Source organism: Streptomyces flaveolus (assembly GCF_014648815.1).
In the GTDB taxonomy this organism is placed as follows: Bacteria; Actinomycetota; Actinomycetes; order Streptomycetales; family Streptomycetaceae; genus Streptomyces; species Streptomyces flaveolus.
Window position 1 is genome coordinate 1 of the sequence record NZ_BMRV01000023.1, and the last position, 57,671, is coordinate 57,671.

48 protein-coding genes (1 of these 48 running past the window's edge) are annotated in these 57,671 nt (G+C 73.7%); 34 read left to right on the plus strand and 14 right to left on the minus strand.

Annotated features, from left to right (window positions below):
• The 4 genes from IEZ05_RS33940 to IEZ05_RS33955 form a co-directional block, all read left to right on the plus strand.
• On the plus strand, nucleotides 1-943 hold a 943-nt coding region (locus IEZ05_RS33940; RefSeq protein ID WP_308426983.1), incomplete at its 5' end, for an acyl-CoA carboxylase subunit beta.
• Nucleotides 944-1,229: 286 nt separating this feature from the next.
• Nucleotides 1,230-2,096 carry an AfsR/SARP family transcriptional regulator gene (locus tag IEZ05_RS33945; RefSeq protein ID WP_189234162.1) on the plus strand — a complete coding sequence of 289 codons (867 nt, stop codon included), beginning with the start codon at nucleotides 1,230-1,232 and terminating at the stop codon, nucleotides 2,094-2,096.
• 404 nt (nucleotides 2,097-2,500) lie between these two features.
• Nucleotides 2,501-3,322: an AfsR/SARP family transcriptional regulator gene (locus IEZ05_RS33950; protein WP_189234163.1), complete on the plus strand. Its 822-nt coding sequence runs from the start codon at nucleotides 2,501-2,503 to the stop codon at nucleotides 3,320-3,322.
• A gap of 101 nt (nucleotides 3,323-3,423) precedes the next feature.
• Nucleotides 3,424-4,140 (plus strand): response regulator transcription factor, encoded by a 717-nt coding sequence (locus IEZ05_RS33955; protein ID WP_189234164.1) that lies wholly within the window; start codon nucleotides 3,424-3,426, stop codon nucleotides 4,138-4,140.
• 25 nt (nucleotides 4,141-4,165) lie between these two features.
• On the opposite strand, the gene IEZ05_RS33960 is transcribed toward IEZ05_RS33955, so the two are convergent.
• Complete coding sequence (locus IEZ05_RS33960) at nucleotides 4,166-5,122, minus strand: LLM class flavin-dependent oxidoreductase (protein WP_189234165.1); 957 nt, start codon at nucleotides 5,120-5,122, stop codon at nucleotides 4,166-4,168.
• Between the two features lie 86 nt (nucleotides 5,123-5,208).
• Here IEZ05_RS33960 and IEZ05_RS33965 point away from each other — a divergent pair, with 86 nt between their 5' ends.
• The gene (locus tag IEZ05_RS33965; protein WP_189234166.1) at nucleotides 5,209-5,988 is read left to right on the plus strand and encodes a helix-turn-helix domain-containing protein; all 780 of its coding nucleotides are present in this window, start codon (nucleotides 5,209-5,211) and stop codon (nucleotides 5,986-5,988) included.
• Here IEZ05_RS33965 and IEZ05_RS33970 read toward each other — a convergent pair.
• The gene (locus tag IEZ05_RS33970; RefSeq protein WP_189234167.1) at nucleotides 5,967-6,389 is read right to left on the minus strand and encodes a PDDEXK family nuclease; all 423 of its coding nucleotides are present in this window, start codon (nucleotides 6,387-6,389) and stop codon (nucleotides 5,967-5,969) included. The genes IEZ05_RS33965 and IEZ05_RS33970 overlap by 22 nt on opposite strands.
• 728 nt (nucleotides 6,390-7,117) lie before the next feature.
• Between IEZ05_RS33970 and IEZ05_RS33975 the strand changes: the two genes are divergently transcribed.
• Nucleotides 7,118-8,416, plus strand: coding sequence for a helix-turn-helix domain-containing protein (locus IEZ05_RS33975; RefSeq protein ID WP_189234168.1), 1,299 nt, complete (start codon nucleotides 7,118-7,120; stop codon nucleotides 8,414-8,416).
• Nucleotides 8,417-8,466: 50 nt separating this feature from the next.
• Here the strand turns inward: IEZ05_RS33975 and IEZ05_RS33980 are convergent, their stop codons facing one another.
• Entirely contained in the window at nucleotides 8,467-12,846 is a 4,380-nt protein-coding gene (locus IEZ05_RS33980; protein WP_189234169.1) for a non-ribosomal peptide synthetase, read from the minus strand.
• Between the two features lie 335 nt (nucleotides 12,847-13,181).
• Between IEZ05_RS33980 and IEZ05_RS33985 the strand changes: the two genes are divergently transcribed.
• From IEZ05_RS33985 to IEZ05_RS34005, 5 genes are all read left to right on the plus strand, one after another.
• On the plus strand, nucleotides 13,182-14,432 hold the full coding sequence (locus IEZ05_RS33985; RefSeq protein WP_189234170.1) for an aminotransferase class V-fold PLP-dependent enzyme: 1,251 nt from the start codon (nucleotides 13,182-13,184) through the stop codon (nucleotides 14,430-14,432).
• A 451-nt stretch (nucleotides 14,433-14,883) separates the two neighbouring features.
• Nucleotides 14,884-15,594 (plus strand): phosphopantetheine-binding protein, encoded by a 711-nt coding sequence (locus IEZ05_RS33990; RefSeq protein ID WP_189234171.1) that lies wholly within the window; start codon nucleotides 14,884-14,886, stop codon nucleotides 15,592-15,594.
• Nucleotides 15,595-15,612: 18 nt separating this feature from the next.
• The gene (locus IEZ05_RS33995; protein ID WP_189234172.1) at nucleotides 15,613-17,319 is read left to right on the plus strand and encodes a beta-ketoacyl synthase N-terminal-like domain-containing protein; all 1,707 of its coding nucleotides are present in this window, start codon (nucleotides 15,613-15,615) and stop codon (nucleotides 17,317-17,319) included.
• A gap of 56 nt (nucleotides 17,320-17,375) precedes the next feature.
• Nucleotides 17,376-18,221, plus strand: a complete 846-nt coding sequence (locus IEZ05_RS34000; RefSeq protein WP_189234173.1) for a 4'-phosphopantetheinyl transferase family protein — start codon at nucleotides 17,376-17,378, stop codon at nucleotides 18,219-18,221.
• A gap of 84 nt (nucleotides 18,222-18,305) precedes the next feature.
• Nucleotides 18,306-19,904 (plus strand): class I adenylate-forming enzyme family protein, encoded by a 1,599-nt coding sequence (locus IEZ05_RS34005; protein ID WP_189234174.1) that lies wholly within the window; start codon nucleotides 18,306-18,308, stop codon nucleotides 19,902-19,904.
• Nucleotides 19,905-20,539: 635 nt separating this feature from the next.
• Here the strand turns inward: IEZ05_RS34005 and IEZ05_RS34010 are convergent.
• Entirely contained in the window at nucleotides 20,540-21,013 is a 474-nt protein-coding gene (locus IEZ05_RS34010; RefSeq protein ID WP_189234175.1) for a DUF1772 domain-containing protein, read from the minus strand.
• Between the two features lie 208 nt (nucleotides 21,014-21,221).
• Here IEZ05_RS34010 and IEZ05_RS34015 point away from each other — a divergent pair, with 208 nt between their 5' ends.
• From IEZ05_RS34015 to IEZ05_RS34115, 21 genes are all read left to right on the plus strand, one after another.
• The gene (locus IEZ05_RS34015) at nucleotides 21,222-22,418 is read left to right on the plus strand and encodes an FAD-dependent monooxygenase (protein WP_189234176.1); all 1,197 of its coding nucleotides are present in this window, start codon (nucleotides 21,222-21,224) and stop codon (nucleotides 22,416-22,418) included.
• 166 nt (nucleotides 22,419-22,584) lie between these two features.
• Nucleotides 22,585-23,556 carry an ACP S-malonyltransferase gene (gene fabD, locus IEZ05_RS34020; RefSeq protein ID WP_189234177.1) on the plus strand — a complete coding sequence of 324 codons (972 nt, stop codon included), beginning with the start codon at nucleotides 22,585-22,587 and terminating at the stop codon, nucleotides 23,554-23,556.
• A gap of 156 nt (nucleotides 23,557-23,712) precedes the next feature.
• Nucleotides 23,713-24,135: an acyl carrier protein gene (locus IEZ05_RS34025; protein ID WP_189234178.1), complete on the plus strand. Its 423-nt coding sequence runs from the start codon at nucleotides 23,713-23,715 to the stop codon at nucleotides 24,133-24,135.
• Nucleotides 24,136-24,249: 114 nt separating this feature from the next.
• Nucleotides 24,250-25,017: an SDR family NAD(P)-dependent oxidoreductase gene (locus tag IEZ05_RS34030; protein WP_189234179.1), complete on the plus strand. Its 768-nt coding sequence runs from the start codon at nucleotides 24,250-24,252 to the stop codon at nucleotides 25,015-25,017.
• A gap of 33 nt (nucleotides 25,018-25,050) precedes the next feature.
• The gene (locus tag IEZ05_RS34035; protein WP_189234180.1) at nucleotides 25,051-25,503 is read left to right on the plus strand and encodes a hotdog family protein; all 453 of its coding nucleotides are present in this window, start codon (nucleotides 25,051-25,053) and stop codon (nucleotides 25,501-25,503) included.
• Complete coding sequence (locus IEZ05_RS34040) at nucleotides 25,500-26,777, plus strand: beta-ketoacyl-[acyl-carrier-protein] synthase family protein (protein WP_189234181.1); 1,278 nt, start codon at nucleotides 25,500-25,502, stop codon at nucleotides 26,775-26,777. Before IEZ05_RS34035 ends, IEZ05_RS34040 begins: the two co-directional genes overlap by 4 nt.
• Nucleotides 26,774-27,193: a 3-hydroxyacyl-ACP dehydratase FabZ family protein gene (locus tag IEZ05_RS34045; RefSeq protein WP_189234182.1), complete on the plus strand. Its 420-nt coding sequence runs from the start codon at nucleotides 26,774-26,776 to the stop codon at nucleotides 27,191-27,193. The genes IEZ05_RS34040 and IEZ05_RS34045 overlap by 4 nt, the downstream gene beginning before the upstream one ends.
• Nucleotides 27,190-28,479, plus strand: a complete 1,290-nt coding sequence (locus IEZ05_RS34050) for a beta-ketoacyl-[acyl-carrier-protein] synthase family protein (protein ID WP_189234183.1) — start codon at nucleotides 27,190-27,192, stop codon at nucleotides 28,477-28,479. The genes IEZ05_RS34045 and IEZ05_RS34050 overlap by 4 nt, the downstream gene beginning before the upstream one ends.
• Nucleotides 28,480-28,505: 26 nt before the next feature.
• A complete protein-coding gene (locus IEZ05_RS34055; protein WP_229869977.1) occupies nucleotides 28,506-30,833 on the plus strand; it encodes a beta-ketoacyl-[acyl-carrier-protein] synthase family protein in 2,328 nt (775 codons plus the stop codon).
• A gap of 452 nt (nucleotides 30,834-31,285) precedes the next feature.
• Nucleotides 31,286-32,407, plus strand: a complete 1,122-nt coding sequence (locus IEZ05_RS34060; protein WP_189234185.1) for a 3-oxoacyl-ACP synthase III family protein — start codon at nucleotides 31,286-31,288, stop codon at nucleotides 32,405-32,407.
• A gap of 65 nt (nucleotides 32,408-32,472) precedes the next feature.
• Nucleotides 32,473-33,336 (plus strand): ester cyclase, encoded by an 864-nt coding sequence (locus IEZ05_RS34065; protein WP_189234186.1) that lies wholly within the window; start codon nucleotides 32,473-32,475, stop codon nucleotides 33,334-33,336.
• Between the two features lie 144 nt (nucleotides 33,337-33,480).
• Complete coding sequence (locus IEZ05_RS34070; RefSeq protein ID WP_189234187.1) at nucleotides 33,481-34,473, plus strand: aldo/keto reductase; 993 nt, start codon at nucleotides 33,481-33,483, stop codon at nucleotides 34,471-34,473.
• 34 nt (nucleotides 34,474-34,507) lie between these two features.
• On the plus strand, nucleotides 34,508-35,692 hold the full coding sequence (locus IEZ05_RS34075) for an FAD-dependent oxidoreductase (protein WP_189234188.1): 1,185 nt from the start codon (nucleotides 34,508-34,510) through the stop codon (nucleotides 35,690-35,692).
• A gap of 33 nt (nucleotides 35,693-35,725) precedes the next feature.
• A complete protein-coding gene (locus tag IEZ05_RS34080) occupies nucleotides 35,726-36,379 on the plus strand; it encodes a thermostable hemolysin (protein WP_189234189.1) in 654 nt (217 codons plus the stop codon).
• Entirely contained in the window at nucleotides 36,369-37,991 is a 1,623-nt protein-coding gene (locus tag IEZ05_RS34085) for an AMP-binding protein (protein ID WP_189234190.1), read from the plus strand. The genes IEZ05_RS34080 and IEZ05_RS34085 overlap by 11 nt, the downstream gene beginning before the upstream one ends.
• Complete coding sequence (locus tag IEZ05_RS34090; protein WP_189234191.1) at nucleotides 37,988-38,902, plus strand: TauD/TfdA family dioxygenase; 915 nt, start codon at nucleotides 37,988-37,990, stop codon at nucleotides 38,900-38,902. The genes IEZ05_RS34085 and IEZ05_RS34090 overlap by 4 nt, the downstream gene beginning before the upstream one ends.
• Nucleotides 38,903-38,971: 69 nt before the next feature.
• On the plus strand, nucleotides 38,972-40,462 hold the full coding sequence (locus IEZ05_RS34095; protein WP_189234192.1) for an MFS transporter: 1,491 nt from the start codon (nucleotides 38,972-38,974) through the stop codon (nucleotides 40,460-40,462).
• 31 nt (nucleotides 40,463-40,493) lie between these two features.
• Nucleotides 40,494-41,060: a cupin domain-containing protein gene (locus tag IEZ05_RS34100; RefSeq protein ID WP_189234193.1), complete on the plus strand. Its 567-nt coding sequence runs from the start codon at nucleotides 40,494-40,496 to the stop codon at nucleotides 41,058-41,060.
• 139 nt (nucleotides 41,061-41,199) lie between these two features.
• Nucleotides 41,200-41,670, plus strand: coding sequence for an ester cyclase (locus IEZ05_RS34105; RefSeq protein WP_189234194.1), 471 nt, complete (start codon nucleotides 41,200-41,202; stop codon nucleotides 41,668-41,670).
• A 280-nt stretch (nucleotides 41,671-41,950) separates the two neighbouring features.
• Nucleotides 41,951-43,426 carry a DHA2 family efflux MFS transporter permease subunit gene (locus tag IEZ05_RS34110; protein ID WP_189234195.1) on the plus strand — a complete coding sequence of 492 codons (1,476 nt, stop codon included), beginning with the start codon at nucleotides 41,951-41,953 and terminating at the stop codon, nucleotides 43,424-43,426.
• A gap of 99 nt (nucleotides 43,427-43,525) precedes the next feature.
• Nucleotides 43,526-44,119: a dTDP-4-dehydrorhamnose 3,5-epimerase family protein gene (locus IEZ05_RS34115; RefSeq protein WP_189234196.1), complete on the plus strand. Its 594-nt coding sequence runs from the start codon at nucleotides 43,526-43,528 to the stop codon at nucleotides 44,117-44,119.
• Between the two features lie 102 nt (nucleotides 44,120-44,221).
• Here IEZ05_RS34115 and IEZ05_RS34120 read toward each other — a convergent pair whose 3' ends face one another.
• The 3 genes from IEZ05_RS34120 to IEZ05_RS34130 form a co-directional block, all read right to left on the minus strand.
• Entirely contained in the window at nucleotides 44,222-45,400 is a 1,179-nt protein-coding gene (locus IEZ05_RS34120; RefSeq protein ID WP_189234197.1) for an acyltransferase family protein, read from the minus strand.
• A gap of 182 nt (nucleotides 45,401-45,582) precedes the next feature.
• Nucleotides 45,583-46,575: a dTDP-glucose 4,6-dehydratase gene (gene rfbB, locus IEZ05_RS34125; RefSeq protein ID WP_189234198.1), complete on the minus strand. Its 993-nt coding sequence runs from the start codon at nucleotides 46,573-46,575 to the stop codon at nucleotides 45,583-45,585.
• Nucleotides 46,572-47,639 (minus strand): glucose-1-phosphate thymidylyltransferase, encoded by a 1,068-nt coding sequence (locus IEZ05_RS34130; protein WP_189234199.1) that lies wholly within the window; start codon nucleotides 47,637-47,639, stop codon nucleotides 46,572-46,574. Before IEZ05_RS34130 ends, rfbB begins: the two co-directional genes overlap by 4 nt.
• 103 nt (nucleotides 47,640-47,742) lie before the next feature.
• Here IEZ05_RS34130 and IEZ05_RS34135 point away from each other — a divergent pair, with 103 nt between their 5' ends.
• Complete coding sequence (locus IEZ05_RS34135) at nucleotides 47,743-48,162, plus strand: ester cyclase (protein WP_189234200.1); 420 nt, start codon at nucleotides 47,743-47,745, stop codon at nucleotides 48,160-48,162.
• Between the two features lie 14 nt (nucleotides 48,163-48,176).
• Here IEZ05_RS34135 and IEZ05_RS34140 read toward each other — a convergent pair whose 3' ends face one another.
• The 3 genes from IEZ05_RS34140 to IEZ05_RS34150 form a co-directional block, all read right to left on the minus strand.
• Nucleotides 48,177-48,860, minus strand: coding sequence for a DUF4232 domain-containing protein (locus IEZ05_RS34140; RefSeq protein ID WP_189234201.1), 684 nt, complete (start codon nucleotides 48,858-48,860; stop codon nucleotides 48,177-48,179).
• Nucleotides 48,861-49,154: 294 nt separating this feature from the next.
• Nucleotides 49,155-50,123, minus strand: coding sequence for a Gfo/Idh/MocA family protein (locus IEZ05_RS34145; protein ID WP_229869978.1), 969 nt, complete (start codon nucleotides 50,121-50,123; stop codon nucleotides 49,155-49,157).
• A complete protein-coding gene (locus IEZ05_RS34150) occupies nucleotides 50,120-51,526 on the minus strand; it encodes an NDP-hexose 2,3-dehydratase family protein (RefSeq protein ID WP_189234202.1) in 1,407 nt (468 codons plus the stop codon). Before IEZ05_RS34150 ends, IEZ05_RS34145 begins: the two co-directional genes overlap by 4 nt.
• Nucleotides 51,527-51,720: 194 nt before the next feature.
• Here IEZ05_RS34150 and IEZ05_RS34155 point away from each other — a divergent pair, with 194 nt between their 5' ends.
• Nucleotides 51,721-52,899, plus strand: coding sequence for a glycosyltransferase (locus IEZ05_RS34155; RefSeq protein WP_189234203.1), 1,179 nt, complete (start codon nucleotides 51,721-51,723; stop codon nucleotides 52,897-52,899).
• 509 nt (nucleotides 52,900-53,408) lie between these two features.
• Here IEZ05_RS34155 and IEZ05_RS34160 read toward each other — a convergent pair.
• The 4 genes from IEZ05_RS34160 to IEZ05_RS34175 all read right to left on the minus strand — a co-directional run.
• Complete coding sequence (locus IEZ05_RS34160) at nucleotides 53,409-53,636, minus strand: hypothetical protein (protein WP_189234204.1); 228 nt, start codon at nucleotides 53,634-53,636, stop codon at nucleotides 53,409-53,411.
• A 98-nt stretch (nucleotides 53,637-53,734) separates the two neighbouring features.
• Nucleotides 53,735-54,700: a hypothetical protein gene (locus IEZ05_RS34165; RefSeq protein WP_229869979.1), complete on the minus strand. Its 966-nt coding sequence runs from the start codon at nucleotides 54,698-54,700 to the stop codon at nucleotides 53,735-53,737.
• Between the two features lie 213 nt (nucleotides 54,701-54,913).
• Nucleotides 54,914-56,173 (minus strand): beta-alanine-activating enzyme beta-propeller domain-containing protein, encoded by a 1,260-nt coding sequence (locus IEZ05_RS34170; RefSeq protein ID WP_308426984.1) that lies wholly within the window; start codon nucleotides 56,171-56,173, stop codon nucleotides 54,914-54,916.
• A gap of 809 nt (nucleotides 56,174-56,982) precedes the next feature.
• Nucleotides 56,983-57,671: the end of a condensation domain-containing protein gene (locus IEZ05_RS34175; RefSeq protein WP_189234207.1), read on the minus strand. The gene runs 889 nt beyond the window's last position; the window shows 689 of its 1,578 coding nt (coding positions 890-1,578); its start codon lies off the right edge, out of view; it ends in the stop codon at nucleotides 56,983-56,985.

A 57,671-nucleotide genomic window follows, 5' to 3' on the forward strand; every position in this document is an offset into this window, starting at 1 on the left:
CACCGGCGAGGAGATCACCCAGAACGGGCTGGGCGGCGCCGACGTGCACGCCGAGACCTCCGGCGTCGCCCACTTCGCCTACGACGACGAGGAGACCTGCATCGCCGAGGTCCGCTACCTCCTGTCGCTGCTGCCGCAGAACAACCGCGAGAACCCGCCGCACGCCGCCTCGGCCGACCCCGCCGACCGGCGCGGCGAAGCACTGCTCGACCTCGTCCCCGCCGACGGCAACCGGCCCTACGACATGACCAAGGTGATCGAGGAGATCGTCGACGACGGCGAGTACCTCGAGGTCCACGAGCGCTGGGCCCGCAACATCATCTGCGCGCTGGCCCGCCTGGACGGACAGGTCGTGGGCATCGTCGCCAACCAGCCGCAGGCCCTGGCCGGCGTCCTGGACATCGAGGCGAGCGAGAAGGCCGCCCGGTTCGTGCAGATGTGCGACGCCTTCAACATCCCCATCGTCACCTTCCTGGACGTCCCCGGCTTCCTGCCGGGCGTCGACCAGGAACACGGCGGCATCATCCGCCACGGCGCCAAACTCCTCTACGCCTACTGCAACGCCACCGTCCCCCGCATCTCCCTGATCCTGCGCAAGGCCTACGGCGGCGCCTACATCGTCATGGACTCCCAGTCCATCGGCGCCGACCTCACCTACGCGTGGCCGACCAACGAGATCGCCGTGATGGGCGCCGAGGGCGCGGCGGGCGTCATCTTCCGCCGTCAGATCGCCGAGGCCGACGACCCCGAGTCCATGCGCCAGAAGATGGTCGAGGAGTACAAGTCGGAGCTGATGCACCCCTACTACGCGGCCGAACGCGGCCTCGTGGACGACGTCATCGACCCCGCCGAGACCCGCGAGGTCCTCATCCGCTCCCTGGCGATGCTCCACACCAAGCACGCCGACCTGCCCTCCCGCAAACACGGCAACCCGCCGCAGTGACCCCACCCGGCAGACCGTAAGGTCTGTTTATGGGTGATCCTTTCCGGGGCGATCAGGCCAACCGGGCGGGGTGAGCGGCCTCTCGCTCACCCCGCCCCCGCCTGTGGCAGCGGCCCGAATGCCCCTTCGAACAGGCGTTTCTCCCTCGTAGGGGAGGTCCGCCCCTGGCCTTTCCGGCCAATCACGCCCGGAAGGGCGAGGGGAGTCCAGTCCCGCATTGACATACCGTACGCGCTGTTTTTAAATCGGGAAGGGGGCGGCGGCGCACGCGGACAAGGGAGATGGCGTGGACATCGACGTACTGGGCGCACTGGACGTGAGGGAGAACGGGGTGTCCGTCGCACCGACGGCCCCCAAACCGCGCCAGGTCCTGGCGCTGCTGGCCCTGCACGCGGACCGGGTGGTCCCGGTCGGCGCCCTCATCGAGGAACTCTGGTCGACCACCCCGCCGCGCAGCGCCCGCACCACCCTGCAGACCTACGTCCTGCAGCTGCGCGACCTCATCGCCACCGCCCTCGGCCCCGCCGGCCCGGACAGCCAAGACAGCCGGGACGGCCGGGACGGCCGGCCCGGCCGCCGCACCCCCAAGGACCTGCTGGCGACCACACCGGGCGGATACCTGCTGGCCCGCGCCGGCGGCACCAGCGACGTGCGCGACTTCGAGCGCCTGGCCGGCCAGGGCTACCGGGCCATGGACGCCGGCGACTTCGCCGGCGCCTCCCGCACGCTCGGCGCCGCACTGGACCTGTGGTCCGGCGACGCCTTCGCCGACGTGCCCGCCGGCCCCCAGCTCGCCATGGAGGCCAAACGCCTGGGCGAGAGCCGGCTGTGCGCGCTGGACCAGCGCATCGAGGCCGACCTGCGCCTGGGACGCCACCGCGAAGTCCTCGCCGAACTCACCGTCCTGACCAGCCGCCACCCCGCCCACGAGAACCTGCACGCCCAGTTCATGCTGGCCCTGCACCACAGCGGCCGGCGCGGCGAGGCCCTCGCCGCCTACCAGCGGCTGCACACCACCCTCGGACGGGACCTGGGCATGGAACCCTCCCCGCGGCTGCGCCGGCTGCGCCAGTCCGTGCTGACCGCAGCCCCGGAGGCCATGTCCCCGGCCGTGCACCCGCTGCCCGCCGCCCGGCCCGTACCGGCCCGCTGACCGGCTCCGTCCCGCCGCACCGCCACCGGCGGGCGGCCCCCCTCTTTTTCTTCCGCCCTCACCGGCGCGCCCCCGCCCCTTTCGCGGGCCGCCGGCACTCCGGCACGGGCGGGAATTCCCCGGCCCCCGCTTTTCGCAGCCCCGGCCGATCACGCCCGCAAGCTGCGCAAACACCCTTCGCCGGGTGCAGCACGCGGACCGGAACCGGCACTTCACTCCAGTGCCGGTACATATGTTCTGGAGAAGAAAGAACGGCCTGCGCAATACCGCACGTGGAATTCCGCTAGAGATCCAGTACAGGAAACCGCTCGAGAGGCCATCAGGCCGCTAGCGTGCACAGCGGCGGAGATTTCTGGCCACCGAAAGGAACTGGACAAGGAACTCGACGAGGTGCGGAGGCCACCATGAAGATTCAAATTCTGGGTCCGTTGAGTGCCGAGGTCAACGGGGGATCGATTGTTCCGACGGCCGGTAAACCGCGGCAGATCCTGTCGCTGCTGGCGCTCTATCCGGGCCGGGTCATGCCCGTTCCCACGCTCATGGAGGAACTCTGGGGAACCGAACCCCCACCGAGCGCCCTGACGACCCTGCAGACCTACATACTGCAACTGCGCCGGCGCCTGGGCACGGCCATGGGCCCCGGCTCCGCCACGGGCGCCAAGGACGTCCTGGCCACCCGGCACGGAGGCTATCTGCTCCAGGTCGACGACGACTGCGTCGACGTGCACCAGTACGAAAAGCTCGCCCGCGAGGGGCAGATCGCGTTCGAGGCCGGCGACAACAAGACGTCCGCCGCCCGCTTCCGCGCCGCACTGGATTTGTGGAGCGGCGCACCCCTGGTCGACGTCAGAGTGGGCCCCGTCCTCGACATCGAGGTCATGCGGCTGCAGGAGAGCCGGCTCGCCACCGTCGAGCGGCGCCTGGACGCCGACCTGCGCCTGGGCCGGCACGCCGAACTGATCGCCGAACTCACCGAACTGACCGCACGCCACCCCCACCACGAAGGACTGCACTCGCAGGTCATGGTGGCGCTGTACCGCTCGGGCCGGCAGGCGACCGCGCTCGAGGTGTACCGCAGGCTGCGGATGCGGCTCATCGACGAACTCGGCGTGGAGCCGTCACCGCAGCTGCAGCGCATGCACCAGGCGATGCTCTCCGTCGACCCGCTGCTGGACGTGCTGGCCGGCCCGCGGCGCACCTCGACGTTCGACCTGTTCGCCGCCTGAGACCGGCACCGCCGCACCGACCGCGAACCGCACGGTGCGCGGCCGACGCCGCGCACCAGCCGGCCGCCCTCGGTGACACGTCGGCGGGTGAGGAGGCACCGATGGAGGAACGTCACGCCACCCTGCACGTCCTGCCCGCCCCGGCCCGGCCGCAGCTGCCGCCGGCCGGGCCGGGGCGGGCCGGCGGCCCCGAGCAACCGGTGCGGGTGCACGTCGTCGGCGCCGACCCGCTGGCCCGCGTCGGCATCACCACCCTGCTGAGCGGGCACCCCGGCATCCGCGTCACCGGCGAGAGCGCACCCGGTGAGCGCCTGACCACCGCCCTGCACGGCCCGCGCCCACACGTCCTGGTCGTCCACGGCCCGCTCAGCGCCGGCCAGCACCAACAGCTCGCCGAAGCGGCCGGCGACGACGTGAAAACGGTCCTGCTCGGCGCCACGCAGCCGGCCCGCGCACCGGCCGGCGTCCACGGCGAGCTGCCCGGCACCGCCAGCGCCGGACAGCTCGCGGCCGCCGTCATCCTGGCGGCGGCCGGATACGCCTTCGCCCCCGCCCCGCCGCACGGGCACCCGCCGCCCCTGTCCCCGGTCCGCCCCGACGAGTTGACCGAGCGGGAGGCCCAGGTGCTGGAACTGCTGGCCAGGGGCCTGTCCAACGGGGAGATCGCCCACACGCTCAGCCTCTCCCAGCACACCGTCAAGACCCACGTGCAGAACATGCTGCACAAACTGCGCCTGCCCAACCGCGTCCACGCCGCCATCTACGCCTTCGAAGCCGGCGTGCGCCGCGCCCCCACCCCCGCGCCCGGCCCGCGCTGAGGAGCCGTCCCGCACCCTTCGAGGTTCAGGCGCGCTCCGCTGCCGCCCGGACGGCGGGGATCAGGTCTGCGACCCGTTCGAGCTGGTCGCGCTGGGAGCCAAGGTCCACGGCACCCAGGCGGGCGACGATGTGCCGGGCGCCGGCGGCGACATACCGTCCCAGGCGCTCACGCACCTGGGACGCGGAGCCGGTGACCACTGCCTGGATCTTCTCCAGCTCCTCCAGCGGCATGCCGTACGTGGCCCGCGCGTAGTCGTCCAGCGCCCGACGGCCGCCCTCGACGTCGTCGTCGACCCGTACCGAGACGAACAGCGCCGGGGTGATGTCCTTGACCTCGCGCCCCGCGTCGGCCGCCGCTTCGCGGACGCTGCGCAGGCCGGATGCGTAGTCGGCAGGGTCGGGCGGGTAGGGCAGCCACCCGTCGTAGAGCCGGCCGGTGCGGGCCAGCGCTCGAGGGGCCGCGCCGCCGAGCCAGATGGGCGGGCCGCCCGCTCCATAAGGCCTGGTCGTGGGCGGGAGGTCATCGAACCGGAGGATCTCGCCGGCAAAGGCGCCGGCGCCGTCCCACAGGGCCCGCCACAGCGCGACCGTCTCGTCCAGGCGGGCGAAGCGCCTTTCCCACGGCAGCTCCGACAGCGTGTACAGGGGCCGCCCGAAACGGCCGGGGAAGCCGGCGCCGACGGTCACGGTGAGCCGGCCACCGGACAGCAGGTCGATCGACGCAAGTGCCTGCGCGGCCTGGACCGGCCGACGCAAAAACGGCATCAGCGCAGCCGTGCCCAGCGTCACGGTCCCGGTCACCGGGGCGAGTGCGGCCAGCATCGTGAGCGCCTCGATGCGCGGGCTGAGCAGCGAATCGTTGGCCCAGAGCGAGGAGAAGCCCAAGCGTTCCGCGCAGCGGCCGAAGGCAATCAGCTCACGAGGGTCGCCGGCAGGGCCCCACTGGGCGCATCCGGTCGGAAGCAGTACACCGATGTCCATGCCGGCACGGTTCCCGACCGGCACGCGTGGCGACAATTCCCTGCGGGGAATGGCCCAGGACCCTGCGCCGCCGTTACAACAGGCCCGTGGACTTCCCTCGTGCGCTTCGTGAACGCCGTACCCGCCTGCATGTCAGCCAGCTCGATCTGGCGCTGCGAGCGGGCACCACCCAGCGCCACCTCAGCTTCATCGAATCCGGCAGGTCCCTCCCGGGCCGGAACATGGTCGTGCGCCTGGCCGAGTCGCTGGAGCTGCCGCTGCGGGAACGCAACGAGCTGCTGCTGGCCGCCGGATACGCGCCCGCCTACCCGCAGAGCTCACTGGACGATCCGGTGCTGGCCCCCGTGCGCACGGCGATCGACCACATCCTGCGCGGGCATCTGCCGTATCCGGCGCTGGTGGTGGACCGGGGCGGTGACCTGATCGCCGCGAACACCGCATTCGACGTGATCACCGAGGGCGCGGCTGCCGAGCTGGTGGGTCCGGGCACGAACATCTACCGCCTGGCGCTGCATCCCGACGGACTGGCTCCCCGTATCCTCAACCTCCCCCAGTGGGCGCGCCACATCCTGGTGCGCCTTGGCCATCTGGAGGAGCTGCACGCCGAACTCACCGCATACGTTCCCGCGCTGGAGCCGTCCGCCGGGCCACTCGGTTTCGCGGTGCCGCTCCACCTGCGCTCCTCCTACGGCGAGCTCCGCCTGATAACGACGGTGACGACCTTCGCCACCGCCGTCGACGTGACGCTTGCCGAGCTGAAGCTGGAGGCGTTCTTGCCGGCCGACCCGGCGACGGCCGAGGCTCTCTCGGCAGCCGCCGGGGCAAGGGCGTGCGCCGAGACCGGTCAGGAGCCCGGGAACATGTAATCGGTCTGGATGCGGCCGTGGCCGTCGAGTACGAGCATGTCCGAACCCCCACCCACCACGTCACCGGTTGCGGTGGCCACCGCCTCCCAGCCGATCTGGACCACGCCGTGCAGACGTACCGCACCGGGGCGCGCCCGGAAGACAACCCCCTGCTTCTCGACGAACCGCTCGTAGCTCCGCGCCACGCGGGTCTCGATGGCGTCGTACCCGCGAGCCTCCAACGTGGGATGGTCGAAGCCGAGTTCCGCGGCACGCTCCCGTATCTCCGCGGGCGGGTGAAGGATGTGGGTGCCGTCCTCGGCCCACAGCCGCTCGATGGCCGCACGGCGCTCCGCGGCACCGGGCACATTCCATTGAGCGATGTAGCGTTCGGCCAGCTGCTGCGGGTCGGTCTCGATCATCTACGTCTCCTTGCCCCGGCAAATCCCTTCGGACCCGATCCTGCGGAGCGCACCGGAGACCGGCAATTCCCTGCAGGGAATGCCCCTTTCACGTCAGAGACGACAGCGGTCCTGCGTAGTCGCGGTGAAATGATCCGGAGGCCGGCACTGCGCCCGCCGTGCCCCACCACGCCGTGCCCGCCCCTCACCCCCGCATGCGCGGAGGCCGCGGCGTGCACCGCGGTGGTGCCGCACACGGGGCACAGCCCGGGGCCGGGCTTGCGGGCGGCGACGATGCAGGCCCGCCCCAGCGCAGAAGGCGGACGGGCACGAGCGCGGGCCGGGGGAGAGGGCCGGTCACGCGTCAGGCGGGCCGCGGGCGCCGCTTCGGCCAGCCGATGTCGTCGTCCCACGGCGCGCGCACCGCTTGGGGCCGGCCGGCCCCGCCCCGGCGCACCGCACGGCCGGCAGGAACCGGACGTTCCATGATCGACTCCCGTAGGTGAGAGGCCCGGTGCCAGGCACCGTGCGCCCGGCACTGGAGATCCTGCCCGGATCCGTTCGAGAACCCCTCGACAACCGCTGGAGAACCGCACGAGAGCGACGTGAGATGCCGACGAGGGCCAGGGCACACCGCCTGGCAAAACATTGCCCGGCGCTTGCCCGGCCCCTACGCTCGTCGCTGCTTCGAGTAGGACCGCCGATCAGCTCCGCGGCCAACCGACCGCCAGGCACAGGGGAATGGTCACATGCTTCAGCAGCCCGCGTTCGGCCGCCGACTGAGGAAACTGCGCCAGGCCCGCGGCCTGTCCCAGTCCGCCCTGGCCGGTGACGGCATGTCCACCGGATACCTCTCCCGCCTGGAGTCCGGGGCCCGCCAGCCCACCGACCGCGCCGTGACCTACCTCGCCTCACGGCTCGGCCTCAAGCCGGCCGACTTCGAGGAGACGGCGGCCGCCTCACTCGCCCACGCCCTGTCGCTGGTCGCCTCCACCGCAGGCGACGACGCCCTGGCCACCCTGCGCGAGGCGCTGGCCGCCGAAGGCCACGAGGCGCCCGTGCTGCGCTGGCAGGCCCTGTGGCAACTGGCCCGCCAGTGCAGGATCCAGGGCGACCACGCCGGCGAACGCGCACACCTGGAGGACCTGGTCCGCCTCGGCGACGAGGTCGGACTGAGCGAACTGCGCGTGCGCGGGCTGACCCGGCTCGCCCGCTGCCTGCGCTCACTGGGCGAGATCGGCGCCGCCCTCGACGCCGCGCACGCCGCCCACCACCTGGCCCAGGACAACGACCTCGGCGTGGCCGACCGCATCGCCGTCCTGCTCGCCCTGGTGTCGGTGGAGGCCGAAGCCGGCCGGATACCCGACGCCCGCACGCACAGCGACCACCTCCTCGCCCTGGTCGAGGGCCGCTCGGACACCCTGTGGGCGGAAGCCATGTGGACCGCGGCCGCCGTCCGCCTGCGCCAGGGCGAACACGACGTCGCCCAGGCCTGCTTCGAACAGGCCCTCGAGCACTTCAGCGCCGGCGAGGACCTGGTGCTGTGGGTGCGGCTGCGGCTCGCCGCGGGCCGCCTGTACCTGCAAAAGCCGCCGCCCGACCCGCAGGCCGCCCAGCGGTGCGTCAGCGCCGCGGAACCCGCCCTGGCCTTCGTGGCCACCCCTGGCCTGCGCCAGGAACTGACCGCACTCAAGGCCGACCTCGCCTTCCACACCGCCCGCTACGACGACGCCCGCCTCCTGCTGGGCGAACTCGCCCTGGAAGAGCCCCGGATGACCTACCGGGACCGCATCCGCCTGGACATCCTGCGCCACCGGCTGCGCATCCTGCGTGGCGACGAGGGCGGCGTCCGGGGACTGCGCGCGCTGGCCGAACAGGCCCAGGCCGACGCCAATATCGACCTCGCGGCCGACATCTGGCGCGTCCTCGCCGAAGCCCTGGCCGACGCCGCCGCCCGCCCGGCCACGCCCGCGGCACCCGCGGCATCCGCGGCCACCGGTGCGGCACACGGCACACCGGCCCCGGCCGAGGCCGACGGCCGCGGCTGACACACCGCACCCGCCCCGCCCGCCCCGGGGCGGCCGGGGCGGGGCGGCGTCTAGAAGGCGTCGTTCAGATGGTCGTTGATGTGGTCCAGACACAACTCGTACAGGTCCTCGGGATGCGTCGCCTGCCAGCCCTCGGGCACCAGGGCCGCCGCCGGCCACAGGGCGCGGTGGCCGGTGTCGTCGGCGAGCACCATGAACGTGGCCGACCCGTCCGCGAAGGGGTCGTCGCCGGCCGGCCGGTCCAGCACCCGCAGATCACCCCCCGCGAGCAGCCGGGCCGCCCGGCCGGTGCGCCACATGCGGGCGGTGCCCTCGCCCACCGCGGCGAACGGGTCGGGCAGGAACCGCTCCCCGGAGGCGGCCGTCCGGCCCGCGTACCCCAGGGCCACACCCGCCCCGGCGACGTACAGGGTGCCCGTCCCGCCCGGCCCCACCGGCCGCATCCGGCCGTCCAGCACATAGGCGCGGTAACCGGGAGCGGGCCGCACGCTGCCGTCGGCCGACTGCTCCACGACCAGGCGGCCCTCGGCCCAGCCGCCGCTCAGGGTCAGCTCCACGCCCTCGGTGCGGGCCAGAGCCGACAGCGCGCCCAGCAGGTCGTCGGCCCCGCCCAGCACCAGCCGCGCGTCCTGGCGCCGCAGCCAGCCCAGCACCTCGTGCGGCACGGCCTGGCTCACCGCGCCGTCCGGGACATGCACCCGGGCGCCCGAGACCAGCGCGCCCAGCAGGCCCAGGACCGCGTCCTCGTCCGGGTAGCCGCGCACCAGCCACGCGGCCCCCGCCGGGCGGGCCGCGGCCGCCGCGGCGACGGCCGCCGCACCGATCACCACCGTGCCGTCCTCGCCGGGCACCAGCAGCACCGGATCACCCGCCGCCGCCGGCCGGGTCCGCTCCGCGTCACCGACCGGCCAGCGCCCGGTCGGCACCAGCCGGTCGGCCGTGTCGTCACGGACCAGGCGCACCGCACCCGGCACGGCCTCCAGCAGCAGGTCGGCCGTCTCGTCCAGCAAAAGCACCACCGGCCGCACCCCTTCGGGCAGGCCGGCCGCCGGGTCCACCGCCACCAGCGCGGCCCCCGTCTTGGCGACCGCGAGCGCGGCCACCGCGAACGCGACGGGCGAGGACAGCGCGGTCAGCACCGAGGCGCCCGGACCCGCCCGGTGCTCGATCAGGGCGTGCGCCAAAAGGTCGGAACGCGCGTCGAGTTCGCCATACGTCAACGAGGCCAGGGCGAGCGCCCCGGGGGCGCGCGCGGCCTGCTCGGCGAACAGCTCGGCCACCTGCCGCGCCGGCAGCGCGACGTCCGCACCCGCCCACACCCCTGCCACGGTGTGCGCGCCGCCCGGCAGCGGCAGCCGGCTCAGCGCGGTCCACGGGGCGTCCAGGACGGCCTGCAGCACGGCGGTGAGCCGGGCGGTGAGGGACACGGCACCCTCCTCACCGACCGTCTCGTGCCGGTAGACGGCCGTGACGCCGATACCCGCCGCCGCGCCCTGCGGCGTCTGCCGCTCGGCCAGCGTGAACGCCACATCCGCGGCCGGCACCGGCAGTACGGGCTGCTCGACCTGCACGGTGAGCCCGGCCGCCGTGAAAGCGCCCGCCGCCTCCTGCACCACGGCCAGGGCGCAGCCGGTGCCCGGCCGGGCCAGCGGTGCCCCGCCGTCGCGGTAGGCGGCGAGGTCCGCCTCCTTCACCCGGCGCAGCAGCTCGGCGAACGCGGGGTCGTCCGAGGCGTCCACCGTCAGGGCCAGCACCCGCCCGTAGGGGCCCACCGCGCCGCGCAGTCCCGCACGGTCGCGGGCCGGCACCGGCGCGGCGACGGTGACCTCACCGGGCGCGCCCGCCCGGGCCAGCACGGCAGCCAGCGCGGCGTGCACCACCATGAACAGCGTGCTGCCGTGCCGGGCGGCGAACCGGGTCAGCCGCTCGTGCAGGGAGGCGTCCAGGCCGTCCTGGTGGCAGCCGTAGGAGGGGTGGCGGGCGGCGGGCGCGGCGCCGGGCAGCGCGGTGGGCTCCCGGTCGCCGGTGAACGCCCGGGGCGCCGCGTCCAGTCCCGCCGGGCTGCGGTGCGGGACGGCGCCGGTGGCGCGTGCCCCGTAGGCCCGCGCGAGTTCGGCGGCCAGCGGCAGGTGGGACCACGCGTCGACCGCGTCGGCGGGCAGGGCGAGGTCGAGGCGGTGGTCGTCGGCGGCCAGGACGTGCAGGCGGGTGCCGGCCGAGCCCAGCGTCGAGTTGCGCAGCGCCTCGTGGCGCCGGCCGAGGTCCTCCAGGGCCTCCTGCAGGGCCCGCATGTCCACCGCCCCGCGCAGCCGCAGCGGCAGCACCGCGCTGTCCGGGCCCGCGCCGCAGGGCCCGGACAGCGCGGCACGCACATCGCCCACCAGGGCGGCCAGAGCGGCCGGGGTCGGCGCCTCGTGCAGGGCCCGGGGGCCCGGATCGGTGTCCAGCGTCTCGCGGATGCGCGCCAGCAGCCGGGCGGCGGCGAGCCGGTGGCCGCCGAGCGCGAAGAAGTCGCCGTCCGCGGGGACCTGGTGCCGCGGCAGCTCCAGCACCTCCGCGAACAGGTCCCGGACGATCTCCTGGACCGGGGTGCCCGGAGGGGTGCCGGGCCGGCGCGGGAGAGGGCCGGCGGGCGCGGGCAGCGCCGTCCGGTCGGTCCTGCCGTGGCCGTTCAGCGGCAGCGCGTCCACGCTCACCAGCGCCGAGGGCACCATGTGCGCGGGCAGCAGCCGCCGCAGATGACCGGCCAGAGCGACGCCCAGACCCCCATCCCGGCCCGCATCCGTGCCCGCACCCCGGCCCGCATCCGTGCCCGTGTCCCGGCCGACGTCCGTGCCCGCACCCCCTCCCGCGCTCGTGCCCGCATCCCGGCCGACGTCCGTGCCCGCATCCCGGCCGACGTCCGAGCTCATGCCCGCGCCGACGGCCGGGCCGACGTCCGAGTTCACGCCCGCGCCGACGCCCGGGCCGACGTCCGAGTTCACGCCCGGGCCCCCGTCCGGGCCGGTGGTGCGGCCGGGGCCGGACGGTGCGGCCGTGCGGTCCGCCACCCGCGGGGCGGGCCGAGCGGGCACCACGTAGGCGACCAGATGCCGCTCCCCGTCCCGTGACGCGTGCAGCGACACGGCGGCGTCGGACACCGCCGGATGCGCGCGCACCGCCGCCTCGATGGCGCCGAGGTCCACGCACAGGCCGTTCACCCTCACCCGGTCCTCCACCCGGCCCACGAACTCCAGCAGCCCGTCCTCACGCAGCAGCACCAGGTCACCGGTGCGGTACAGCACACCGCCGCCGCCGGTGAAGCGGTCCTCGACGAAGTGCCGGGCGTCCAGGTCGGGCCGCTTCAGGTAACCGGTGGCCACACCGGGCCCGCCCAGCAGGAGTTCCCCCACGCCGCCCGGCGCCACCTCGGCACCGTCCCCGCCCTCCACCACGGCGATGGCCGACCCGGCCGGACGGCCCAGCGGGAGGGCACCGTCCCCCTCGGGGGGAGCGGTGATCTCGTGCCAGACGGCCGGCGTGGCCGCCTCGGTCGCGCCGTACACGTGCAGCAGCCGCTGCGGCGGCCCCGCCTCGCACACCGCGCGCACCGCACGGGCATCGCCCACCTGGCCGCCGAACAGCACGACACGCAGCGGGGCGAGGGCGGCCGGCCGTTCCCGGGCGATCCGGTGCAACAGCGCGGTCGGCAGCAGCACCACCGAGACGCCGTGCGCCCGCACCGCCTCGGCGAAACGGTCCGGGCGGCGCACGGTCTGGGGCCCGAGGCCCACCAGGCGGGCCCCGGCGGCCAGCGCCGCCCACACCTCGAACATGACCGCGTCACAGGCCGGGCCGGCCACCTGGGCGACCACATCGCCGGCGGTCAGCCCCAGCCGGCCCGCGCGGCGCACGAGGTCCAGCACGGCCCGGTGCGGGACGACGACCCCCTTGGGCGGACCGGTGGTGCCGGCGGTGTAACAGACGTAGGCGGCCTCCTCCGGGCCGGGCACCTGGGAGGGCAGGACGGCGGGGCGCGCGGCGATCTCGGCGGCCTCGGCGTCCACGGCGATGACCGTCACGCCCGCGCTCTCGTACGGCGCCCCGCCGCCGTCCTTCGCCAGCACGGCCCGGGCCGCGCTGTCGCGTACGACCGACAGGCGCCGCCCGGCGGGCGCGGCCGGATCGAGGGGGACACACACCGCGCCGGCCCGCGCGATCGCCAGGAACGCGGTCACCATCTCCGGTCCCGGCCCCAGCGACGTCACCACCCGGTCGCCGCGGCCCACACCGCGCGCCCGCAGATGGGCGGCGAGACGGTTCGCCGCGGCGCTCAACTGCCCGTACGTCAGGCACCCGTCACCGCCCTCACCGCCGCCGTCGGGGTAGAGGACCGCGGCGGCACCCGGCCGGGCCTGGGCCTGCTGCTCGACGAGACCGGAGATCGACATCAGCACTCGCTCCTCACGACAGCGCCTTCCGGCGTGGCAAGAATGTGCCAACAGGCTGGCAACCCCCTCCGGAGAATCCGTCTCGAAGCGGTCGAGCCGCACTGGAGGCACCAGCGGCGCCCACCCGGCCCCGCACCGGACGGCGCCCGCACCCACCCACCCGCAAGCAGCCCGAAACCGCACGCCGGACGCGGGCGCGGCAAGAAGAGTGCCTGGCCGGGCAGTTGCCGCTCAAGCGCCGCTCGAACCGGCGTTGCCACCCGCCGCAAGCCTTGGCAACGTATTGCCACACACCCGGCAACTGCTTGCCGACGCCGTACGGGGGGAGGCCCCGGATGATCCACCTGAACCCGGCCGGACTGGGCCGCATGCCCAGCGCCGCCCAGAGCGTCCTCGCCCAGTGGGCCCGCCACGACGACCGCTACGGCGACCTCGAACTCGAAGAGCGCCTCGAGGCCGGAGTGCGCCGCACCACACACGCACACCTCGCCGCCCTGCTGGGCGCACCGGCCGGCGGTATCACCCTCCACCGCGGCGCCGCCGAGGCGTTCGCCGCCCACGTCGGCCGCCTGCCGCTCGGCCCCGGCGACCGGGTGTGGACCACCCCCTACGAGAGCGCCGCCCACCTCACCGCCCTGTACGCCCTGCGCGACCGCACCCGCTGCACCCTCGAGGTCGTGCCGCTGCGCCCGGACGGCGACCTGGACCTGGAGTGGATGGCCCGCAACATCGCCGACGACGTCGCCCTGGTCTCGGTGACGCACGTCCCCGCGGTCTGCGGCATCGTCAACCCGGTGGAGGACGTGGGCCGCATCCTCGCCCCCCACCGCTGCCTGTACGCCGTCGACGCCTCCTACGCCGTCGGCCAGCTGCCCGTGGACGCCGCCCGCATCGGCTGCCACCTGCTGACCGGGGACGGCTGGCGGTTCCTGGGCGGGCCGGAGGCCATCGGATTCGCCTCCACCGCGCCGCGGATGCGCGACGCGCTCACCGCGCCCGGCGCACGGAGCCTTGCGCCGGCCGCCCCGGCCGCCCCGGCCGTCGCGGCACTGCACGCCGCCCTGGCCGAGCACGCGGCGACGGCCGGGGACGTCCACGGCCTCACCGACGCCCTGCGCGCCGCCGTCGAGGCGGCACCCGGCACCGAACCGGTCGCGCCCGGGCGCATCCAGTCGGGCATCGTCGCCTTCCGGCACCACGACCTGCCCGCCGCCGACATCCGGCGGCAGCTGGCGGAGCGCGGCATCGTGGTGTGGAAGACCGTCGCCCAGCAGACACCGCTGTTCCAGCCCCCCGGCACCACCGCCACCACGACCGTGCGCGCCTCGGTCCGGTACGACAACACACCTGAGGACACGGCCCGTTTCGGCGATGCCCTGCGGGAGGTCCTGGCCGCACACCGCCGCCGCCCCCGCCCGCCGGCCGGTGCCCGGCCCGCCCCGCTCGCCGCCGTACCCGGCCCCGCCGCGACGCGGACGCCGCGTACGGCGGCCCGCCACCGCAGGCCGGGCGCCGGGCACCTGACACTGGTGACCACCCCGACCGGCCGGACACCGGACCCGGCCGTGGGCGGAACCCCGGCGTAGCCCGGGCCGCCCCCACCGGCAGCCGGGTTCCGCCCTGCAGTCGGCTCCCCGTCGGTGGCCGGGCCGTCGAGGGCGGCCCCGTCCGGCAGTGGGGAGCCGGGCCGTTGGCGGCGGCCCCGCCCGGCAGCCGGGTCCCGTGGGGAGCCTGGTCCCGCCGGGCAGCCGGGTGTTGGGTCCCGCCCGCCGACGCATCCCCGGCGGGGGCCGCCGGCAGCCGGGACTTGGCGGGTCCCGTCGGCAGCCCGGCCGCCGGCGGCGGGTTCCGGCGGCCGGACTGCCGTGCCGTTTCCGGCCCCCGGGGGGCTCGGGCGTCATTGCCTCCCCGGCGAGGGGATCGCTCGCGGGAGTGAGACCGCGGGGGAGGTTCACCCCGTGCGGCGATGTGCGCGCCGCCCGGCCGTTTGCACAATGCGCCAACGGCCCCGGGACGACGACCTCTGGAGACGCCACCATGACTGCCGCCTCACACCGGCCGGGACAGCCCGTCCCGCAGCAGCCGACCGCCGACGTGCTCGGCGAACTGACCACGATGCTGGCCACCCTCGTGGGCGTGCAGGCCCGGGCCGTCGACGCCGGGCAGACCTTCCCGCTGCTGGGACTGGACTCCCTGCGCAGCATGGAGTTCCTCGACACGCTCAACGCCCGCTACGGCACCGCCGTCCCCCCGGGCGCCCTGTACACGTTCCCGACACCGAGGGACCTGGCCGCCCACGTCGCCGTACAGATCGGCGCCACCGGGCCCGGGGAGGACGGCGGCGCGGGCACCGGCGGCGTCGTCGAGCGGCTGCGGGAGCAGCTCGCCCGGATCCTGGGCTGCGCGCCGGACGCCCTCGACACCGGCAGCGACTTCCCCGTGCTCGGCGTGGACTCCCTCCTCGCGGCGCAGTTCGTCGCGGACGTCAACCGCGCCTGGGAGCTCGGCGAGACGCCCGCCGTGCTCTACCGGCATCCCACCCTCGCCTCGCTGGCGGCGCACATCGCCGCGCAGACGGACGCAGCCGGTACCCCGCCGCCGGCACCCCCGCAGGCCGTGCCCGCAGCCCGCCCGCCCCACGACGCGGACACCGCCGCCATCGACCTGGAGTCCCTGCTGGACGCGGTCCGCGACGACCTGCTCAGCGTCGACGAGGCGGCCGCACTGCTCGGCGCCGGTCCGGTGTGAGCGCAGGACCGACAGCTCATGGACAAGCGGGAGATCCTCACACGTTTCAAGGACGGCACCCTCGAACGGCGCCACACCCTCGCCCTGCTGTCGGGCACCCCGGCCCCGGTGCGGGCCCCGGCATCCCTGCCGCCGGCCGGAAAGGACACCGCCCCGCCCAGCCCCGCCCAGGCCGCCCCGCCCGGCCCCAAGCCGCCGGAGACCGGGCACACCACCGCGCCGTGCGCCGTGATCGGCGTACAGGCACGCCTGCCGCACGCCGGTGATCTCGCCGCCCTGTGGCGCACGGAACTGACCGGGGACCCGGCCCTGCACGCCGCGGACCCCGACGCCCCGGACGTCTTCGACGCGGCCGCCCTGGGGCTGACGGACAGTGAAGCGGCGCTGATCGGCCCGGGGGAGCGGCTGCTGCTGGACACCGCCCGGCGGGTGCTGGAGAGCGCCGGGCACGCGGGGGTCCGCCTCGACGGGCTGCGCGGCCCCGACGGGCAGCGGCGCTGCGTCGGGGTGTTCACGGCGCTCACCGGCCGCCCGCAGGACGCCGGCGGCCACCACCCCGGCGGTGCCGCGGGGCGGCTGTCGCACCTGTTCGACCTGCGCGGCCCGAGCCGGCACGTCGACACCGGCCCGTCCTCCTTCCTCACCGCCCTGCACCTGGGCCTGGCCGCGCTGCGGGCCGGCGAGTGCGCGGCCGCCCTGGTCGCCGCCGCCGGACCGGGGCCGGGCGGCACCGGCGCGGCCGCCGTCCTGCTCAAACCGCTGGCCGACGCCCGGGGTTGCGCGGACGCCGTCCACGCGGTCGTCCTCGCCGACGCGGCGGCGCATCCGGGACGCGGGCCGCAGCCCGCCCTCGGCGAGAGGCTGCGCCGGCGCGCCGTGCAGGCGGCCGGCATCCCGCAGACGGCAGTGGGCCTGCAGGAGACGGGAAAGACGGGGGAGGGGACCGTCGGCGGAGCGGGTGCGTTCCTGCGCGCCCTGCTGCAACTGAAGTACGCCACCGTGCTGCCGTCCCCCGGCCGGCCCGAGCCCGGCCCGTGGCGGCCCGCGCACCACGCCGACGGTGCCGCCTGGCCCCGCACCGCACTGGCCGGGGTGTACGAGCCGGACGCCGAGCACGCCGTCGTGGTGCTCCAGGAACCGCCCCCCGCCCCCTTTTCGGCGGACGACGCGGCGGAGCCCGAACTGGTGCTGCTGTCCGCCCCCACTCCCGGGCACCTGGAGGCCGCCGCCGCACAGCTCGCGGACCTCCTCACCGCGGCCGGCCCGACCGGCGGCGCCCGTGCGCCCGGCCCGGCCGCCGTGGCGCGGGAACTGCGGCTGGGGCGGGCCGCCCAGGCCTGCCGCCTGGCCCTGGTCGCCGACCGCACCGACCGGCTCGCCGACGCCCTGTCCGCGTTCGCGGCCGGCACCCCACCGCACGGCGTGCGCACGGCGGACCTGCGCGCGGCGTCCGGCGGCCCGCTGCTGCTGGCCGGTCTCACCGAGACGTCGGCCTATCTGGGCGCCCTGTGGCAGGGACGGCACTTCGAGCAGCTGACCCGCCTGTGGCTGGCCGGCGCCGACGTGCTGACCGCGATCCCCGGCGACGACGCAGCACCCGTCCTCGAACTGCCCCCGGGCGCCCCACCGCCCCACCGACCCGGCAACGCCGACGCCGATGCCGACACTGCGGACGACGCCGGCACCGCCCGTGCGCCCGGCGAGCGGCGGGGAGGACAGCCGTGACAGCACCACCGGCACCCCCCGGCCCACCGGCCCCACAGACGCCACCGGCGTCACCGGTGCCGCGGGCACCCGGCGCGGCCGGGGACACAGCGCCGCGGCCGGGCTCCGCGCACGTCACCCTGTGGCTGTGCCCCAACGACGGCCTGGCCCCCGAGACCGCGCAACTGCTGGGCGAGCACTGGCTGGACGCGCAGGAACAGCGCACCGCCGGCCGGTTCCTGTTCGAACACGACCGCATGCACTACCTGGTGGCGCACACCCTCGTCCGGCGCGCCCTGGCACTGGAGGCGGGCACGGCCGAGGCCGAACTGGTCATCTGGCGTTCCGTGCGCGGGCGTCCCTTCCTGCGGCCCACGACCGACCAGCCGGGCAGCGGCGGCAGGACCCTGGACTTCAACCTCTCGCACGCCGGCGGCTACAACGCCCTCGGCATCGTGCACCGGGCCCGGGTCGGCGTCGACGTCGAACGGATCGAGGACCGCGACGAGCACGCGATCGCCACCGTCCTCAACGCCGTCACCCCCCAGGAACGCGCCTGGGCGGAGCGGGCCGGCACCCCGGGCGAACGCGACCGGCGCGCCCTGCGCGTATGGGTCCTCAAGGAGGCCTACGCCAAGGCCCGCGGGCTCGGTCTGGGCATCCCCTTCGACAGCTTCGTCTTCACGATGGACGACGAGCGGGGCGTACGGGCCTTCACCCCGCCGCCCGACGACACCGGCCGGGCGTGGCGGTTCGCCGAACTGGAACCGGTGCCGGGCGTGCTGGTCGGGGTCGCCGTACCGGCCGAGGAGGGCGAGGAGGCCGAGCAGGTCCTCCACCTCAACCAGGGCTTCCCCTGGAGCCGTTCCGCGCCGCGCCGCTATGTGCTGCCCGCCCCGGTCGGAGCACCGCCCGCCGGGTGAGCGCCGGCCCGGTGTGCGCCCGTCCAGCGCCCGTCGACGGCCTCTCGAGCCCGGCACACGACAGTCGGGGGACCATCCCGGCCGATGCGCTGTCAGGAGGACGACATGGCGGTGGTGACGTACCTGGACACTCCCCTGGACGGGCTGTTGCGCCGAGCCGCCGCGCGCACGGGTGACCGGCCGGCCCTCACCACCGCGGCCGGCACCCGCACCTACGCCGGCCTCGACCGCACGGCCGACCGCGTCGCGCACGCCGTCGACCGTGCCGTGCGCCGGCCCGGCGGCGGGGCCGTCGTCGTCTGCGCGCCCCATCCCGACGTCGCCGCCGCGTACTTCGGCGCGGTGCGCAGCGGCCGTCCGCTCGCCCTGCTCGACCCGTCGGCGGGCGCCGCGGCCGTACGGGAACTGTGCGCGGCGGTGCACGCCGAGATCGCCTTCGTCCCCGCGGACCTGGCCGGCCTGTTCCGGACGGCGGGCGGGCGCCTGCACACCGTCGTCGTGCTGGAACCGGCCGGCCGCCCCGCACACACCGCCGAGCCTCCCTCCTGGCCCGCCGGTGTGTGCGCCGTGCCGTGGGCGGCCGCGGTGGGGGAGGGGCCCGGCACCCCGTTCCGCAGCCCGGTGTCCGACGCCGACACCGTCGCGTGCGTGCAGCTGGTGCCGCATCCGGCCACGGGCGCGCGGGTGCTGGCCCTGACCCACCGCAACCTGCTGGCGAACGCGGCACAGATCGTCGTCGCCTGCGGCCTGGACGCCGACAGTGTCGTGGTCGACCACCTGCCCGCCCGCCACCCCTCGCTCATGGGCGCCGCCGTGCACGCCGGTGCCGAGCAGGTGCTGGTGGCCGACCCCGATCCGTGCGCCGGGATGGTCCAGTGCCGCAGCCTTCGGGCCACCCACTACTTCGGCCCCTCGGCCCGGCTCACCCGGCTGGCCGAGGACGAACGGCTCGCCGGGCACCGGGCGCCGCTGCCCGGCGGCCACCTGCGGGCGGTGCTGTGCGCGGACGGCGCCCTGGAGGCGGAGACGGCCCGCCGGCTGCGGCACGCCCTGCGGGTTCCCGTGCTCCAGGGCTACGGCGTGGGCGGGCTGTCGGTCCTCTCCCACGTCCAGGCGCCCGCCACGCAGCCGGTGCTGGGCGCGGTGGGGGCCTCGCTGCCGGGGACCGAGTGCCGTGTCGTCCACCCCGTCAGCCGCGAACCGGTCAGGGCCTGGTCCGGCGGCGAGGTGGAGATCCGGGGCCCGCAGGTGCCCTCCCGGCCGGCCGGCGGATGGCTGGCCACGGGCGACGTCGGCTACCTCGACCTCGACGACCGGCTGCACCTGGTCGCCCGGCCCGCCGCCGTCTTCCTGTCCGGGGACACCGTTGTCGTGCCCGGCATGGTGGAACGGGTGCTGCGCTCGGATCCCCGGGTGGCGGACTGCGTGGTGACCGAGTGGCCGGACGCGGCGCACGGCGCGGTGGTCTGGGCGGGCGTCGTCCTGCACCGCACCGCGGGCGGCGCGCCGACACTCCGGGCCGTGCTCGCCGACGTCGCCGCCCGCGCCAACGCCCTGCTGGGCCCCGCCGAGCAGATCCGCCACCTGGACGCCCTGGACGCCGTCCCCCGCACCACCGACGGCCGCCCGGCCCGCCGCCGGCTCGCACAGCACACCGGCCGGGCGCGCGCCGGCGCGGCGTGAACCGCCCGCCGCACCGCCCCGGATCCCCGCACCGCACGCCCCGCCGGCACCGCGCCCCCGGCCGCGAACAACCCCGGAAGACAGCCGGGAAGCACCCCCGGAACCCGACCGCAAGGCGGCCCCGGAACACAGTCGGGGAGCGGCCCTGGAGCACGGCCTGGAAGCGGCCCCCGAGTACGGCCGGGAAGCAGCCCTGGAAGGCGGCCCGGGAGCGGCGCCCGGGCACGGCCGCAAGGCGCTCCAGGAACACGGCCCGGAAGCGGCCCCCGAATACGGCCGCAAGGCGCTCCCCGACAACAGCCGCCGGTCGCTCCCCCACCACGGCCGCAAGGCGCCCCCGGACCATGCCCGTAAGGCCATGCCCCCCTACGGCCGCACCGCCGCCGAAACCGCGCCCGCAGCGACCGGGCGGAGTTCCGCTCGAATGCGCCCGGAACGCGGCCGGGACACGGCCGGAGGCAATCCGGAACGCGGCGGGAATCGCGGCGGACTCCCGCCGCAGCCCGCCTCCGCCCTCCACCGCGCCTCGAGCCCCGGTGGACCGGCGAAAGACCGCACCGGGCGGCGGCACGACGAGCGGCGGGGCCCGGCATCATCCGCCGGACCCCGCCGCACGTGCCGCGCCGCGCACCCGCTCAGCTGGTCACCAGCGCCACGCACATCCCGCCCAGCGCCAGCGCCTGAAGGACGACACGGGCGTTGATGACGCTGTCCCAGGTGCGCTGCAGCGCCCGCGCGTCCGGGGCGGTGCGGCAGTCCAGCGCCGCCCCGGTGAGCTGCTTGTTCACCGGCGCGCTGACCTTGTTGTAGACGGCCAGCCACACCACCAGCGCCGCGGCCGCCACCCCGGCGGCGACGGCGGGGGCGGCCTTGCCGTCGAAGCCGGCGACGGCGGCCGTGGCCACGGTCGCCACCAGGCCGAACACGCCCGGCACCGGCATCCTGCGGTCCCCGAAGCGGTGGGTCTGGCCCATCGCACTGGTCAGCACCACGTCGTCGACGTGGGCCATGGCGGGCCGCTGCACCACCGCGGAGAACACGTCCGTTCCGTAGACCACCGCATTGGCCATGGTGGCCACCACGGCCAGCGTTATCAGAAGCGCTTCCAACACAACCACCTTCGTCGGTCCGATCCCGGATATAGCGATGCTAGGTATTCTTTCGACACTATAAGTGTCAGCGCTCGGAATGCTAGCGTCGACAACTCAGCGCCGACTCAAGCGCCGACTCAAGCGCCAGCCCAGTGACAACCCCCTGTCCCGTCCGGGACTTCACGCGGGACTTCTTTGCCAGGACTGCACGAGGAGACCGAGACACATGGCCTTTGGACGAGCCCGTCGCATACTCATCGCCGGCGGAGGGATCGGCGGCCTGGCCGCGGCCCTCGCGCTGCAGCGCAAGGGCTTCGAGCCCGTCGTCCTCGAACGCGCCGACTCCCTGCGCGACGGCGGCGCGGGACTGCACATCTGGACCAACGGCGTCCTCGCCCTGGACCACCTGGGCCTGGCCGACAAGGTCCTCGAGGTCGCCCCCGTCCAGCACACCGCCCACTTCACCACCTCGCGCGGCGACATCCTGGGCGCCTGGCCCGTCGGCGACTTCGTCGAGCGCTACGGCGCACCGACCATCGCCGTCGAACGCTCCGTCCTGCACGGCGTGCTGCGCGACGCCCTGGAGGGCTCACCGCTGCGCACCGGCGCCCAGGTCGTCTCCTTCGACCAGGACCCCGACGGCGTCACCGTCCGCTTCGCCGACGGCGGCAGCGAGCGCGGCGACCTGCTGATCGGCGCCGACGGCATCCACGGAGCCGTCCGCGACCACCTGTTCGGACCCGCCCGGAACATCTTCAGCGGCTACATCGCCTGGCGCGGCCGGGCCCCGATGGAGCACGCCGACATCCCGCCGGGCACCTTCAACGCCGTCTTCGGCCCGGGCACCCGCTTCACGTACTACGACGTCGCCCCCGGCCTGGTGCACTGGATGAGCGTGGCCAACGGCAAGCCGGGCGGACGCGACGGGACCGGCGTGCGGGACATGCTGCTCGACCGACACCGGGGATGGGCGGGACCGGTCGCCGACATCCTGCGCGCCACCCCCGAGGAGTGGATCCTGCGCGGCGACGTCGAGGGCCGCAAACCCGAACGGGCCTGGGGCAAGGGCCGCGTCACCCTGCTCGGGGACGCCGCGCACCCCATCACCTTCAACATCGGCCAGGGCGCCTGCCAGGCACTCGAGGACGCCCTCGTGCTGGCCGAACACCTCGAGCGCGGCGGCAGCGACCCGGTCGCCGCCCTGCGCCGCTACGAGGACGAACGCCGCCGGCGCACCGCCTCGCTGCAGCGCGTGGCCTGGTGGATCGGCAAGATGGGCGCGGTCGAGAACCCGCTGCTGATCAGGGCGCGGGAGGCCTTCATGCGCAAGAACTGGAACACCAAGGCGTTCCAGGCCGCCGAGAAGGACCAGGTCGCCTACGGCACCCGCTGGGCCGGCCCGCGCCAGAGCCACGCGGCCTGAACCGCCGGCCGGCGGCCCGGACACCCTGGGCCGGCCCGGCCGGCACAGCCGCAGTCGAGACACATTCAAGGAATGCGCCAGAGCGGGGTGCGAGATTCACCGGGTCGAGAACCCCTCGCCGACGGCTCGATGACCCGGATCACGACTCAGTGAGGCAGGAGCGGGGATGAGCGAGAACCGATTCACCATGTTTCCCGGACAGGGATCGCAACGCGCCGGCATGGCCGCGCACCTGCTGCGCGACCACCCCCGCACGGCGGGACGCGTCCTGGCCCGCGCCGAGGAGGCCACCGGCCTGGCGCTGAGCGAACTGTGCACCACCGCACCGGAGTCCGCCCTGGAGGCGACCGAGATCGCCCAGCCGGCCATCGTGGCCACCAGCCTCGCCGTGTACGAGATCCTGCGCGTCGAGGCCGGCTTCGTGCCCGGCGTGGTGGCCGGGCACAGCCTGGGGGAGTACACCGCCCTCGTGGCGGCCGGCGTCCTGGACGCCGGGGACGCGCTGCGCCTGGTCCGCCGCCGCGGCGAGCTGATGGCCGGTGTCTCCCGGCAGGCCGGCGGCGCGATGGCCGCGGTCATGGGACTGGCTCCCGCCCGGATCGAGGAGCTCTGCACGGCCGCCGCCGGCCACGGCGTGGTGGAGGTCGCCAACTACAACGAGGCGGGCCAGACGGTGATCTCCGGGCAGAGCGCCGCGGTCGCCGAAGCGATCAGGCTGGCCGGCGAGGCCGGCGCCGAACGCACCGTCGAGCTGAAGGTCTCCGCCCCCTTCCACTGCTCCCTGATGCGGGTCATCGAGGACGAGTTCGCCGCCGAACTCGAACGCGTCGACTTCCGCACCCCCCGGCTGCCGGTGATCAGCTCGGTGACCGGCGCCCAAGTCACCGGCGGCGCCCAGGCCCGCGACCTGCTGCGCCGCCAACTGGCGGGCCCCGTGCGCTGGGTGGACGTCCTGGCCACGGCCGCCGCGCTCGGCGTGGACGGCTACCTGGAGGCCGGACCCGGCCGGGTGCTGAGCGGCTTCGCCAAGCGCACCGCCCCCGACGCCCAGGTCCGCAGCACCAACGACGCCCGCCGGATCACCACCCTCCTGCGCGATCTCGCCCAGGAGTCCGCCGGCACTGCGGTGGCCGCCTAGCCGGCCGCGACAGCGCAGGACCGGCCGGCTGCCGTCCCCGCCCCCGGGCGGGCCGGCATCCCGGCGGCGGCGCCGCACGAGGCGAGCGACCACGACGGCCCGCGGCCCCCGGGGGCCCGGGTGACCAGCGAACAACCCATCTGAGAGGCAACAACGGTGTCCGAAACCCTCATTCCCACCACGACCGACTACCTGTCCGCGGTGCAGGCGGCCGTCGCCGACGCCCTGGGCATCGACGAGTCCGAGGCCGTCCCCGAGGCCACCCTGCTCGGCGAGCTCGGAGCCGAGTCGATCGACCTGCTCGACATCCTGTTCCGCCTGGAACGCGCCACCAAGGTCAAGATCACCATCTCCGACATCGCCGACCTGCTCCAGGGCGGCATCCCCGACGAGGAGTTCGGCGACGAGAACGAGGTCGTCAACGACCGCGGCCTGAGCCACCTGGAGAGCGTGCTGCCCCAGTTCGACCGCAGCCAGCTCGCCGAACCCCTGACCGCCGAGGGCGTCCTGGGCCTGTTCACCGTCCAGAACCTCACCGACCTGCTGACCGAGCGGGCGCGGGCCTCCCAGGACGCCTGAGCGGCCACCCCGCCACGGCCGGTGCCCGGGCCGACGACGCCCCGGGCACCGGCCGGCCCGGCCGCCCCGCACACCACAGGCCGCCCCTCTCGCAGCAGAAACGGGAAGAGACAGATGAAGCTGAAGGACCGCACCGCCCTGGTCACCGGTGCCTCGCGCGGCATCGGCCGGGCCATCGCCCTGGCCCTGGCCGAGCAGGGGGCGGCCGTCGCAGTCAACTACCGCTCCCGCCAGGACGACGCGCTCGCGGTGGTCAAGGAGATCGAGGCGGCGGGCGGCCGGGCCGTCGCGATCGGCGCCGACGTCGCCGACCCTCTACAGGCGCAGCGCCTGGCCGCCGAGGCCACCGAACGGCTCGGCCCCCTGAACATCCTCGTCAACAACGCCGGCGTCAGCGACGACGGACTGATCTACGACTCACCCCCCGACGCCTGGCTCGACGTCATGAAGGTCAACTTCGGCGGCGCCTACCACTGCACGCACGCCGTCATGGAACAGTTCATGGCCCAGGGCGAGGCCACGGTCGTCAACGTCTCCTCCGCCATGGGCGAACGCGGCTGGATCGGCCAGTCCAACTACTCCGCCTCCAAGGGCGCCCTCAACTCCTTCACCCGCTGCGCCGCCGTCGAACTCGCCCGCTTCGGCGTACGGGTCAACGCGGTACTGGCCGGGTTCACCCCGACCGAACTGGTCGAGGAGGTCTTCCAGCGCGACGGCGGCAAGAGCATCAAACGGCAGATCCCGCTGCGCCGGTTCGCCACCACCGAACAGGTCGCCGCCGCCGCCGTCTTCCTCGCCGGCCCCGACTCCGGCTACATCACCGGCGAACTGCTCACCGTCGACGGCGGCTTCACCGCCCAGCTCGGCGTTGGCCGTCCCTGACCGCCGCCACGCAGACAAGGGCGAAAGAAGACGATGCGATTCCATCTGATCGACAGGATCGAGACGCTGGCACCGGGCGAGCACATCAGGGCCCGCAAGGTCACCGCCGCCGACGAGACCTACTGGCAGGCCACCGGGCAGGGCCCCGCCCTGCCCTTCGGACTGGCCCTGGAGGCCCTGTGCCAGGCGGCGACCTGGCTGATCATGATCAGCACCGACCACCGGCTGCGCGCAGCGCTCCTCGCGGTCGGCGAGGCCACCCAGCACCGGGCCGTGGCACCCGGCGACGTACTCCACATGCACGCCACGATCGAGTCCATGACCGAGGAGGCCGCCATTTTGGACGGCACCGTGAGCGCGGGCGGCGAAACCGTACTGAGCGCCCAGGGCATCCTGTGCGCCCTCATCGACGCCGAACGCCTCGACGACCCGGCCGCCACCCGGCGCATGGCACATCAGCTGCAGGGCGGAGGGCCGGTGGGATGACACGCGTAGCGATCACCGCGGTGGGCGCGGTCACCCCGCTGGGCAACGACGCCGACACCACCTGGGAGGGCCTGGCCACCGGACGCAACGGCGTGGGCCGGCTGACCACCTTCGACACCGACGGCTTCCCCGTGCACATCGCCGCCATGGTCGAGGACTTCGACCCGGCCACCGCCATCCCCGCCAAGGTCGGCCGCAAACACCTCTCCCGCGTCGGCCAGTTCGGCGTCGCCGCCGCCTGGGAAGCGGTCCGCAAGGCCGGCCTCGACACCCTTCCCGAGGACGTCTACGGCCCCGGCGAACGCGGCGTCGCCATGGGCGCCAGCGTCGGCCGGCCCGACCTGCAGGTCCTGCTGGACATCGGCCGGCTGCGCGCCACCACCGGCAACCCCGAGGCCTTCGTGTGCCGGCCGCCGGGCGTCACCCTGACCGACGACCAGAACGTCCCGCTGGCCGCGATGAGCCGCATGATCGGCGCCACCGGACCGATGATGGGCATCAGCACCGCCTGCTCCGGCTCCGGGCACGCCATCGGCGAGGCCTTCCGCGCCATCCAGGAAGGCGACGCCCAGGTCATGGTCGCCGGCGGCTACGACTCGCTGACCACCTGGCTGGACGTCCTCGGCTTCAGCCTCCTGGGCGCCCTGACCGACCGCCACAACGACGATCCCGAACACGCCTCACGCCCCTTCGACGCGGACCGTTCCGGCTTCGTCGTCGGCGAGGGCGCCGTCGCCGTCGTCCTGGAGAACATGGACACCGCCCGCGCCCGCGGCGCCACCGTCCTGGCCGAGGTCCTCGGCTACGGCTCCACCCTCAACGCCTGGCGCATCACCGACTCGCCGCCCGACGGCTCCGGCGCGATCCAGGCCATGGAAGGCGCCCTCGCCGACTCCGGCCTGAGTACCGGCGACATCGACTACGTCGTCGCCCACGGCACCAGCACCCACGGCAACGACCGCTCCGAGACCGTCGCCATCAAGAAGGTGTTCGGCGCCGACGCCCAGCGCCTGGTCGTCAGCGCCCCCAAGTCCATGGCCGGGCACCTGACCTCGGCCAGCCTGGGCCTGGGCGTACTCGCCGCGATCGGCGCGATGCGCCACTCGCTGGTGCCGCCCACCACCAACCTGGACCGCCCCGACCGCGGTCTCGACCTGGACTACGTGCCGCACACCGCGCGCCCCATGCCCGTCGACGCGGTCCTGATCAACGCGTTCGCCTTCGGCGGCAGCAACACCAGCATCGTCGTGGGCGCCGTGCGGGAGGACGCATGACCACCCCGACCATCCTTCCCCCGACCCTGCCGGCCGGCCTGGACCGGCTGCTGGAATGGGAACCGGGCCGCCGGGCGGTGGCCGTGCGCAACGTGCCCGCCACCCTGCCCGTCTTCGACCACCACTTCCCCCGCCACCCGATCCTGCCGGGCGTGCTGCTGCTGGAGAGCATGGCCGCCCTCGCCCGCACCACCGCCGACGGCGCAACCCACTGGCGCCTGGTGTCCGTCAGGGGCGTGCGCTTCAAGCACTTCGTCGCACCCGGCGACCAGGTCCACATCAGCGTCGACGTGACCGCGACGACCAAGGACACCACCGAGGTACGGGCCGCCGCCCGCGTCGCGGACCGGGTGGTCGCCACCGCGCGCGCCCTGGTCCTCGCGCGCGACGACGAGCCCCGGGAGGGCACCTCATGAGCGACGACAGGCGACGCGTGATGGTCACCGGCATCGGCCTGATGACCGCCATCGGACAGGGCGCCGCCCCCACCTGGCACAACCTGCTCGCCGGCCGCACCGGCATCGCACCCCTGCGCTCCTACGACCCCACCCCCCTGCGCACCCGCATCGGCGCCGAGATCCACGACTTCGACCCCGCCCAGTGGGCCGGCCGGCGCACCCTGCGCATGCTGTGCCGCAGCGACCAGCTCGCCCTCGCCGGCGCCACCCTCGCCCTGCGCGACGCCGGACTCGACCACGACGGCGACCACGGCCACCGCACGGGCCTGTTCCTGGGCAGCAACAAGGAAATGCCCCGCATGGACGAGCTGATCGACCAGCTCCAGGCCGTGCGCTCCCCGGACGGCACCCCCGACCTGCGCAAGCTGGGCCGAACCGCCCGCTCGGTCGTCGCCCCGCTGTTCTTCGTCGAAGGACTCCAGCCCGCGGCCGCCTTCCACATCTCCGAGAAGTTCGGCATCCGCGGCGCCAACGCCTACTTCGCCGGCACCGCCGACTCCGGCGCCATGGCCATCGGCCGGGCCATGCGCACCGTACGGCGCGGCGAGGCCGACGTCGTGGTGGCCGGCGGCTACGACGACGCCACCGGCTGGTGGGCGATGTCCAAGATGGACGGACTGGGCGTCCTGAGCCCCCACACCGACCGCGGCGCCGAGGCCTTCCGCCCCTTCGACCGCGACCGCAGCGGCTCCGTCTTCGGCGAAGGAGCGGCCCTGCTCGTCCTGGAGGAACGCGAACACGCCCTGGCCCGCGGCGCCCACTGCTACGCCGAGATCACCGGCTTCGGCTCCGGCAACGACTGCGTACGCCCCCCCAGCCCCCAGCCCCGCGCCCGCGGCCTGGCCCACGCCATCGGCCGCGCCCTGACCGACGCCGGCAGCGCCTTCCCCGACGGCAGCTACATCGCCGCCCACGGCTGCGCCACCGTCCAGGGCGACGCCAGCGAGACCGTCGCCCTGCACGACGCGCTCGGCACGGCCGCCAAGTCGGCACAGATCAGCAGCGTCAAACCGCAGACCGGACACCTGGTCGGCGGCGCAGGCGCCCTCAACGCGGCGGTGGCGGCCCTCACCCTGGACTCCGGCATCGTCCCGGCCACCCAGAACCTGCACCACCCCGCGGCCGACTGCGACCTGGACTACGTCCCGCTCACCCCGCGCGAGACCCGGCCCCACAACGCGCTGGCCCTCGCCCGCGGCCTGGAAGGACAAGCCGTGGCCATCGCCCTGGAGCGCACGTCATGACGGAAATACCCGAAAGGAGCGCGGACATGAGCGATCACAGCGCTCGGCGCAGGGTCGTGGTCTGCGGCGTGGGAGCCGTGACGGCCCACGGTGACACGGTCACCGCGCTGTGGGAGGGCGTGAAGGCGGGCAAGGCGGCCATCACCCCCGTGCAGCAGCTGCCGATGGACGGCTACGGCACCACGATCGGCGGCGAGGTCCGCGACAGCCGCCTGCCCGCCTACGACTACCTCGCCGCCTTCGACGGACGCACACGCGAACCCGCCGTGGACTTCGCGCTCGTCGCCGCCGAGGAGGCACTGCGCCAGGCGGGCCTTCACCAGGTACCGGCCGAACGCTGGGGCGTGGCCTTCGGCTCCTGCAACGGCGGCCTGCGCAGCGCCGAACAACTCGTACGCCGCACCCGCGCCGGCCACTCGGACGCACCCGACGGCCGGCACTACCTGCTGGTGCCGCCGCAGGCCATCGCCGAGGCACTCAGCGGCGCGTTCTCGCTCAAGGGCCCCTGCCTGTCCGTCAACACCGCCTGCGCCTCCGGCGCCCACGCCATCGCCCACGCCCTGGAATCGATCGCCGCCGGACGCGCCGACGCGATGCTGGTCGGCGGCAGCGACGCCTTCACCGAGACCGCGTTCGCCGGCTTCACCAGCCTCCAGTCGCTGTCCGCCAAACCCGCCGCGCCCTACTCCAAGGACCGCGACGGCCTCTCCCTGGGCGAGGGCGCCGGCATGCTGGTACTGGCCGAGGAGTCGGTGGCCCGCGCCGCCGGCGCCCCCGTCCTCGCCGAGGTCCTCGGCTACGGCCTGTCCGCCGACGGCTACCACGCCACCGCCCCCCATCCCGAGGGCGAGGGCGCCGCCCGCGCCATCCGCTCCGCGCTCCAGGCCGCCGGCCTCGCACCCGAGGACGTCGGCTACATCAACGGCCACGGCACCGGCACCCCCAAGAACGACTCGGCGGAGTCCAACGCCGTACGGGCCGCGCTCGGCGACGCCGCCGAGAAGACGGCGCTCAGCAGCTCCAAGTCGATGGTCGGGCACCTGCTGGGCGCGGCCGGCGCGGTGGAGGCCATCCTCACCGTGCAGGCCCTGGTGGAGCAGACCGCCCCGCCCACCGCGAACTTCACCGGCGCCGACCCCAAGTGCGGCCTGGACGCGGTGCCAGGCGCGGCACGCGCCATGGACCTCGCCACCGCCCTGACCAACAACTTCGCCTTCGCCGGCGCCAACGCCTGCGTCGCCTTCGGCGATCCCGCCCGCCGGCGCCCCGCCGCCACCGGCCGCCCCGCCCCCGACAAGGTCGTGATCACCGGGTTCGCCGCGGTCACGGCGGCGGGCGAGGGCACCGACACGCTGTGGCAGGCCTTCGGCGAGGGCCGGGCCCTGGGGGAGGAGGAGGACGGCCTGCGCGTCGCCCGCGCCCGCTTCGACCCCGACACCCACATCAGCCCCCGCGACCGGCGCCGCATGGACCGCCTCGGCCAGCTCGCCGTCGCCACCAGCCGCGCCGCCCTGGAACACGCCGGACGCACCGCCGACGAACGGGTCGGCGTGGTGCTGGGCACCGGACTCGGCCCGATGCGCAGCATCGAGGAGTTCCTGCTGCCGGTCCTCGCCGGCTGCCCCGCCCACGGCAGCCCGGCGATCTTCCCGAACACCGTCTTCAACGCCGCCGCCGGCCAGGTGGCCATGCACGTCGGCGCCAAGGGCCCCACCTCCACGGTGACCACCGGCCACGCGGCCGGCGCCTCCGCGCTGACCGTCGCCCACGACCTGCTGCTCCAGCACCGGGCGGACGCGGTGCTGTGCCCCGCGGTGGAGGACCTGTCGCCCGGCGTGCTCGACGCCTACCGGCGCCTGCCGCTGTTCGACGACCCCGGCTACACCCTCGCCGAGGCCGGCATCACCCTCGTCCTGGAGCGGGAGTCGACCGCACGGGCACGCGGCGCCCGGGTGTGGGGGGAGATCGCCGGGCACGGCACCGCCTGCGACGCCCAGGGCATCGGCCGCTGGGACCCGCAGGGCGAGGGCCTGGAGCGCGCCATGCGCCAGGCCCTGGACCACGCCGGGGTGAGCGCCGGGGACCTGGCCGGGGTGTGGGCCAACGCGGCCGGCCTCAAGCGGGTGGACGCCCCCGAGGCACTGGCCACCGACCGGCTGGCCGGCCGGCCCGACCTGCCCGTCCACACCCCCAAGCACATCGTCGGCGAACCCGTCGGCGCCGGCGCCCAGCTGTCCGCCGTGCTCGCGGTGACCGGATGGACCCGCGGCCTGGACCTGGGCCCCGTACTCGTCAACAGCTCCTCCCTCGGCGGCACCCACATCAGCCTCGTCCTGCGCCCCACCACCGACTGACCCCACCCCCGGCGCGGCAAACCGCCCGCCTCCCGCCCCCGACAACCGACCCGCCCCCACCCGGGAGCACCGGACCCGCCCCACCGAGAACGGGCCCCGGCCCCGGCGGGGGAGCACCGGCCGCCACGCCCTAGCGGCGGTAGCGAACAACCCCGCCTCCCGCCCCTGCGGCAACCGGCACCCCCTCGCAAGGCGGAAGCCGCCTGCCGCCCCCGACAACCCACCCCGTCCCGGCAGCGGAGAACCGGCCGCCACGCCCGGCGGCGCAGAACAGCCGAACGCCCCGCCCCCACCCACCGGCACCGCCCCGCGGCGAAAGGCCGAGGCCGCCTCCCGCCCCGGGAACGGTCCCGGCGGGGGAGCACCGGCCCCGTCCTCCGCCCCCCGGGGACCGGCACCGCCCCGCCCCGCTACGGCGATCCGACCACGCGTCCCGCAACGGAGAACTGACCATGCCTTCTGCCGCCCCCTCTCCCACCGACCGCCACGTGTCGATCCTCGCCACGGGCGGCTACCTGCCGGGCGACCCGCTGGACAACGACGCCCTCGCCCGGCTGTGCGGCCCGCTGCCCGACGACGTGCTGGAGGGCATCCAGGTCCGCCGCCGGCACTGGATGATCGACCCGGCCACCGGCGAACACCGCGTCAGCACCTCGCAGATGGCCACCGCCGCGGCCCGCCAGGCCCTCGCCCGGGCCGGCGTCGAGGCGTCGGAGATCGACCTGATCGTGATGTCCACCGCGAGCCCCGACTACCTGCTGCCCGTCGCCGGCACCTACGTCCAGGAGCAGCTCGGCCTGGAGAGCTGCGCGGTGATCGAGGTGCGGGCCGGCTGCGTCGGCGCCGTCCAGGCACTGGACATCGCCCGCCGCCAGCTCGCCGACGGCACCTACCGCACCGCCCTGGTGATCGGCGCCGAGGCCGTCTCCCCGCTGCTCGCACCGGTCTTCCTCGGCAAGGACCCGCACAGCGTGCGGATGCGGGACCGGCTCACCGTCTACACCTTCGGCGACGGCGCGGGCGCCATGGTGCTGCGCGCGGGCGAGGCCGGCTCCGCCCACGAGGGCAGCCGGCAGGTGTTCGCCACCCGCTCCATGGGCGGCACCCGCAAGCCCGGCATGCTCATCGTCGGCGGCGGCACCGACGCCCCCCTGGCCGAACAGCAGCGCCGCAAGCGCCTGATGGACATCCGGCTCGACATCCCCGGCACCGCCTCCTTCGGGCCCCGCGTGTTCGTCGAGGGCATCCACGACATGCTGGACCGCTCCGGCCTCACCCTCGCGGACATCGACGCGTGCGTGCTGCCCGAGGGCAACGCCGAGTACTTCGCCAGCGAGTACGGCACGGCCGGACTGTCCGGCCCCGACCAGGCCCTGCTCAGCAAGACCATCGTGGAGAACCTCACCGACGTCGGCGCCACCGGCTCCGCGGCGGTACCGCTCGCCCTGGACGCCGGCTGGGCCGAGGGACGGATCCGGCCCGGCCACACCGTGCTGCTCCTGGCCATCGAGGCCAGCCGCTACCTGTACGCGGGTCTCACCCTGACCTGGGAAGCCCCCTTCCCCGGCCGGTGAGCCCGCACCCGCCATTGCTGCCCCAACCACCGCCCCGCCAGGGGCGCTGACCCGAAGGACGGAACGTGTCGACTCCAACGACGGTGCTCACCGGCGAGAGCGTGGAGGAGCGGAACAAGAGGACGATCCGCTCGGTCTTCGACGAGTTCGTCAACAAGGGCGACTTCTCCCTCGTCGACGAGATCTACAGCCCGGACATGATCGACCACCAGCCGCTGCCCGGCGCCCCCGAGGGCCCGGAGGGCGTGAAGTACACCATCGCCGGTCTGCGCGAGGGATTCCCCGACCTGCACGTGACCATCGAGGACATGAGCGCCCACGCCGACCACGTGGTCATCCACAACACCTGGCGCGGCACCCACCTCGGCGACTTCCTCGGCATCGCACCGACCGGCCGCTACATCGAGTTCCAGGGCGTCGTGGTGTGGCGCCTGCTGGAGAACGGCTTGATTGCCGAGCGCTGGGGCATCGGCGTGGAGTCCAACATGCTGGAGGTCCTCGGCATGCGCCGGCTCGCCCCCGCCGCCCGCTCCTCCGCCCGCGCCTCCGCGCGCAGGACCGCCCGGCCCGCCTCACTGCTGCTGCCCCTGCCCGAGGAGCGGGCCGAACGCTGGGCCGAAGCGCAGGCCGAGCTCGCCGGCCCCAGGCTGCGCGCCTACGAGGCCTCGCGCGCCCGGGCCGGCATCCAGCGCGAGTCCTTCGCCGCCCAGGAACTGGACGGCCGGCAGGTCGTCGTGGTCCAGATCGAGTCCCGCGACCCGGCGGCCGCCGCACGCCGCCTGCGCGACTCGCAGGACGCCTTCGACGTCTGGCTGCGCGCCGAGGCGGTGGCGGTGTTCGGCACCGACCCGTGGGCAACCCTCGCCGAAGGGCGCACCGAGCAGCAGCACGTGTGGACCTCCGTCACCGGCGAGATCGTGCGCTCCTGACCCGCACGGCCCCCACCTCACCGCGAGCCGTGCTCCGCCGGCACTCCACCGGTCCTCCGGCACCACTGGACCCGCATTGGATCTGCCACTGCTAATTTCCATATCACTGCTAGAGCAATATCTGTCCGGGGAAGGAACCGATCGATGCGGCAACGAAAACTCGGCGGCCAGGGACTGGTGGTGTCCGAGCAGGGACTCGGATGCATGGGCATGACCTTCGCCTACGGCCAGGCGGACGACGCCGAGGCCCTGCGCACCGCCCACCGGGCACTCGACCTCGGCATCACCCTGCTGGACACCGCCGACTTCTACGGCCCGCACACCAACGAGGAGTTCGTCGCCCGGATCATCGCCGGGCGGCGCGACGAGGTGACCGTCTCCTCCAAGGCCGGCAACGAGGTCTCCCCCCAGGGAGCCATCACCGGCCGCGTCAACGGCCGCCCCGACTACATCAGGGCCTGCATCGAGGGCAGCCTGCGCCGGCTGGGCACCGACCGGATCGACCTGTACTACCTCCACCGCGTCGACCCCGACGTCCCCGTCGAGGAGACCTTCGGCGCCCTCGCCGACCTGGTCACCGCCGGCAAGGTGCGCCACCTCGGCATCTGCGAGGCCTCCGCGGCCACCATCCGCCGCGCCCACGCCGTGCACCCGCTGACCGCCGTGCAGACGGAGTACTCGCTGGCCACCCGCGACGTGGAGGCCAACGGCGTCCTGGCCGCCTGCCGCGACCTGGGCATCGGCTTCGTCGCCTACAGCCCGCTCGGGCGCGGCCTGCTCACCGGCCGCATCCGCAGCCTCGACCACCTGGCCGAGAACGACTTCCGGCGGATCGTGCCCCGCTTCCAGGCGGACAACCTCGAGGCCAACCTCCACGTCGTCGAGCGCCTCGAGGCCCTGGCCGCCGCCAAGAACATCACCACCGGCCAGCTGGCGCTGGCCTGGGTCCTCGCCCAGGGCGACGACGTCGTGGCCATCCCCGGCACCAAGCGCGTGACCTACCTCGAGGAGAACACCGCCGCCTCCGGCGTGAGCCTGAGCGCGGACGACCTCGCGGCCCTCGACGAGATCGCCCCCCACGGCGTCGCCGCCGGCGACCGCTACCCGGCCGGCGCCATGGCCACCCTCAACCGCTGAACGCCCGCGCACGCGAAGGCGAGTGAAGAGCACAATGCCCACCAACATCACCATCATCGGCGGCGGGCTGGCCGGGCTGACCGCGGCGATCGCCGCCGCCGAGCAGGGCGCCCGCGTCAGCCTGCACGAGGCCCACTCCCACCTGGGAGGCCGCGCCCGCTCGGCGGACGGACCCTACGTCACCAACGACGGCCCGCACACCATCATGAACAACGGCGACGCCTGGCAGTGGCTCATCCAGCGCGGCGTGGCCGGCCACTACGTGCGGCTGTCCTTCCACGAGTGGACCCGGATGCGTTTCCGTCACCGGGGCCGGCTGCGCATGACCCTGCCGCCCGGCTACATGCGCATGACGCTCCTCAACCGCGACCGGCCGGTGCCCGTCGACCGCTCCTTCCAGGACTGGGCGAGCGAGCACTTCCCCGAGGAGACCGTCGGCGAGGCCCTCGGCTTCCTCGGCCCCATCCTCTTCGACGGCGACCCGGGCCGGCTGTCGGCCGCGTTCGTGTGGGAACGGCTGCTGCGCGTCGGCACCCCCAAGTTCCCCCTGCCCAGCCGCTACTTCATCGGCGGCTGGGGCACGCTGGTCGACCGCATGGCCCGCGTCGCACGCCGGCACGGCGTCACCATCGAGACGAACTCGCGCCTGACCGAACTGCCCACCGACGGGCCGGTGATCGTGGCGACCTCGCTGGCCGCCGCCCGCGGCCTGCTCGGCGAGCCCACCCTGGACTGGCCCAGCGGCACCGCCGCCCTGCTCGACATGGCCGTCACCCGTTCCAAGAAGGACGGCAACGTCTCCTTCGACATGGACGAGGGCGGCTTCACCTCCCAGTACTCCGACCACGACCCCTCCCTCGCCCCCCAGGGCGAGGCCCTCTTCCAGGGCGCCATGCCGCTGCGGCCCGGCGAGAACAAGGCCGGCGCCCTCGAACGGCTGGAAAAGCTCTACGACCTGACGACACCGGGCTGGCGCGAGCGGCTGCTGTGGCGCCGCGAGGGCATCTCCCGCCACCGCACCGGCGCACTCGACCTGCCCGGCACGACCTGGCGGGACCGCCCCGCCGTCGACCGCGGCGACGGCGTCTACCTCATCGGGGACAGCGTCGCCGCCCCCGGCATCCTCGCCGAGACCTCGATCCTCAGCGGCCTGAAGGCCGCGGAACTCGCCGTGCGAGCCCTGCCCGTGGCGCGCCGCACCGCCGTGACCGCCGGCTGAGTTCCCCCGTCCACCCAGGGGGTGTGTACCACCATGAGAATCACACTGTCCGAGCGCGGCACCCCGGACTGGACGGTCTGCGCCGACCTCGTCCAGACCGTGTTCGCCCAGAAGTACCACGCCAGCGTACGGCCCGACCCCGATGCCTTCCTGGCCTACTTCGAGGACAACGGCGACGGCACCGAGGCCGCCCTCGCCTGCGCCGGCCTGACCTTCCCCGAAGGCGGCGAGGTCCTGCTGGAGACCTACCTCGACCACCCCGTCGAACAGGTCATCGCCGCGGCCACCGGCGACGAGGTCTCCCGCAGGCAGATCCTGCAGATCGGCAACATCGCCTCCGTCCGGGCCAGCGCCGGCGGCGAGATCATCAAGGCGATCCCCCTGGTCATGGCCTGCCTCGGCCGCCCCTACGCGGTCATGACGATGACCAGCCGGCTGTCCCTGCTGATGCAGCGCCTCGGCGTGGTCTTCCACCCCCTGGGCGAAGCCACCCCCGACCGCCTCACCCCCGAGGAAGCGGCCGCCTGGGGCTCCTACTACGACACCCGGCCCGTCGTCGGATGGGCCGAGGCGGCCGCCCAGAGCACCCTGCTGCTCGCCGCGATCGGCCGGTACTGCTTCGAGTCGGTCGACATGCGGCTGGTCCGCAACGGCCCCGGACGAAGGGGACTGGCCCATGCGGCCTGACACCACACCCCTCTCGCTGACCACGGGCCTGCTGGAACGCGCCGGCAGCGACGCCGTCATGGTGCGCGTCCTGCCCCCCGACGGCGGCCGGCCCACCGAGTGGACCTACCGCCAGCTCATCGGCGCCGCCCTCGCCCTGGCCGGCCGGCTGCGCGCCTTCACCCGCGAGCACGGCAGGCCGGCCCGCGTCGGCCTGCTCGCCGACAACTCGCCCGAATGGGTCGTGGCCGACCTCGCCCTGCTGTTCGCCCCCGCCGTGGAAATCCCGGTCCCCACCGCCTTCACCGCCCAGCAGGCCGCCTCCCTCCTCCACGACGCCGACTGGTGCCTGGTCGACACCGGCGGCCACCGCGCCCTCGAACGCTGGCGCCGCGACAGCGGCACGGCCGTGCTGGGCGCCCACTGCACCGTCACCCCCCTCGACCTGCCGGCCCTCCTCACCCAGGCCCCGCCCGGCCCCCCGGACCGCACAGCCACCGCCGAGGACGCCGTCGTCAAGGTCATCCACACCTCCGGCACGACCTCCGCCCCCAAGGGCGTCAAGATCCGCCGGCACGGCCTGGACGCCCTGCTGACCTCGCTGCGCTCGCGCACCGGCACCGCCATATTCGAGCGCTACCTGTCGATCGTGCCGCTCAGCCTGCTCATCGAACAGGTCGCCGGCCTGTACATGCCCTTCCTCGCGGGCGGCTCGGTGACCTTCCTGCCGCCGGACACCGCCCTCGTGGGCACCGCCGCCGACGCCGCCCCCCGCATGCTCACCCTGCTGCGCCAGGCCCGGCCCACCGCCCTGGTCGTCCCGCCCACCGTGGCCGGCCTCTTCCTCGCCCTGTGCGACGAACGGCCCGACGAGGACACCACCGCCCGGCACGAGCGGATCTTCGGCCACCCGGGCCCCGTCTTCATCGCCTGCGGCGGCGCCCCCGTACCCGCCGAAGTCCTTCAGCGCCTGCACGCCCACGGCATCACCGTGCACGAGGGATACGGACTGAGCGAGAACTCCTCGGTGGTCTCCTGGAACGTGCCCGGCGAAGTCCGCTTCGGCACCGTCGGCCGCCCGCTCGACCACGTCGAGGCACGCATCGACGACGACGGCGAACTCCTCATCCGCAGCACCTCCCTGTTCGCCGGCTACACCCGCGAAGACCCCTCCAGCGTCGCCGTCGACCCCGCCGGATGGCTGCACACCGGCGACCTGGCCACCCTCGACGACGACGGCTACCTGCGCATCACCGGACGCCGCAAGAACCTCGTCATCACCGCCGGCGGACGCAACCTCTCACCCGAGTGGGTCGAGGCCCGCTACCGCGAACTCGGCTTCCTGCGGGAGGCCGCCGTCATCGCCGAAGGACTGCCCGAGGTCCACGGCCTGTTCGTCGTCGAGACCGGACTCGACCACCACAGCGCCCGCCGGCGCATCGAGGAGTTCGGCCGCACCCGCCTGTCCGACATCGAACGCGCCGCCGTCATCCACCTGATGTCCGCCGACGACCCCGACTACGCGCGCCTGTTCACCGTCACCGGCCGCCCGCGCCGCGACGCCGTCCGCTCCCACGTCCTGACGGGCCGCCCGGCGGCCACCCCACCCACCCAGATCAAGGAGACAGCATGAGCACCGCCGTCACGACGACCCCCTACGGCACCGGCAGCGGCCTCCTCGTCCGACCCGCAGGCGGCACCGCCCCGGCGGACATCGACCACGAGCACCTCCTCGCCCTCCTCGCCGAGGCCGGCTTCCTGCTGCTGCGCGGCTTCGACACCGACATGGCGGCGTTCACCGCACTGGTGCAGAACACCTCCACCTCCACCACCCTCGACCCGGCCCGCGACTTCTACTCCGAGGTCGCCCAGAAGGTCGACGCCGGCTTCGACGAGGTCGGCCTGCACACCGAGAACGGCAACAGCCCCTTCCGCTCCCACCTGGCCTGGTTCTTCTGCGAGAAGGCCGCCTCCTCCGGCTCCCAGACCACCGTCTGCGACGGCTACCGGGTCTGGGAGGCCCTCTCACCCGCCGCCCGCGAGGCGTTCGCCGCCCAGGACATCGTCTACAGCCGCTACGTCGCCGAACCCCAGTGGCGTGCCATGGCCCACCACCTCCTCGGCGGCACCAAGCCCGCCGAGGACATCGACGTCACCGAACTCCTCGCACTGGCCGGCCGCCTCGAGGGCACCGACATCGTCCCCGAGGCCGACGGCGGAGTGCGCTACTCCTTCACCACCCCGGCCGCCGGCACCACCGTCTTCGGCGAGCGCCCCTCCTTCGCCAACAGCATCCTCGGCCCCTCCTTCAACTACGAGAAGCCGACGATCACCTTCGCGGACGGCACCGAACTGGCCCCGCAGCTGCTCACCGAGGTGGAGGCGGTGACCGCCGCGCTGACGGAGAACCTCGACTGGCAGGACGGGGACATCGCCGTCATCGACAACACCCGCGTCATGCACGGCCGGCGCGCCATCACCGACGCCGACCGCACCATCTACAACGCCCTGAGCTACATCCAGGTCCCCGCCGTCGCCGCCTGAACCGCGCACCCCCACGCGCGAGGGCCCGCCCCCGGTGCGGCGGGCGGCGGGCCCCCTGAGAGGACGCCCATGGACACCGAACACCCCGCGCCCCCCACCGGCGCCGCCACCACCCCCCACCAGGGCGACCCGCCCGACCCGCGGCGCTGGCGGCTGCTCGTGTTCGTCGCGCTGGCCCAGTTCATGGTGCTCCTGGACACCACCGTCGTGAACCTCGCCCTGCCCGCCATCCAGACCGACCTCGCGGCGAGCGCCACGGCCACCGAATGGTTCCTGACCGGCTACATCCTCTGCTTCGGCGGCCTGATGCTGCTCGGCGGACGCACCGCCGACCGCTGGGGACGCAAGCCGACCTTCCTGCTCGGCGCCGCCCTGTTCACCGCCGCGTCCCTGCTGTGCGCACTCGCCGACGGCCCCGGCACGCTCATCACCGCCCGCGCCCTGCAGGGATGCGGCGCCGCGTTCCTGTCCCCGGCCGCGATGTCCCTGGTCACCACCGTCTTCCCGCACGGCAGGGAACGCACCACCGCGCTCGCCGTGTGGGCCGCGCTCGCCGGACTCGGCGGCACCCTCGGCGTCGTCGCGGGCGGCCTGATCACCGACAGCCTCAGCTGGCGCTGGATCTTCTACCTCAACCTCCCCTTCGGCCTCCTCGCCGTCACCGGCGTCCTGCTCCTCACCTCCGGCCGCCACGAACAGACCACCACCGGCACACGGCCCGACATCCTCGGCGCGCTCACCGTCACCTCCGGCCTGGCCGCACTGGTGTACGCCCTGGTCAACATCCAGGAACACGGCCTGCACTCCACCGCCTACGTGATCGCACCGGCGCTGGCCGCCGCGGCCCTGCTCACCACGTTCACCCTGGTCGAACTGCGCGCCGCCGACCCGCTGATGCCGATGCGGATGTTCGCCACCCGCTCCCTGACCACCGCCGCCACCGGCCGCGTCCTGACCAGCGCCGTACAGGCCGCCGTGCTCTTCCTGTGCAGCTACTACCTGCAGCGCACCCTCGGCTACTCCACCCTGAAGTCCGGCTTCGCCTTCCTGCCGCTGGGCCTGGCCGCCATCGCCGTCACCGCCCCGGCCACCCGCGTCATGCACCGCCTCGGCCCGCGCCCGGTCTACCTCGCCGGCGCCGCCGGCTCCGTCCTCGGCCTGCTGCTGCTCACCGCCGCCCCCCAGCACGGCCACTACCTGCCCCACGTGCTGCCCGCCCTGCTCGTCCTCGGCGCGGCCATGCAGTGCTGCGGCATCCCCGTCAACGTGCACGGCGTCTCCGCCATCCCCGCACACCAGCAGGGCATCGCCTCCGGCGTCCTCGTCTCCGCCTTCCAGATCGGCGCCTCGCTGGGCCTGGCCACCGTCGCCACCAGCGCCCTGAGCCGGACCACCGCACACCTGTCCCACGGCACCGCACCGGCCGCGGCCTGGCTCGACGGACTGCACCTGGGCTTCTGGATCACCCTCGGCATCGCCGTCCTCAACCTGATCAACGCCGCCGCCGGCATGCCCCGCCGCCGCACCGCCCACACCGCACGCACACCACAGGCCGCCTGACCCCCCCCACCGACCGACGGGAGACCCCCTCATGGCACGCCCCGGAGACGTCCTGCACCTCGGCGAGGACCGCCTCACCTTCCTGGCCACGGCCGCCGACACCAACGGCGCCTACGTCGAGGTCGAGGCGGACTACTCGCCCGCCTCCCTCCAGCCGCCTGTGCACTACCACCCCAAGCAGACCGAGCGGATGCAGGTCACCAGCGGCAGGATCAACCTGCTCCTCGACGGCGACCTGCGCGAATACGGCGCCGGCGACGAGTTCTACATCCCGCCGAACACCCCGCACTCCCTGTGGAACCCCGGCCCCGAACGCGCCCGGATCAACTGGCGCACCACCCCCGCCTACCGCACCGAGAAGGTCTTCGAGACCCTGTGGGGCCTGACCAACGAGGGCCGGCTGCGCCCCGACGGCACACCCTTCCTGCAGATGCCGCTGCTCGTGCTCGGCTTCCGCGACGAGTACCGCGTGGTCACCGGCCGCCCCCACCTGCTGGACGTGGCCCTGTGCACGGCGCTGGCCCCGCTGTCGGTGGCGATGGGCTACCGGCCCACCTACCGCCCGCCCCAGGTCCGCACGAGCCAGCCGGCCGCCTGACACCCGGCCGCCCGGCATCCGGCCGCCCGGCTTCCTGCCAGGTCGGCCGGTTCTCGAGCGCCGCGCGAGAGACAGGCGAGGAGACGGCCGTAGCGTCGGCGACGACCCCAACCGCCGCACGCGTGGAGGACTTTGCGACATGGCCAGCGACGAGCACGGATTCACCCTCCCGGGCGCGGATCTCCCGCAGCCCGACGCCGACCTGCGCGCCCGGCGCGAGGCGGTCGTCATCGCCCACACGATCGCCGAGACCCAGTGGGACATCGACGGCGTGTTCGCCACCTTCCCGCGCGGCCCGGTCTACCGCGTCCAGGCCTTCGAGGAGGGCCCGCTGGTCGGCGACGCGGCCATCCGCAAGGGCTACTTCGACGACATGCAGAAGGCGTTCCCGAACCTGGAGCACGACCTGCACGCCGTGCACCACACGCCCACCGCGGTGATCCTGGAGGCGCAGGCCCGCGGCAAGCAGGAAGCCGACTGGCGGGACATCCCCAACCGGGGCAAGTCCATCGACGCCCCGGTCTGCGTGATCTTCCACTTCGACGGTGACGTGCTGATCGACGAGACCCTCTACTTCGACGTCGCCACCTTCCAGCGCCAGCTCGCCTGAGACCCCTCTCCGCCCCGCCTTACCGGCCGGGCCCCCTGCCGCCTCCCCGGCAGGGGGCCCGGCCGCGCCGCCGTCCCGGCCACCCCGGTACGGGTGTTCGCCGGGCGCGCGGACAAGCGAATACGGGACCGGCCGGACTCCAGGGAAAGTCGAGCGCCCGTGCCTAGCGTCGACCGCGGCGGCCGGAGCTGCCGGCCGTGCTGTCGTGCGTGCTGCGGCCCGCCGGACCAGGTGCCGGCGACGCCCTGACGCACAGTCCGCCTCCAGAAAGGATGCTCGGATGAGCACCGCCAACCCCCCATCCCCGGGCGGAGGAACGAAGGGGACGGTCCTCTGGGCCATCCTCGTCACCGGCCTCGCCTCCTTCATGGCGGGCCTGGACAACCTCGTGATCATCACGGCGCTGCCCACCATCAAGGACGAACTCGGCGGAAGCCTGAGCGACCTCGAGTGGACGGTCAACGCCTACACCCTGTCCTTCGCGGTGCTGATGATGTTCGGTGCCGCCCTCGGCGACCGCTTCGGCCGGCGCCGCGTCTTCGGCCTGGGCCTGCTGCTGTTCACCGCGGCGTCCGCGGCCGCCGCCCTGGCACCGGGGGTCGGCGAACTCATCGCCGCCCGCGCCGTGCAGGGCGCCGGAGCGGCCATCATCATGCCGCTGTCGGTCACCTTGCTGACCGTCGCCGTCCCGCCCGAGAAACGCGGCTCCGCCCTCGGCATCTGGGGCGCGATCAACGGCCTGTCGATCGCCGCCGGACCGCTCGTCGGCGGCGCCGTCGTCGAGCACCTGTCCTGGCAGTGGATCTTCTGGCTCAACGTGCCCATCGGCCTGGCCCTGGCCCCGCTGGCGTTCCGCAAGCTCGGCGAGAGCCGGATCACCGACTCCCGCCTGGACGCGGTGGGCACCGTGCTGTCCGGCATCGGCCTGTTCGGCATCGTCCTCGGCCTGGTCAAGGGCCACGAGGAGGGCTGGACCTCGCCCCTGGTGCTCGGCTCCCTGATCGGCGGCACGGCCGTCATGGCCGCGTTCGTTGTCTGGGAGAACACCACCGAGCGGCCCATGGTGCCCATGCGCATGTTCCGCAACCGGGCCTTCACCGGCATCAACCTGGCCGGCGTACTCATGTCGGTCGGCATGTTCGGCGCCATCTTCCTGATGACCCAGTTCCTGCAGAACATCCAGGGCTACAGCGCGATGGACGCCGGCGTACGGCTGCTGGCCTGGACCGCCATGCCCATGGTGGTCGCACCGCTCGGCGGCATGATCTCCGACCGCATCGGCGGCAAACCCGTCGTCACCCTCGGCCTGGCCATGATGACCGCCGGCATGGCCTACTGGGCGCTGATCCTCGAACCGGACGTCTCCTACGCCGCGCAGCTGCCCTCCCTGATGGTCTGCGGCGCGGGCATGGCCCTGTTCTACGCGCCGCTGATGAACCTCACCATGGGCTCGGTCGCCGAACACGAGCAGGGCATCGCCTCCGGTGTCACGGCCGCCACCCGCGAGCTCGGCGCGGCCTTCGGCGTCGCCCTGCTGGCCTCCATCTTCAGCGCCAACGGCGGCTACGCCTCGCCGCAGAACTTCGTCGACGGCCTGGTCCCCGCCATGTGGGTGGGCGCCGCCGGGGTGGCCCTGGCCACCGCCGCCATGCTGGTCGTCCCCGGCCGGCGCGCAGCCCCCGCCGCCCCGGCGGCCGGCGACCCGGCCCCCGCACCCGCCACCGGCAAGGAGGCCTCCCCGGCCGCGGTGCGCTGAACCAACCCCTCACCACCTGGCGCGCGCCCGGACCCACCGGGCGCGCGTCCCTGTGCACACCCCGTCAGACAGGCCGCCCAGATACGGACCGAGGAGCCCATGGCCATCGAGGAGATGAAGGTCCAAGACGCCTTCAGGATCATCCCGTCATCCCTGCCGGACAACCGCGGATACTTCTTCGAAGCGTGGCGGTCGAGCGAGCTGACCGCGGCCAGCGGGCAGACCTTCACCGTCAAGCAGGTCAACTACTCGGTGTCCCGGCGCAACACGCTGCGCGGCATCCACGGCACGACGCTGCCGCCGGGCCAGGCCAAGCTGGTGACCTGCGTGCGCGGCGCCGCACTGGACGTCGTCGTCGACCTCAGGGTCGGCTCGCCCACCTTCGGCATGTTCGACACCACCCTCCAGGAAGCCGGCTCCGGCATCGGCGTCTACCTGGCGGACGGCCTGGGGCACGCCTTCCTGGCGCTGACCGACGACACCTGCATGAACTACCTGTGCTCCGAGGAGTACGTGCCCGGCACGATGGTGGACATCCAGGCCCTCGACCCCGACATCGGCATCGACTGGAACACGCGGGAGCCGTTCATCAGGTCCCAGAAGGACACCGACGCCCCCACGCTCGCCGAAGCGGTACGCCAGGGCCTGCTGCCCACCTACGAGCAGGCGAAGGCCTCCTACCGCACGCCCTGACCCGGACCCGGGCCGCCACCCGCCCGGCCCGCCACCGTGCCCCCGGCATGCCGCCGGGGGCACGGCCGTGTGGCCGTGCCCCCGGGGCGGGACCTGGTGCGCTCAGGACTTCGCCGCGGGCCGCGCCCGCCCGAACCGCCGCACCAGCGGGGACTCGACCAGCGCGTACAGCACCCATGACGCCACCACCGTGGCCACCACCGTGCCGGCCAGCATCGCCAGGCCCGCCGGTGTCGAGTACATCTGCGTGCCCAGTTCCTTGCGCAGCCAGGACAGCGCGATGTAGTGCAGCAGGTAGAAGGCGAAGGAGATCTCGCCCAGCCTGACCATCGCGCGGTTGCGGAACAGGGTGAAGCGGCCCTCGACGTCCGCGCTCGCCGCGGCCGCGATCAGCAGCACGATCGGCACGATCATCGCGGCGCGCTGCCCGTAGAGGTAGGGCACGTGGAACGTCAGCCAGTAGCCGCCGGCCAGCAGGACGGCGGACCACACCATGCCGATGTTGCGCCAGCGGCCGTGCCGCACCGCGAGCGCCACGAGGATGCCGAGGGCGAAGTCGGCCATCCGCACCGGGGGCAGCACATAGCTGAACCAGTACTGCGACACCGACAGGTCCTGGCCGCTGGGCACCAGCTCGCTCTTCGAGAACAACCCGTAGGCCAGCGCGGGCGTGGCCCACACCGCGGCGATGCCCCCGGCGATCCAGTACTTCAGGTGCGCCGGGTCGATGCGCTGGAACAGCCGCAGCAGCAGCGGGAAGCACAGGTAGAAGAACGCCTCCACGCCCAGCGACCAGCTGGGGGAGTCCACACTGAAGTTGGTGAAGTACTCGGGCACCCACACGTGCACCATGAACAGGTTGGCGACGGCGACGCCGTCGGAGGTGGCCGGGGCGGCGAACAGCCCCATCGCCAGCGCCCAGGCCACCACGTACACGGGGTAGATCTTGACGAACCGGCGCCGCCAGAACGAGGTCGTGGTGTCGTCGCTTCGTGCCGACCAGGTCAGCACGAAGCCGCTCAGGACGAAGAAGAACGACACGCCGAGCCCGCCGGCCTGGTTGAACCAGCGGTACAGGCGGAATTCCGTGGCGTCGTCGGCCAGCAGCCGCAGCGGCGGTATCGGCAGGAACGCGTGGTGGGCGAAGACGGCCAGTGCGGCGAGGAACCGCAGGCCGGTCAGGGACGGCAGCCGGGACGGCGCGGGGCGCGGGGGCGCGGCGGCGCTGGTGCCGCGCGCGCCGGCCGGCGCCGGGCCGGTCAGTACCTGGTCAGTGGCCATGGGGGTCCGTTCTCACAGAAAGGGGGGACGGGGGAGGGGACTGGTGCTTGCTCACCGTTGTAGGGGCGCCCGCTCGTGAAACGCTCGTGAACGGCCCCAGGGCCGCGCGCGCCGTCCGCGCACGCGCGACGGCCGCCCCGGGGATCCGGGACGGCCGTGGTCGTACGGGGACGGCGGTGGTGTCACAGGGCGGCGCGTGCCTTCAACGGCTCCCACCAGTCGCGGTTGTCGCGGTACCAGGCGAACGTCTCCGCCAGCCCCTCGGTGAAGTCCTTGCGCGGACGGTAGCCCAGCTCGGTGGAGATCTTGGTGCAGTCCACCGAGTAGCGCAGGTCGTGCCCGAGCCGGTCGGGCACGTGCTCCACGCTCTCCCAGCCCGCCCCGGCCAGCTCCAGCAGCAGCGTGGTGAGTTCCTTGTTGCTCAGCTCGGTGCCGCCGCCGATGTTGTACACCTCACCGGCCCGGCCCCCCGTGCGCACCAGCTCCAGACCCTGCACGTGATCGTCGATGTGCAGCCAGTCCCGCACGTTCAGACCCTCCCCGTACAGCGGCACCTTGCGCCCGTCGAGCAGGTTGGTGATGAACAGCGGGATGACCTTCTCCGGGAAGTGGTGATGGCCGTAGTTGTTGGAGCAGCGGGTGACGCGCACGTCCAGACCGAAGGTGCGGTGGTAGGACAGCGCCATCAGGTCCGAGGACGCCTTCGACGCCGCATACGGCGAGTTCGGCCGCAGCGGATCGGTCTCCGGCCAGGAGCCCTCCGCCAGCGACCCGTACACCTCGTCGGTGGACACGTGCAGGAACCCGGCCGTGCCGCCGGGGCGGCGCAGCGCCGCGTCCAGCAGGGTCTGGGTGCCCAGCACGTTGGTGGTGACGAACTCGGCCGCACCCGCGATGGAGCGGTCCACGTGGGACTCGGCGGCGAAGTGCACGATCTGGTCGTGCCCGGCCACCAGCTCGGCGACCAGGTCCCGGTCGCAGATGTCGCCCTTCACGAACCGGAAGCCGGGGTGGCCGCGGACCGGATCGAGGTTGGCCGGATTGCCGGCGTAGGTGAGCTTGTCCAGCACCGTGATGCTCACGTCGCCCGGCCCGCCGGCGCCCAGCAGCCGGCGGACGTAGTGCGAACCGATGAATCCCGCGCCGCCGGTGACGAGAATGCGTGTGAGGGTCATGACGAGATCTGTACCTTGCTGTGGTCGCCGAGGATGAGCCGGTGCGCGGCGGGCGCCCGCGGCGCGGGCGTCACCTCCACGTTGCGTCCGATGATCGACGCCTCCACGCGGCGGGCGCCGCGCACGGAGGAATTGTCCAGGACGATGGAGAACTCGATCTCGCTGTCGGTGATGTCGCAGTCGTTGGAGATCGACGTGAACGGGCCGACGTAGGAGGAGCAGATCACCGTGCCCGCGCCGATCACCGCCGGGCCGACGATCCGCGAGGCGGTGACCTTGGCGCCCTCCGCGATCCGCACCCGCCCGATGATCTCGCTCGCCTCGTCGACGTCGCCCTCGATGCGCGGCTCCGCGGACTCCAGCACCGACCGGTTGACCTCGAGCATGTCGGTGACGTTCCCGGTGTCCTTCCAGTATCCGGACACGGTCGTGGACCGCACGTCGTGCCCGTGGTCGATCAGCCACTGCAGGGCGTGGGTGATCTCCAGCTCGCCCCGCCAGGACGGCTTGATGGAGCGCACGGCCTCGTGCACCGCGGGCGTGAACAGGTAGACGCCGACCAGGGCCAGGTCGCTCTTGGGCGTGGCCGGCTTCTCCTCCAGGCCGACCACGTTGCTGTCCGGGCCGAGCTCGGCCACGCCGAAGGCCCGCGGGTCGGAGACCTTGGTGAGCAGGATCTGCGCGTCGGGGCGCTGCGCGCGGAAGTCGTCGACGATGGAGGAGATGCCGCCGACGATGAAGTTGTCCCCGAGATACATCACGAAGTCGTCGTCGCCGAGGAACTCCTGGGCGATCAGCACGGCGTGGGCGAGCCCCAAGGGGGCTTCCTGCGGGAGGTAGGTGACCGTCAGACCGAACTTGGACCCGTCGCCGACGGCCTGCCTGATCTCGGCGGCGGTGTCCCCGACGACGATCCCGACCTCCGTGACGCCGGCGTCTGCGATCGCCTCCAGGCCGTAGAAGAGCACGGGCTTGTTGGCCACGGGCACCAGTTGCTTGGCTGATGTGTGGGTGAGGGGGCGCAGGCGGGTTCCGGCCCCGCCGGAGAGTACGAGAGCCTTCATGGCACCGACCCTAGGAGCGCACGCTAGAGCGGGAGTGGGGGATCGCACGCGCCCTCAGTCGCCCTCCAGCCCCGCTCGAGACGTCCATTCGATGCTTCCGGGCATGGCAGACAACCACCGCGCACTCATCCAGGCGTTCGTCGACATGATCAACAACCATGACGTCAGCACCATCGGCGAGCACACCGCGCCGGGGCACATCGACCACAATCCGGTCGTCGCCGACGGCGTGGAGGCCAACGCCGCCTTCTTCCAGCAGATCTTCGACGCGTTCCCCGACGTCGAGGTCGTCGCCCACGACGTCCTCGTCGACGGGGACCGGATCGCCGGCCGCTTCGAGTACTCCGGCACCCACCAGGGCACCTTCTTCGGCGTGCCGGCGACCGGGCGCCGGCTGGCCTTCCAGTCCATCGACATCTGGCGCGTCGAGGACGGCCTGCTGGCCGAGCACTGGGACCAGCTCGACATGGGCGGCATGTTCCACCAGCTGGGCGTCGACTTCTACGCGCTGCAGAACGCCTGACCCACCCGACGAGGTCAGCTCGCCCCGCCCTGGCCGGCGCTGCCGATCGGGCCGACCCGGACGGGGGAGCCGGCTCCGTCGCTGACGGGCAGGGTGGCGGCGCCCGGCCAGTCGAGGGTGACCGACTTCGTCTCCTCGGGCGGGGTCACCACGAGCGCGGTGATGCGCACGCCGGAGCCGCCCGAGTCGTTGACCGGGTAGCTGACGGTGAAGGACACCGACTTGCCGTCCTCGAGCGTCATGGGGCCGGCCTCCTGGCCGGTGCGCTCGGCGGACAGATCCCCCGCGTTGGTCTTCAGATCGACGCCCGCGTATCCGGTCAGGGCGCAGTCCCGGCCGCCGCCGTTGGTGAACGTGATGGCGACCGAGCCCTCGGTGTCGCCGTCGATGGTGCTGTCCGACGCGGTGATGTCCAGTTCGTCGGTCCGGCACGCGCCGGCCTCGGCGGACATGTCCTGCCCGCCGGAGCCGCCGCCCGTGCCCTGCCCGCCGGCAGTGTTCCCTGCGCTGTCCTTCCCGCCGTCCTGCTGCGCACCGCCCGTGCCGGCACCGCCCATGCCCGAGGCGCCGTCCGAGGAAGCCGGCGAGGACGCGGACGGGCCGTCGCTCTGTGCCGTGCCGTCGTCGCCGTTGCAGGCCGTGAGCGACAGACCCGCGGCAACGGCCAGGGCGGCGAAGGTGAGCTTGCGAACGCGCATCGTCTTCTTCCTCAGTCTCGGTGACAGGTGCCGGCCGCCCGGCCCCCGAGGGGGACGAGCGAGCGTCTGTGACCACCAGGACCGCTGCCAACCGGCGAGGCGTTCCGCCCGACGGCCCGCCAGGACATGCCTGTTACATACAACGAGACCCCGCGCGCGAAAACGGTGTGCCCCGGCACGCCGGGACACACCGCCTGCGGGCCCCGCCGCCCCGCAGTGCGCCACCGGCCGCGCCCGCTTGCGCCACTCCGCCCACTGGGACGAACCCGTGACCCGGCAGACCTTGACGGGCACTCAGCCGGCCGCCGCCCGCTCCACCTCCTCCACCAGCGCCGCGTGCTCCAGGATGTCGCGGGCGTGCGGAGCGAAGTCCTCCCCGTCCAGCACGGTCCGGGCGAACACACCGGCGATGTTGGTGAAGTGACGGTCCGGCCGCAGGGCGATCTCGCGCACCTTCCCGTCGCGTTCCACCGTCAGCACGGGCGTGTGCTCGTCGGGGGTGGAGAAGGCACGCTCCAGACGCAGCCGGCCCCGGCTGCCCCACAGGCTGTACCCGCTGCGGTAGGCGTGCTCCACCCCGTAGGACAGCTGCGCGGCCACCCCGGACGCGGACACCAGCAGCGCACTGCCCGCGGGCCGCGGCCCCAGCGCGCTCGCCGCCCGCTCCTGGGCGCCGGCCACCCGCAGCGGGCCCAGGAAGTGCCGGGCCGCACGGATCGGGTAGGCCGCGACCTCCGGCAGGGTACTGGCCCGCTCGCCGCCGTCCGGCCCGGGCCGCAGCGGGATGCCGAACTGGGAGGAGAACAGCTGCACCTCGCCGATCAGCCCGTCCGCCACCAGCTCCCGCACCCGGGCGTGCTGCGAGTGGTGCAGGAACATGAAGCTCTCCATCAGCAGCAGCCCCCGCTCCCGGGCGAGGGCCACCGCCTTGTCCGCCTCGGCCGCACTCGGCGCGAACGGCTTCTCGCACAGAACGTGCTTGCCGGCCTCGAGCGCGCGCAGCGTCCACTCCACATGCAGCTCGGGCGGCAGCGGCACGTACACCGCGTCGACGTCGTCGCGTTCCAGCAGCCGCTCGTAGGAGCCGACCGGGACGCCGCCGAAGCGGTCGGTGAACTCCCGGGCCCGCTCGAGGCTCCGGCTGGCCACCGCCGTCACCGTCACCAGCGGCTGGTGCTCCAGTGAGGGCAGCATCCGGCGCCGGGCGATGTCCGCACAGCCCAGCACCCCCAGCCGCAGCGACCGCACCGTACCGGCGCTCACCGGCCGTACCCCCCGTCCGACGCCCACACCCCGCGCAGCACCGCCAGCAGCGTGCGCGCCTCGATGTTCAGATAGTTGCTGTGCCGCATCAGCTCGGCGAGCTGACCGGCCGTCAGCCACACGAACTCGTCGGGGACATCGAGGGGGAAGTCGTCCCCGACCTCCATGAGCACGTACCGGTTGCCGGCATGGTGGAACCGGCCGCCCTCCTCGGACTGCACCACGTCGTACAGCAGCTCGTGCGGAGCCGCGCGCATCACCAGGTCCAAGAAGCGCGGCTGGAGATGGACCGGCAGGGTGAGCGCCCGCCCGGGCTGGCACTGCACCGTCGGCCCGAACTCGGCCACGTCCAGCACCCCCGCCTCCGACCGTGCCCGCGCCAGAAGGTGCGGGACACCGCCCACACGGCGGATCAGGAACGCCACCAGCCCCTGCTCCTTGGGCGCCAGCAGAGGCTGCGTCCAGCTGGTCACCTCACGGTTGGCGGCCGACACGGAGGCGGCGATCACCGCGAAATGGTGTCCGCTCTCGTGCTCGATCTCGTAGTCGCTGCGGCGCCAGCGCTCCACCTGCGCCAGCGGCACCGAACGCTGCACCAGCTCACGGCGCGCCCTGATCTCGGTGAGCCGGCTCAGCACCTCCTCCATGGAGTACAGCGACGGCCCGCCGCGCCCGGCCGGGGCCGGGATCAGCGACAGAACGGTACGCGCGTCCATGTTGACGACGTTCGGCTCGTACAGCAGCCGGTGGATCTGCCCGAGCGTCAGCCACACGAAGTCCTCGTGCAGCTCCACCTCGCCGAGCGCCTCGACCACCATGTTCCGGTTCCGCTTGCACAGGAACCACGAGCCCTGCTCGGACTGCAGGGAGTCGTACAGCACCCGGGAGCGATGCCGCGGCGGCCGGAAGTAGTCGATGTAGCGCACCGCGGAGCCCTTGTGGACGCCGGTGTAGTTGCTGCGCGTGGCCTGCACGGTGGGCGACAGCTGGACGGTGTCCAGGTTGCCGGGCTCCATCTTGGCCTGCATCAGGCAGTGCAGCACGCCGTCGAACTCCTTGACGACGATGCCGAGGATGCCCACCTCGGGCTGGTTGATGATGGGCTGCGTCCAGGACAGCTCGTGGCCGTCCCACGCGCTGCGCACGCTCAGGCCCTCGACGGCGAAGAACCGGCCGCTGTCGTGCACCAGGTTGCCGCCCGGCTCCTCGAAGCGCCAGCCGACGAGCTCGGAGAACGGGATGCGGCGCACGTCGTAGCGGTTGGTGCGGCGCTGCTCGGCGAACCACGCGCCAAAGGCCGCGTTGGGCGTCACCGTGCTGTCGCCGGCCCGGGCCGACAGCACGAACCGCTGCACCGTACTGGGAGCGGCACCCACCGGCGCTGCTGCCTGGGTGATGGTCATGAGCAGGACTCCTTCGACTCGTTCCGCTCGCCCTCGGGCAGGCGGCCGCAGCACGACCATGGGCCGTGCCGATCGGGGCGGACCGGAGACCGCCTCGACGCCCACCGGAGTCCCTCTCGACTCCCGTCGCTTACCGCCGACAGCTTTCCTGTCACTGCTAGACACGGGGTGGCGGCGACCCTACGCTCGACGGCATGAGAATCCTCTTCGCCGGTGCCGGAAACTTCGGCCACGTCTACCCCCTCCTCCCCTTGGCGAAGGCCGCGCGGGCCGCCGGCCACGAGGTCTTCTTCGCCACGGGCGAGCAGCTGCACCCCGCCGTCACCGCCGCCGGCCTCCAGCCCGTGCCCGCGGGCCGCTCGGTGCCCGAGGGCTTCATGGAAGCAGCACGCTCTCGAGGCCTCCTCGCAGCGGGCGACGCGGACCTGAAGCCGCAGGACGTACCGCCCCAGGTCCTGGCCGACCTGCACGTGGAGGTCTTCGGCTCCGTGCTGCCGCGCTGGGTCACCGAGGACCTGACCGCGGCCCTCGAGCGGCTGCGCCCCGACCTCGTCGTCTACGAGGCCCTCAACCCGGGTGCCGCCTTCGCCGCCCACCTCGCCGGCGTCCCCGCCGTCGCCCACGGCGTCGGCCCGATGACCGTCGGAGACGACGAGGCCCGCGTCATGGAGCAGCTCCTGGTCACCGCCGCCGACCTCGGCGTCACCGTGCCCGGCGGCCAGCTCCTGGCCCTCGCACGCGCCTTCGTCGACATCTGCCCTCCCTCCCTGCAGGACCCCCACTTCCTCGCCGCCCCCCTCCACCGCATCGAGCAGCGCCCCGTCCCCTACAGCGAACCCGGCGAGCTGCCCGAGCCCATCCGCGCCGCCGAGGGCCGCTTCGTCTACGTCACCCTGGGCACCGCGCTCGCCTCCGCCGAGGTGCTGCGCACAGTCGTCGAGGGCCTGCTGCCGCTGGACGTGCCCGTCCTGGTCGCCGCCGGACCCGCGGTGCCCGTCGCCGAACTCGGCGAACAGCCCGAACGCGTCGTCGTGGTGCCGTGGGTGGCACAGCCCAAGGCCCTCGAGCACGCCGCGCTCGTGGTCCAGCACGGAGGCGCCGGCACCACCCTGGCCGCCCTCGCCGCCGGCCTGCCCCAGCTCGTCCTGCCGCAGGGCGCCGACGGCCCGGCCAACGCCCGCGCCGTGCACGCCGCGGGCGCCGGCGAGTACGTCCTCGCCCCGGACCTCACCCCCGAGGCGGTCCACGACGCGGCCCGCCGCCTGCTGGCCGACGAGTCGTACCGCACGGGTGCCCGCAAGGTCGCCGAGGAGATCGCCGGAATGCCCGACCCGGCCGCCACGGCCGCCAAGCTCCCGGACCTCGCCGCCTGACACCTGCGGGCAACCGCCCCCGACTCCCGGTGCGCGAGCCGACTTCCCCCGCGGCCCGCGCACCGGGCCACCCCTTTCCCACCCCTCACCGGACCCGTGGCGCTCAGCCGGGTCTGCTTCGGCCTACGCCCCGGATCCGCTCGGGCCCCGAGCTGGACCCCCCTTGGCCCCGAGCCGGGTCTGCTCGACCTCGCGCGCCAGACCCGCCGGCTTGCCTCCACGCCCAGCACACCGTGCCGGGGTGGCCCGGAGCCCGCGCAGCCCTCCGGGCACGGCGTGCTAGTGATGGGCACGGCGACCGGCGGCCGCAGCTCCTGGTCGACCGCTCCGGCGAGGCGGCGGGCGGCGGTGTACGAGATGCCCTCTCGCGCCGCGAGCTCAGGGCGGCGCGCTTGGCGTGCTCGTTGGTGGTCATGGACCGGTCGCTCTCCCGGCGGCGAACCCCGCCGCTGCCTCAACGACGACAGCCTCCCGCTGGAGGCCCGCATCATCGGCTCCCTGACCAGCCTCTATGCCCTGCCCACCACACGCATCGTCGGCTCAAGACCGACCGCTTCCACCGGGACGGCGACGACGCCTACCTCACGATCGACCGCAACCCCGTCCTCCTGCCGCCCAGGCTCGCCGTTCTCATCGAGCAGCAGATCGCCAGTCCCAGTTGCCGCACCTCCGTGCTCCAGCAGCCGCACGACGGCAGGTATCAGTGCCCGCAATACGGCCATGATGGAAGCGATCACCGACCTCCCGCCGATCGTCGTCAGCGACCTCTTCGGCGTGCACCCCCACACCGGAACACCGACTACCCGATCACCGGGCCACACTGGTCTCGCCCCCCCTACAGCCGGTCGGTCGCATCGCACCCTTTCTGGCTCATGTCGCCGACGCAGCCCCACCCCTCAGAAATGACCCACTCGAAGTACTGGACGGGGCGCAGTGGGATGGCTTCGGTGGTGAACGTGCCGGTTCCGCCCGGGATGCGCTGCTCGTGGGGGCCGGTCGTGTCGGTGTACGAGGCGACGATGTGCCACTCGCACGTGTGCGTGGACACCTCGGGCTGGATGCGGAATGCCATGTTGGACTGGCCGTTGCCCAGCTCGACGACGTTGCGGCGGAAGTACAGCTGGCCCTGCGAGGCGCCTTCGTCAAGTACGTACGGCCCTCTGGCCTTGTCCTCGCTCCCACCGGTCAGGTCCCACAGCAAGCCCTGCCGGGACTCCGCTCCTGCGGACGGGAGGTGGACGACGGCCTTCGCTCCGGGTGCGCGGCATGCGTCCTTGACGGCCGTCATGCCATTGATCGTGAGTCCGGCACCGCGGTCGCTGTTGAGGTTGAGGTGGAACGTCTGCGACTGGCCGCGATGCTGGTTGCCGTCCTCAAGGTTCATTGCTCCCGAGGGATGTTCGACGAGGCGACCGCCTAACGGCTTCAGGAACGCCCACACCTCCGCGGGATTGCCCCTGAGAGCGGTGAGGCCGGCCTGTTCGCGGGCGGTTAAGGTCCGGTCGAGCAGTACCGTGATGACCTCGGGCATCTCCTGCTCGTAGTCGTGGGGCGTGACGGTCGAGACGAAGGCGGGCTGCTCGCGATCGACCGATTTCTCCGCCTGCTTGTCCGAGCGCACCCGTTCCGTCGCCGTCGAGCGGTCCAGGACGAAGGTGGCGTAGTAGGCGAGGGCGAAGCCTGCCAGGACCACGAGGACCGCGAGGGTCGCGTACACCGCGCGCTGTCCGGGCGGCAGCCCGCGCAAGCCCGGCAGATGGTTGTCGGCCCACGCACCCCAGCCGCTCTCTCGCGGTGGCACGGGGTCCGAAGGGGCGGGCTGTGGGATGGAGGCGGGGTCGTCGTCGGACGTCCGGTCGGCGAGCGTCTGTGCTGCGGTGCTGTTCGGCTCCGGTCCTCCCTCATCCGGTACATCCGGGTCGGAGGGAGGGCGAGAAGGCGGAGTCGAGGTCATGAGGTCCCCCCGGGGGTTGGACACTGGAATGCCGTCGGTCGGGGCGTGCGCCGAGGACTGTCAGGGGCGGGGTGGTGACCAGCCAGGTGCGGGGCCGGTCGGGGAGGGTTCTGTCGGGCCTTGGCCGGTGTTGGCGTCAAGAGCGTAGATGTTCCCGTCGTTGCTCCCGAAGTACACCACCCCATCCGCCACCGCTGGCGTGGAGTCGACCTCCCCGCCCGTGGAGTAGACCCACTTCTCGGTGCCTGTGGCCGCGTCCAGGGCGTACAGATTCTTGTCGCGGCTGCCGACGTAGACCACCCCGCTGGCCACAGTGGCGGAGGCGTCGATCTCGCCTTTGGCGGAGTAGGCCCACTCCTTTCCGCCGGTGGCGGCGTCCAAGCGGTATACGGAGCGTCCGCTGCCGAAGTAGACCGCTCCGTCGGCCACCCACGGCTTCGAGGTGATCCAGTCTCCGGAGTCGAAGGCCCATCTTCTGCGGCCTGAGCCCGCCTCAAGCGCATACATGTTCCCGTCGCGGGCGCCGACGTAGACGACCCCGTCGACCACGGCCGGTGAAGCGACGAAATCGCGCGCAGTAGTAAAAGCCCATTTCTTCCTGCCGGTTACGGCATCCAAGGCGTAGAGGTTCCCGTCATTGCTGCCGATGTAGACAACCCCGTCGGCAACCGCGGGCGATGCAGAGACCCACTTGTCCGTGGCGTAGGCCCACTTCCTGGCTCCGGTGGCAGCGTCCAGTGCGTACACGCCGCTGTCCCAGCTCCCGACGTACAGCACGCCGTCGACCACCATGGGTTTCGAGTGAACCCAACTGTTCGTGCGGAACGCCCACTTCTTCTCACCCGAGACGGCGTCCAATGCGTAGACGTTGTTGTCGTCGGAGCCGATGTACACCAGCCCGTTGACCACTGTCGGCGACGACTGCACCTGGTCACCAGTACCGTAGGCCCACTTCTCCCCGCCAGTAGCAGCGTCCAGGGCGCAGACATCCTTGCTTCCGCCGCCCACGTAGACGACCCCATCGACCACCGCCAGCGCGAACCCAGCCACCGTGGCCCCGATGGTGTGACGCCAGGGACGCCACGCCGTTGACTCAGGGGTACGTCCTCCGCTGCTGTCTTGCTTGTGCCTGCTGCCGCCGCCGTCTTCCTTATCGGAGCCGTCATCAGAACAACCGGCAGTAGTCGCACCGACGCCAAGTGCGGCCACCACACCAAGCCCGAGCCGCAGTGCTCCCCGGCGGCCGAGCCGCTCCGCTACGCCCCTTTGAACGAGAGACGCGCCAGACCGCCGCTGTCCGCCTGACATCCGTCCAGCCATCAAGGACCCCGTTCTGGACACCGCACCAACATCACATGGGCACGCACACGCCAGCGTTGCCCCAGGAAAGGTACGACGACAATCCCACACGCAGACCAGTGTCACGCAAGACAGGATCACGCCCTGTGGCCGGGCAGCGGCGGCATGAACCTCAACTCCTGACCGGCGCGGTGGCCTGCGCACTGCCACGAATCGCGACTCGGCCGGCTTCTCCCGGACGACGTGCCGACCAGCTACTCCACCTCCAACCGCCGAACAGCACAGGGTCCAGTGGCCTGCCACGACTGCGGTCGGCCGTCGTGGACCTGCGCCATCTGTGGCATCCTCAACCTCTCGGGCCGCAGCACGTGCAACGAGCGCGACGGCACGATGCCCGCCGAGTTGCTGGGCGACCGCGAAGAGAGAATTCGAGATGACCTGCAAAGAGTGGGTCACCACCCAGGTCGCCCCGCGTGTCGTCGGCGGCCGGTACCACCACGGCGACGCCGCGAGCACGTACGAGGTCCTCGCGATCGACCGCGGGCCGCGCCCGCTCGGCACCTGGCCCGGCCATCACCGTCCGCTACGACGAGGACGGCCGGGAGACGACGCACTGCACCGGCTGGCCCGCCCGCCGCGAGAGCGTGGTGGCGCAGCCGCGCGGCATGGAGACGCACTCGGCCTCGCCCGACCAACAGGCAGCCCCCGGCTCCGCGCCGCCCGCCTTGTTCCGCTTCCGCAGCTGGACGCACCGGCCCCCCGCCCGCCCGCACCGGCGGGATACCGCGGCGTTCCTGCGGCCCGGTCCGCCGGCCAGGCCCCGGCCGGGGTCACGGCAGCGTCGGCAGTGCCGCGCCCGCCGCCCGCGCCGTCGGCAGCAGGTCGTCCACCGGCGTCGAGGGGGCCGACAGCGCCAGGGCCAGCAGCGCGGCGCTCACGTCACCGGCCAGGCGTGCCGCCTCGATACGGGTGAGCACCGAGGAGGCGAAGTCCAGGCACAGCAAAGGCTGTTCACGCCACCGCACCAGCGTCAGCGCCGCGTCGGCCTCGGCACCGCCCAGGTGCCCGTGGTGGAAGCGCGCGGACAGGCCGCCGGCCGAGACGGCCGCCGGAAGCAGCTCGTCGTGCGCGGCGAACGCCACCTGCGCCGGCCCCGGCCGGGACCGGTCACCGGCCGTGCCCAGCGCCCGGGCGAGATCGTCCTCGTCCGTGCCGGCGTGGGCCAGGCCCTCGCTCAGCGCACAGGCGATGCCGCGCAGGAAGTAGTCGGTGGTGCCCTGAAGCGTGCAGCGCACCGGCTGCGTCACCGCGCACGGGACCACGGTGTGCGGCAGCGCCGCCCCGGGCCGGCGCGGCAGCTCGGCCCCCACGAGCAGCTCCTCGCGGCCGCAGCGCCGGCCCACCGCCAGGGCCCAGGCGGCCAGCACGACAGTGCTGTGGGGGACACCGGCCCGGCGGGCGGTGGCGTCCACCGCGTCGCGCACCTCCGTATCGAGCAGGAACGGCAGCCGCCCGCCGC

Bases quoted from the DNA above. Each gene is read 5' to 3' on its own strand.
- IEZ05_RS33950 (WP_189234163.1), top strand. From the start codon at position 2,501: ATGAAGATTCAAATTCTGGGTCCGTTGAGTGCCGAGGTCAACGGGGGA.
- IEZ05_RS33955 (WP_189234164.1), top strand. From the start codon at position 3,424: ATGGAGGAACGTCACGCCACCCTGCACGTCCTGCCCGCCCCGGCCCGG.
- IEZ05_RS33960 (WP_189234165.1), bottom strand. From the start codon at position 5,122: ATGGACATCGGTGTACTGCTTCCGACCGGATGCGCCCAGTGGGGCCCT.
- IEZ05_RS33970 (WP_189234167.1), bottom strand. From the start codon at position 6,389: ATGATCGAGACCGACCCGCAGCAGCTGGCCGAACGCTACATCGCTCAA.
- IEZ05_RS33975 (WP_189234168.1), top strand. From the start codon at position 7,118: ATGCTTCAGCAGCCCGCGTTCGGCCGCCGACTGAGGAAACTGCGCCAG.
- IEZ05_RS33980 (WP_189234169.1), bottom strand. From the start codon at position 12,846: ATGTCGATCTCCGGTCTCGTCGAGCAGCAGGCCCAGGCCCGGCCGGGT.
- IEZ05_RS33985 (WP_189234170.1), top strand. From the start codon at position 13,182: ATGATCCACCTGAACCCGGCCGGACTGGGCCGCATGCCCAGCGCCGCC.
- IEZ05_RS33990 (WP_189234171.1), top strand. From the start codon at position 14,884: ATGACTGCCGCCTCACACCGGCCGGGACAGCCCGTCCCGCAGCAGCCG.
- IEZ05_RS33995 (WP_189234172.1), top strand. From the start codon at position 15,613: ATGGACAAGCGGGAGATCCTCACACGTTTCAAGGACGGCACCCTCGAA.
- IEZ05_RS34005 (WP_189234174.1), top strand. From the start codon at position 18,306: ATGCGCTGTCAGGAGGACGACATGGCGGTGGTGACGTACCTGGACACT.
- IEZ05_RS34015 (WP_189234176.1), top strand. From the start codon at position 21,222: ATGGCCTTTGGACGAGCCCGTCGCATACTCATCGCCGGCGGAGGGATC.
- fabD (WP_189234177.1), top strand. From the start codon at position 22,585: ATGAGCGAGAACCGATTCACCATGTTTCCCGGACAGGGATCGCAACGC.
- IEZ05_RS34030 (WP_189234179.1), top strand. From the start codon at position 24,250: ATGAAGCTGAAGGACCGCACCGCCCTGGTCACCGGTGCCTCGCGCGGC.
- IEZ05_RS34035 (WP_189234180.1), top strand. From the start codon at position 25,051: ATGCGATTCCATCTGATCGACAGGATCGAGACGCTGGCACCGGGCGAG.
- IEZ05_RS34040 (WP_189234181.1), top strand. From the start codon at position 25,500: ATGACACGCGTAGCGATCACCGCGGTGGGCGCGGTCACCCCGCTGGGC.
- IEZ05_RS34045 (WP_189234182.1), top strand. From the start codon at position 26,774: ATGACCACCCCGACCATCCTTCCCCCGACCCTGCCGGCCGGCCTGGAC.
- IEZ05_RS34050 (WP_189234183.1), top strand. From the start codon at position 27,190: ATGAGCGACGACAGGCGACGCGTGATGGTCACCGGCATCGGCCTGATG.
- IEZ05_RS34055 (WP_229869977.1), top strand. From the start codon at position 28,506: ATGAGCGATCACAGCGCTCGGCGCAGGGTCGTGGTCTGCGGCGTGGGA.
- IEZ05_RS34060 (WP_189234185.1), top strand. From the start codon at position 31,286: ATGCCTTCTGCCGCCCCCTCTCCCACCGACCGCCACGTGTCGATCCTC.
- IEZ05_RS34070 (WP_189234187.1), top strand. From the start codon at position 33,481: ATGCGGCAACGAAAACTCGGCGGCCAGGGACTGGTGGTGTCCGAGCAG.
- IEZ05_RS34075 (WP_189234188.1), top strand. From the start codon at position 34,508: ATGCCCACCAACATCACCATCATCGGCGGCGGGCTGGCCGGGCTGACC.
- IEZ05_RS34080 (WP_189234189.1), top strand. From the start codon at position 35,726: ATGAGAATCACACTGTCCGAGCGCGGCACCCCGGACTGGACGGTCTGC.
- IEZ05_RS34085 (WP_189234190.1), top strand. From the start codon at position 36,369: ATGCGGCCTGACACCACACCCCTCTCGCTGACCACGGGCCTGCTGGAA.
- IEZ05_RS34090 (WP_189234191.1), top strand. From the start codon at position 37,988: ATGAGCACCGCCGTCACGACGACCCCCTACGGCACCGGCAGCGGCCTC.
- IEZ05_RS34095 (WP_189234192.1), top strand. From the start codon at position 38,972: ATGGACACCGAACACCCCGCGCCCCCCACCGGCGCCGCCACCACCCCC.
- IEZ05_RS34100 (WP_189234193.1), top strand. From the start codon at position 40,494: ATGGCACGCCCCGGAGACGTCCTGCACCTCGGCGAGGACCGCCTCACC.
- IEZ05_RS34105 (WP_189234194.1), top strand. From the start codon at position 41,200: ATGGCCAGCGACGAGCACGGATTCACCCTCCCGGGCGCGGATCTCCCG.
- IEZ05_RS34110 (WP_189234195.1), top strand. From the start codon at position 41,951: ATGAGCACCGCCAACCCCCCATCCCCGGGCGGAGGAACGAAGGGGACG.
- IEZ05_RS34115 (WP_189234196.1), top strand. From the start codon at position 43,526: ATGGCCATCGAGGAGATGAAGGTCCAAGACGCCTTCAGGATCATCCCG.
- IEZ05_RS34120 (WP_189234197.1), bottom strand. From the start codon at position 45,400: ATGGCCACTGACCAGGTACTGACCGGCCCGGCGCCGGCCGGCGCGCGC.
- rfbB (WP_189234198.1), bottom strand. From the start codon at position 46,575: ATGACCCTCACACGCATTCTCGTCACCGGCGGCGCGGGATTCATCGGT.
- IEZ05_RS34130 (WP_189234199.1), bottom strand. From the start codon at position 47,639: ATGAAGGCTCTCGTACTCTCCGGCGGGGCCGGAACCCGCCTGCGCCCC.
- IEZ05_RS34135 (WP_189234200.1), top strand. From the start codon at position 47,743: ATGGCAGACAACCACCGCGCACTCATCCAGGCGTTCGTCGACATGATC.
- IEZ05_RS34140 (WP_189234201.1), bottom strand. From the start codon at position 48,860: ATGCGCGTTCGCAAGCTCACCTTCGCCGCCCTGGCCGTTGCCGCGGGT.
- IEZ05_RS34150 (WP_189234202.1), bottom strand. From the start codon at position 51,526: ATGACCATCACCCAGGCAGCAGCGCCGGTGGGTGCCGCTCCCAGTACG.
- IEZ05_RS34155 (WP_189234203.1), top strand. From the start codon at position 51,721: ATGAGAATCCTCTTCGCCGGTGCCGGAAACTTCGGCCACGTCTACCCC.
- IEZ05_RS34170 (WP_308426984.1), bottom strand. From the start codon at position 56,173: ATGGCTGGACGGATGTCAGGCGGACAGCGGCGGTCTGGCGCGTCTCTC.